Origin of the sequence: Streptomyces bugieae (assembly GCF_036352915.1) — a bacterium.
In the GTDB taxonomy this organism is placed as follows: Bacteria; Actinomycetota; Actinomycetes; order Streptomycetales; family Streptomycetaceae; genus Streptomyces; species Streptomyces endophytica.
Window position 1 is genome coordinate 1 of record NZ_JAZBJP010000041.1, and the last position, 56533, is coordinate 56533.

The 56533-nt window shown below is 73.5% G+C and carries 54 protein-coding genes and 1 tRNA gene (1 of these 55 cut by a window edge); 42 read left to right on the top strand and 13 right to left on the bottom strand.

Features of this window, described 5'->3' with window-relative positions; genetic code table 11:
* From V2J85_RS35395 to V2J85_RS35410, 4 genes are all read left to right on the top strand, one after another.
* A partial coding sequence (locus V2J85_RS35395; RefSeq protein ID WP_330823830.1) for a hypothetical protein occupies positions 1 to 1030 on the top strand: 1030 nt, incomplete at its 5' end.
* Positions 1027 to 2202, top strand: coding sequence for a type VII secretion-associated serine protease mycosin (gene mycP, locus V2J85_RS35400; RefSeq protein ID WP_330823831.1), 1176 nt, complete (start codon positions 1027 to 1029; stop codon positions 2200 to 2202). The genes V2J85_RS35395 and mycP, both read left to right, overlap by 4 nt.
* A gap of 370 nt (positions 2203 to 2572) precedes the next feature.
* Positions 2573 to 3304 (top strand): SseB family protein, encoded by a 732-nt coding sequence (locus tag V2J85_RS35405; RefSeq protein ID WP_330823832.1) that lies wholly within the window; start codon positions 2573 to 2575, stop codon positions 3302 to 3304.
* Positions 3305 to 3418: 114 nt separating this feature from the next.
* Positions 3419 to 4189, top strand: a complete 771-nt coding sequence (locus tag V2J85_RS35410) for an MIP family channel protein (protein ID WP_261952475.1) — start codon at positions 3419 to 3421, stop codon at positions 4187 to 4189.
* 90 nt (positions 4190 to 4279) lie between these two features.
* Here the strand turns inward: V2J85_RS35410 and V2J85_RS35415 are convergent, their stop codons facing one another.
* Positions 4280 to 4678, bottom strand: a complete 399-nt coding sequence (locus V2J85_RS35415) for a DUF1844 domain-containing protein (protein ID WP_261952476.1) — start codon at positions 4676 to 4678, stop codon at positions 4280 to 4282.
* A 333-nt stretch (positions 4679 to 5011) separates the two neighbouring features.
* Here V2J85_RS35415 and infC point away from each other — a divergent pair, with 333 nt between their 5' ends.
* From infC to V2J85_RS35455, 8 genes are all read left to right on the top strand, one after another.
* Complete coding sequence (gene infC, locus V2J85_RS35420) at positions 5012 to 5698, top strand: translation initiation factor IF-3 (protein ID WP_078866077.1); 687 nt, start codon at positions 5012 to 5014, stop codon at positions 5696 to 5698.
* A gap of 124 nt (positions 5699 to 5822) precedes the next feature.
* Positions 5823 to 6017 (top strand): 50S ribosomal protein L35, encoded by a 195-nt coding sequence (gene rpmI, locus V2J85_RS35425; RefSeq protein WP_016576627.1) that lies wholly within the window; start codon positions 5823 to 5825, stop codon positions 6015 to 6017.
* Positions 6018 to 6121: 104 nt separating this feature from the next.
* Positions 6122 to 6505: a 50S ribosomal protein L20 gene (gene rplT, locus V2J85_RS35430; RefSeq protein WP_030413047.1), complete on the top strand. Its 384-nt coding sequence runs from the start codon at positions 6122 to 6124 to the stop codon at positions 6503 to 6505.
* A gap of 156 nt (positions 6506 to 6661) precedes the next feature.
* On the top strand, positions 6662 to 7516 hold the full coding sequence (locus V2J85_RS35435; RefSeq protein WP_261952477.1) for a TrmH family RNA methyltransferase: 855 nt from the start codon (positions 6662 to 6664) through the stop codon (positions 7514 to 7516).
* A gap of 82 nt (positions 7517 to 7598) precedes the next feature.
* A complete protein-coding gene (locus V2J85_RS35440) occupies positions 7599 to 8759 on the top strand; it encodes a sensor histidine kinase (RefSeq protein ID WP_330823833.1) in 1161 nt (386 codons plus the stop codon).
* 195 nt (positions 8760 to 8954) lie between these two features.
* On the top strand, positions 8955 to 10079 hold the full coding sequence (pheS, locus tag V2J85_RS35445; protein ID WP_261952479.1) for a phenylalanine--tRNA ligase subunit alpha: 1125 nt from the start codon (positions 8955 to 8957) through the stop codon (positions 10077 to 10079).
* Positions 10079 to 12604, top strand: coding sequence for a phenylalanine--tRNA ligase subunit beta (gene pheT, locus V2J85_RS35450; RefSeq protein ID WP_330823834.1), 2526 nt, complete (start codon positions 10079 to 10081; stop codon positions 12602 to 12604). Before pheS ends, pheT begins: the two co-directional genes overlap by 1 nt.
* Before the next feature lie 201 nt (positions 12605 to 12805).
* Positions 12806 to 14065 carry a PP2C family protein-serine/threonine phosphatase gene (locus V2J85_RS35455; protein ID WP_330823835.1) on the top strand — a complete coding sequence of 420 codons (1260 nt, stop codon included), beginning with the start codon at positions 12806 to 12808 and terminating at the stop codon, positions 14063 to 14065.
* 93 nt (positions 14066 to 14158) lie between these two features.
* Here the strand turns inward: V2J85_RS35455 and V2J85_RS35460 are convergent, their stop codons facing one another.
* A complete protein-coding gene (locus tag V2J85_RS35460) occupies positions 14159 to 15016 on the bottom strand; it encodes a 3-hydroxybutyryl-CoA dehydrogenase (protein WP_261952482.1) in 858 nt (285 codons plus the stop codon).
* Positions 15017 to 15175: 159 nt separating this feature from the next.
* On the opposite strand from V2J85_RS35460, the gene V2J85_RS35465 reads away from it, so the two are divergent.
* Positions 15176 to 16402: a glycoside hydrolase family 10-like protein gene (locus V2J85_RS35465; RefSeq protein ID WP_330823837.1), complete on the top strand. Its 1227-nt coding sequence runs from the start codon at positions 15176 to 15178 to the stop codon at positions 16400 to 16402.
* 90 nt (positions 16403 to 16492) lie between these two features.
* Here V2J85_RS35465 and V2J85_RS35470 read toward each other — a convergent pair whose 3' ends face one another.
* Together V2J85_RS35470 and V2J85_RS35475 are read right to left on the bottom strand one after the other, a co-directional pair.
* Entirely contained in the window at positions 16493 to 16702 is a 210-nt protein-coding gene (locus V2J85_RS35470) for a DUF1918 domain-containing protein (protein ID WP_261952484.1), read from the bottom strand.
* A gap of 228 nt (positions 16703 to 16930) precedes the next feature.
* Positions 16931 to 17917, bottom strand: coding sequence for a DMT family transporter (locus tag V2J85_RS35475; protein ID WP_261952485.1), 987 nt, complete (start codon positions 17915 to 17917; stop codon positions 16931 to 16933).
* Here V2J85_RS35475 and V2J85_RS35480 point away from each other — a divergent pair.
* The 5 genes from V2J85_RS35480 (at position 17916) to V2J85_RS35500 (ending at position 21979) form a co-directional block, all read left to right on the top strand.
* A complete protein-coding gene (locus V2J85_RS35480; RefSeq protein WP_261952486.1) occupies positions 17916 to 19412 on the top strand; it encodes an aminotransferase-like domain-containing protein in 1497 nt (498 codons plus the stop codon). The genes V2J85_RS35475 and V2J85_RS35480 overlap by 2 nt on opposite strands.
* A gap of 58 nt (positions 19413 to 19470) precedes the next feature.
* Positions 19471 to 19923: a GNAT family N-acetyltransferase gene (locus V2J85_RS35485; RefSeq protein WP_261952487.1), complete on the top strand. Its 453-nt coding sequence runs from the start codon at positions 19471 to 19473 to the stop codon at positions 19921 to 19923.
* A 65-nt stretch (positions 19924 to 19988) separates the two neighbouring features.
* Complete coding sequence (locus V2J85_RS35490; RefSeq protein ID WP_201802525.1) at positions 19989 to 20558, top strand: histidine phosphatase family protein; 570 nt, start codon at positions 19989 to 19991, stop codon at positions 20556 to 20558.
* 210 nt (positions 20559 to 20768) lie between these two features.
* Positions 20769 to 21602, top strand: coding sequence for a hypothetical protein (locus V2J85_RS35495; RefSeq protein ID WP_330823838.1), 834 nt, complete (start codon positions 20769 to 20771; stop codon positions 21600 to 21602).
* Between the two features lie 5 nt (positions 21603 to 21607).
* Positions 21608 to 21979, top strand: coding sequence for a DUF4333 domain-containing protein (locus tag V2J85_RS35500; RefSeq protein WP_261952489.1), 372 nt, complete (start codon positions 21608 to 21610; stop codon positions 21977 to 21979).
* A gap of 46 nt (positions 21980 to 22025) precedes the next feature.
* Here V2J85_RS35500 and V2J85_RS35505 read toward each other — a convergent pair whose 3' ends face one another.
* The gene (locus V2J85_RS35505; protein ID WP_330823839.1) at positions 22026 to 22988 is read right to left on the bottom strand and encodes an alpha/beta hydrolase; all 963 of its coding nucleotides are present in this window, start codon (positions 22986 to 22988) and stop codon (positions 22026 to 22028) included.
* Positions 22989 to 23117: 129 nt separating this feature from the next.
* Here V2J85_RS35505 and V2J85_RS35510 point away from each other — a divergent pair, with 129 nt between their 5' ends.
* Positions 23118 to 23663, top strand: a complete 546-nt coding sequence (locus V2J85_RS35510) for a PadR family transcriptional regulator (protein ID WP_330823840.1) — start codon at positions 23118 to 23120, stop codon at positions 23661 to 23663.
* Between the two features lie 28 nt (positions 23664 to 23691).
* On the opposite strand, the gene V2J85_RS35515 is transcribed toward V2J85_RS35510, so the two are convergent.
* Both V2J85_RS35515 and V2J85_RS35520 read right to left on the bottom strand, forming a co-directional pair.
* The gene (locus V2J85_RS35515) at positions 23692 to 24453 is read right to left on the bottom strand and encodes a helix-turn-helix transcriptional regulator (RefSeq protein WP_261952492.1); all 762 of its coding nucleotides are present in this window, start codon (positions 24451 to 24453) and stop codon (positions 23692 to 23694) included.
* 107 nt (positions 24454 to 24560) lie between these two features.
* A complete protein-coding gene (locus V2J85_RS35520) occupies positions 24561 to 25652 on the bottom strand; it encodes a class I SAM-dependent methyltransferase (RefSeq protein WP_261952493.1) in 1092 nt (363 codons plus the stop codon).
* A 141-nt stretch (positions 25653 to 25793) separates the two neighbouring features.
* On the opposite strand from V2J85_RS35520, the gene V2J85_RS35525 reads away from it, so the two are divergent.
* The 6 genes from V2J85_RS35525 (at position 25794) to V2J85_RS35550 (ending at position 31035) form a co-directional block, all read left to right on the top strand.
* The gene (locus V2J85_RS35525) at positions 25794 to 25985 is read left to right on the top strand and encodes a DUF1059 domain-containing protein (RefSeq protein WP_261952494.1); all 192 of its coding nucleotides are present in this window, start codon (positions 25794 to 25796) and stop codon (positions 25983 to 25985) included.
* A gap of 173 nt (positions 25986 to 26158) precedes the next feature.
* A complete protein-coding gene (gene argC, locus V2J85_RS35530) occupies positions 26159 to 27187 on the top strand; it encodes an N-acetyl-gamma-glutamyl-phosphate reductase (RefSeq protein WP_330823841.1) in 1029 nt (342 codons plus the stop codon).
* The gene (gene argJ, locus V2J85_RS35535) at positions 27184 to 28335 is read left to right on the top strand and encodes a bifunctional glutamate N-acetyltransferase/amino-acid acetyltransferase ArgJ (RefSeq protein WP_330823842.1); all 1152 of its coding nucleotides are present in this window, start codon (positions 27184 to 27186) and stop codon (positions 28333 to 28335) included. Before argC ends, argJ begins: the two co-directional genes overlap by 4 nt.
* The gene (gene argB, locus V2J85_RS35540; protein WP_261952497.1) at positions 28332 to 29249 is read left to right on the top strand and encodes an acetylglutamate kinase; all 918 of its coding nucleotides are present in this window, start codon (positions 28332 to 28334) and stop codon (positions 29247 to 29249) included. The genes argJ and argB overlap by 4 nt, the downstream gene beginning before the upstream one ends.
* The gene (locus V2J85_RS35545) at positions 29246 to 30484 is read left to right on the top strand and encodes an acetylornithine transaminase (protein WP_261952498.1); all 1239 of its coding nucleotides are present in this window, start codon (positions 29246 to 29248) and stop codon (positions 30482 to 30484) included. Before argB ends, V2J85_RS35545 begins: the two co-directional genes overlap by 4 nt.
* 8 nt (positions 30485 to 30492) lie before the next feature.
* Positions 30493 to 31035, top strand: a complete 543-nt coding sequence (locus V2J85_RS35550; RefSeq protein ID WP_261952499.1) for an arginine repressor — start codon at positions 30493 to 30495, stop codon at positions 31033 to 31035.
* A gap of 10 nt (positions 31036 to 31045) precedes the next feature.
* On the opposite strand, the gene V2J85_RS35555 is transcribed toward V2J85_RS35550, so the two are convergent.
* Together V2J85_RS35555 and V2J85_RS35560 are read right to left on the bottom strand one after the other, a co-directional pair.
* Positions 31046 to 31186 carry a hypothetical protein gene (locus tag V2J85_RS35555; protein ID WP_261952500.1) on the bottom strand — a complete coding sequence of 47 codons (141 nt, stop codon included), beginning with the start codon at positions 31184 to 31186 and terminating at the stop codon, positions 31046 to 31048.
* Positions 31187 to 31375: 189 nt separating this feature from the next.
* Positions 31376 to 31449: transfer RNA gene (locus V2J85_RS35560), tRNA-Pro, on the bottom strand.
* 143 nt (positions 31450 to 31592) lie between these two features.
* On the opposite strand from V2J85_RS35560, the gene V2J85_RS35565 reads away from it, so the two are divergent.
* The 6 genes from V2J85_RS35565 (at position 31593) to V2J85_RS35590 (ending at position 39290) form a co-directional block, all read left to right on the top strand.
* On the top strand, positions 31593 to 31973 hold the full coding sequence (locus tag V2J85_RS35565) for a DUF488 domain-containing protein (protein ID WP_261952501.1): 381 nt from the start codon (positions 31593 to 31595) through the stop codon (positions 31971 to 31973).
* 138 nt (positions 31974 to 32111) lie between these two features.
* Complete coding sequence (locus tag V2J85_RS35570) at positions 32112 to 33308, top strand: argininosuccinate synthase (protein ID WP_261952502.1); 1197 nt, start codon at positions 32112 to 32114, stop codon at positions 33306 to 33308.
* Positions 33309 to 33427: 119 nt separating this feature from the next.
* Positions 33428 to 34861: an argininosuccinate lyase gene (gene argH / locus V2J85_RS35575; RefSeq protein WP_330823844.1), complete on the top strand. Its 1434-nt coding sequence runs from the start codon at positions 33428 to 33430 to the stop codon at positions 34859 to 34861.
* Positions 34862 to 34995: 134 nt separating this feature from the next.
* Entirely contained in the window at positions 34996 to 35547 is a 552-nt protein-coding gene (locus V2J85_RS35580) for a TetR/AcrR family transcriptional regulator (RefSeq protein ID WP_261952504.1), read from the top strand.
* The gene (locus V2J85_RS35585; RefSeq protein WP_261952505.1) at positions 35544 to 37091 is read left to right on the top strand and encodes an MFS transporter; all 1548 of its coding nucleotides are present in this window, start codon (positions 35544 to 35546) and stop codon (positions 37089 to 37091) included. Before V2J85_RS35580 ends, V2J85_RS35585 begins: the two co-directional genes overlap by 4 nt.
* Before the next feature lie 231 nt (positions 37092 to 37322).
* Positions 37323 to 39290: a bifunctional metallophosphatase/5'-nucleotidase gene (locus V2J85_RS35590; protein ID WP_330823845.1), complete on the top strand. Its 1968-nt coding sequence runs from the start codon at positions 37323 to 37325 to the stop codon at positions 39288 to 39290.
* A gap of 64 nt (positions 39291 to 39354) precedes the next feature.
* On the opposite strand, the gene V2J85_RS35595 is transcribed toward V2J85_RS35590, so the two are convergent.
* On the bottom strand, positions 39355 to 40026 hold the full coding sequence (locus tag V2J85_RS35595; protein ID WP_261952507.1) for a lysophospholipid acyltransferase family protein: 672 nt from the start codon (positions 40024 to 40026) through the stop codon (positions 39355 to 39357).
* Positions 40027 to 40366: 340 nt separating this feature from the next.
* Here V2J85_RS35595 and V2J85_RS35600 point away from each other — a divergent pair, with 340 nt between their 5' ends.
* Entirely contained in the window at positions 40367 to 41503 is a 1137-nt protein-coding gene (locus V2J85_RS35600; protein WP_261952508.1) for a glycerophosphodiester phosphodiesterase, read from the top strand.
* Positions 41504 to 41750: 247 nt separating this feature from the next.
* A complete protein-coding gene (locus V2J85_RS35605; protein WP_261952509.1) occupies positions 41751 to 42254 on the top strand; it encodes a GNAT family N-acetyltransferase in 504 nt (167 codons plus the stop codon).
* A 121-nt stretch (positions 42255 to 42375) separates the two neighbouring features.
* Here V2J85_RS35605 and V2J85_RS35610 read toward each other — a convergent pair whose 3' ends face one another.
* Together V2J85_RS35610 and V2J85_RS35615 are read right to left on the bottom strand one after the other, a co-directional pair.
* Complete coding sequence (locus tag V2J85_RS35610) at positions 42376 to 42810, bottom strand: hypothetical protein (protein ID WP_261952510.1); 435 nt, start codon at positions 42808 to 42810, stop codon at positions 42376 to 42378.
* A 1-nt stretch (position 42811) separates the two neighbouring features.
* Complete coding sequence (locus tag V2J85_RS35615) at positions 42812 to 43171, bottom strand: hypothetical protein (protein ID WP_261952511.1); 360 nt, start codon at positions 43169 to 43171, stop codon at positions 42812 to 42814.
* Positions 43172 to 43240: 69 nt separating this feature from the next.
* On the opposite strand from V2J85_RS35615, the gene V2J85_RS35620 reads away from it, so the two are divergent.
* The 9 genes from V2J85_RS35620 to V2J85_RS35660 all read left to right on the top strand — a co-directional run bounded on the left by V2J85_RS35620 (position 43241) and on the right by V2J85_RS35660 (position 55963).
* On the top strand, positions 43241 to 43888 hold the full coding sequence (locus V2J85_RS35620) for an HAD-IA family hydrolase (RefSeq protein ID WP_330823849.1): 648 nt from the start codon (positions 43241 to 43243) through the stop codon (positions 43886 to 43888).
* 373 nt (positions 43889 to 44261) lie between these two features.
* Positions 44262 to 45341, top strand: a complete 1080-nt coding sequence (locus V2J85_RS35625; protein ID WP_261952513.1) for a methionine ABC transporter ATP-binding protein — start codon at positions 44262 to 44264, stop codon at positions 45339 to 45341.
* Complete coding sequence (locus V2J85_RS35630) at positions 45338 to 46075, top strand: methionine ABC transporter permease (RefSeq protein ID WP_261952514.1); 738 nt, start codon at positions 45338 to 45340, stop codon at positions 46073 to 46075. The genes V2J85_RS35625 and V2J85_RS35630 overlap by 4 nt, the downstream gene beginning before the upstream one ends.
* Before the next feature lie 105 nt (positions 46076 to 46180).
* Positions 46181 to 47038 (top strand): MetQ/NlpA family ABC transporter substrate-binding protein, encoded by an 858-nt coding sequence (locus V2J85_RS35635; RefSeq protein ID WP_261952515.1) that lies wholly within the window; start codon positions 46181 to 46183, stop codon positions 47036 to 47038.
* 184 nt (positions 47039 to 47222) lie between these two features.
* Positions 47223 to 47858, top strand: a complete 636-nt coding sequence (locus V2J85_RS35640; RefSeq protein WP_261952516.1) for a GNAT family N-acetyltransferase — start codon at positions 47223 to 47225, stop codon at positions 47856 to 47858.
* A gap of 172 nt (positions 47859 to 48030) precedes the next feature.
* Positions 48031 to 49251, top strand: coding sequence for a precorrin-6y C5,15-methyltransferase (decarboxylating) subunit CbiE (gene cbiE, locus V2J85_RS35645; protein WP_030808840.1), 1221 nt, complete (start codon positions 48031 to 48033; stop codon positions 49249 to 49251).
* Positions 49252 to 49487: 236 nt separating this feature from the next.
* Positions 49488 to 53657 (top strand): nicotinate-nucleotide--dimethylbenzimidazole phosphoribosyltransferase, encoded by a 4170-nt coding sequence (gene cobT / locus V2J85_RS35650; protein ID WP_330823852.1) that lies wholly within the window; start codon positions 49488 to 49490, stop codon positions 53655 to 53657.
* Positions 53658 to 53830: 173 nt separating this feature from the next.
* On the top strand, positions 53831 to 55069 hold the full coding sequence (gene cobA, locus V2J85_RS35655; protein WP_261952518.1) for a uroporphyrinogen-III C-methyltransferase: 1239 nt from the start codon (positions 53831 to 53833) through the stop codon (positions 55067 to 55069).
* 78 nt (positions 55070 to 55147) lie between these two features.
* Complete coding sequence (locus V2J85_RS35660; protein WP_330823853.1) at positions 55148 to 55963, top strand: TrmH family RNA methyltransferase; 816 nt, start codon at positions 55148 to 55150, stop codon at positions 55961 to 55963.
* A gap of 201 nt (positions 55964 to 56164) precedes the next feature.
* Here the strand turns inward: V2J85_RS35660 and V2J85_RS35665 are convergent, their stop codons facing one another.
* On the bottom strand, positions 56165 to 56533 hold the 3' end of the coding sequence (locus V2J85_RS35665) for a serine/threonine-protein kinase (RefSeq protein ID WP_261952520.1). The gene runs 1092 nt beyond the window's last position; only the last 369 of its 1461 coding nucleotides appear in the window; its start codon lies beyond the right edge, outside the window; it ends in the stop codon at positions 56165 to 56167.

Here is a 56533-nt window from a genome sequence, read left to right on the forward strand (position 1 = left end):
ACCCCACCCCCCGTCGCCGCCCGCCCCCGCCGCGCCGCCGCGCCCGGCCGGGCGTCCGGCCGCGTTCCGCGACACCGCGGCCTTCCACCTGGCCAACAGCCAGAACCTGTGGAACGGCCCCCAGGAACCCGCCGGCCCGGCGCCCACCCCGCCGCCGGGCGGCCCGTCCGCGGCCCCGCACCAGCCCTGGCCCACAACTCCCCGCCCACCACGGGGAGTTGTCCCCGGCCCGGCACCCACCCGCCGGTTCCCCGCCGGCCGCCGCCCCGCCGGCCGGGTGCTCGCCGCCGCGGCCTGCCTCGTCCTGGGCATCGGCCTGCTCGGCGGCGCCGCGGCCGGCAGCTGGCTCACCGACGACCCCCAGGACGCCCCGCCCACCGCCCAGGCCACCTTCGCCAAGGGCCGCGACGCCTGGCGCAACACCCCGGTCGACACCCTCTTCCCCCGCACCGTCGAGGGCCTGGGCGTCGGCCCCGGCGGCGCCGACCGGACCTGGACCCGGATCGCGGTCGCCCCCGACAGCGACTGCACCGGCGCCTACGACCCCAAGCTCGCCCAGGCCCTCGCCCGGGCCGGCTGCGTCCGCCTGCTGCGTGCCACCTACCTCGACGCCACCCGCTCCAGCGTCATCACCGTCGGCGCCCAGACCACCCGGACCGACCCGGCCGGCATGCTCGCCCTCAACACCGGCTTCAGCACCAAGAGCCTGGCCGACCGCACCGACCTGATGCCGGTGCCGTACGCCCCCAAGGGCACCCCCGCCGAGGGCTTCGGGCGCCCCCAGCGGGCCAGCTGGACCGTCCGGGTGCTCACCGACGTCCCGGTGATCGTCTACGCGGTCTCCGGCTTCGCCGACGGCCGCGCCGTCACCGAGCCGCAGCCCGCCGAGGCCGCGGTCCGCCCCGGCACCACCACCGCCCCCGCCGAATCCGGGCTCGGCCACGACGCCAAGGACCTCGCCGACCGCATCGAGAACGACTTCCGCACGGCAGCCGGCACCCCCACCCAGCCCAGGGAGGACGCGCCATGACGCAGACCCCGCTGCGCGCGGCCGCCCTCACCCTGGCCTCCGCCGCGCTCACCGTCCTGCCCGCCGTACCCGCCCGGGCCGACGCCATCCGCGCCCAGGAGTGGGGCCTGCAGGCCGTCCACGCCCAGCAGGCCTGGCGCACCACCAAGGGCGAGGGCGTCACCGTCGCCGTCCTGGACACCGGCGTCGACGCCAACCACCCCGACCTCAAGGGCCAGGTCCTGCCCGAGAAGGACCTGGTCGGCTTCGGCGCCGGCCCGGGCGACGCGGCCTGGGCCCGGCACGGCACCGGCATGGCCAGCGTCATCGCGGGCCACGGCCACGGCGCCGGCCGCCAGGACGGCGTGCTGGGCATCGCCCCGGCCGCCAAGATCCTCCCCGTCCGGGTGATCCTGGAGGACAACGACCCGCAGCGCGAACGCGCCCGCACGGAGAAGGCCGGCGCGCTCGCCGACGGCATCCGCTGGGCCGCCGACCACGGCGCCGACGTCATCAGCATGTCCCTGGGTGACGACAGCGAGTCCGCCCACCCCGAGCCGCGCGAGGACGCCGCCATCCAGTACGCCCTCGGCAAGGGCATCTCCGTCGTCGCCTCCGCGGGCAACGGCGGCGACAAGGGCAACCACGTCTCCTACCCCGCCGCGTACCCGGGCGTCATCGCCACCACCGCCGTCACCCGCCAGGGCGACCGCGCCCACTTCTCCACCCGCCACTGGTACGCCACGGTCAGCGCCCCCGGCGACGACATCCTCATGGCCGGCAACAACGACGGCTACCTCTCCGGCTGGGGCACCAGCCCCGCCGCGGCCTTCACCTCCGGCGCCATCGCCCTGATCCGCTCCGCGCATCCCGGCCTGAGCCCCGCCCAGATCCGCCGCCTGCTCACGTCGACCGCGCAGGACACGCCCCAGGGCGGCCGCGACGACGACTACGGCGCGGGCCTGATCGACCCCGCCGCCGCCCTCAGAGCCGCGGACGGCCTCCGGGCCACCCCCCAGAAGCCGTCCCCCGCCGCCTACGGCCACCAGTACTTCGGCCCCGGCCCCACCACACCCGCCCCCGAGGACACCCCGACCAACTGGCTCCCATGGACCACCGGTGCCGCGGGTGTGGCCCTCGTGGCAGCGGCCACCCTCCTCTGGCGAACCCGCCCCAGCCCCCACCGTCCTTAACGTCCCCTCCTACGGGAGGGGACGGGCCGGAGGGGCCGGTTGTGGGGACGTAAAGCGTCAGCAGTCCCCACAACCGGCCCCGGAGGCCCGTCACCGCACCCAAAAACAACCCAGCCCGCCGCAGGCGCCACGGCGAGAACCCCTACGGCGCCGCAGACGGGTACGTGCGAGGCGCCGCAAAGCGCGCAACGGCGAGCAAGCCCCACGGCGGGAAAGCCAGGTACGTACGCGGCACCGCAAAGCGCAACGGCGAGCAAGCCCCACGGCGGGAAAGCCAGGTACGTACGCGGCACCGCAAAGCACAACGGCGAGAAACCACCACGACGGGCCAGCCGAAAACGTCCGCCGAGGCCCCGATACGCTCGGGCACGTGCAGAAGAACATTCCCGACTCGCCCTTCTCCGACGACGACGGGTCCGCCGATCCCGCCCTCGCCGCGGCCCTGGCGGCCTACGGCGCCGACCGGTCCGCCGAGCCCGCGCTGCTGGCCGCCCTGGCCGGCGCCCGCCTCCTCGTGCCGGTCGTCGCGATCCTCGGTGAGGTCGAGACGGGACCCGACGGGCTGCGGCACGAGAAGACCAGCGACATGGCCGTGCCCACCCTCCAGGCCCCGGACGGCCGCCGTGCCCTCCCCGCCTTCACCGGCACGGAGACCCTGCACCGCTGGCGCCCGGACGCCCGGCCGGTGGCCGTACCGCTCCAGCAGGCGCTGCTGGCCGCCTCCCACGAGAAGGCCGACACCGTCGTGATCGACCTGGCCGGCCCGGTCACCTACCAGCTCACCGGCCCCGCGCTGCGCGCCCTCGCCGAGGGCCGGACGACCGCCGACCCGCTCGCCGACCCGGCCGTCACCGAGGCCCTGCGCGCCCTCCTCGCCGCCGAGCCGGCCGTCCTCGCCGCCCGCCTCGCACCGTCCCGGGAGACCGACGGGACCCTCGCCCTGGGCCTGGCCGCCGACGCCCCCACCGCCGAGGTCGCCCAGCGGCTGGCGCAGGCGCTGGCCTCCGACGAGGTCCTGCGCGCCCGGCTCGTACGGGGCCTGGACCTGGCGCTCCTGCCGCCCGGTGCGGCGACCACCGGGGAACCGCTCTACCAGCGCTGACGGGCTCCGTCCCGGTCCCGTGCCACGGCGGTCCGGGTGATCGCCGACGGGCGGGTTCGCCTCCTGGGCCGCACAATGCGAGGAGAGCTCAAGATCCACGCGAGGAGGGCCCACATGGAGAAAACGGAGACCCCTTCGGTCGTGACCCGCACCGTCGTGTCCGAATTCCTCGGCACGCTGCTCCTGGTGTTCTTCGCCGTCGGCTCGGCGGTGCTGGCCGGCGAGTACATCGGCACCTTCGGCATCGCCCTGGCCTTCGGCTTCACCATGGTGGCCCTGGCCTACGCGCTCGGCCCGATCTCGGGCAGCCACGTCAACCCCGCGGTGACCCTGGGCATGCTGCTGTCCCGCCGCATCACCCTCCGTACGGCCGTCGAGTACTGGATCGCCCAGATCCTCGGCGCCGTCGTGGGGGCCGCGCTGCTCTTCCTGGTCGCCAAGCAGGTCCCGGGCCTGCAGACCCACGGGGCCTTCGGCACGAACGGCTGGGGCGACCGTTCGGCGGTGCACCTCAACCTCGGCGGTGCCTTCGTCGCCGAGATAGTGATGACCTTCCTGTTCGTCTTCGTGGTGCTGGCGGTCACCCACCGGGTCGCCGTGATCGGCTTCGACGGCCTGCCGATCGGTCTGGCACTGGCCACCGTCCACCTCATCGGCATCCCGCTGGACGGCACCTCCGTGAACCCGGCCCGCTCCATCGGCCCGGCGCTGTTCGCGGGCGGCGCCGCCATCACCCAGCTGTGGCTCTTCATCGTCGCGCCCCTGATCGGCGGTGCGATCGCCGCGGTGGTCCACCAGGTCACCCACCCGCCGCAGGAACCGGTGCTCGTCGCCGACCAGGTCTCGCCCCGCGAGCCCACCGCTGGCCCCGGCGAACGGGTCTGACCTCGGAGGGCCCGGCGAACCGGCCCACCGAACACGACGAGCCCCGGCCGCACCGGCCGGGGCTCGTCGCGTCGCGCGAAGGGGCGCGGACTAGCCGTAGACCGGCCCGGTGAACTTCTCGCCGGGGCCCTGACCCGGCTCGTCCGGGACGACCGAGGCCTCGCGGAAGGCCAGCTGCAGCGACTTCAGGCCGTCCCGCAGCGGTGCCGCGTGGTACGAGCCGATCTCGGTGGCGCTGGCGGTGACCAGGCCGGCCAGCGCCTGGATGAGCTTGCGCGCCTCGTCGAGGTCCTTGTGCGTCTCGCCGCCCTCGGCGAGCCCCAGGTTGACCGCCGCCGAGCTCATCAGATGCACCGCGACGGTGGTGATCACCTCGACCGCCGGGACGTCCGCGATGTCCCGGGTCATGGCATCGAAGTCGGGGCTCGCCGCGTGCGGGGCGCCGGACGGCTCGGGGGCGTCGGACGGCTGCGGGGTCTGGTCGCTCATGTCTTAAGGGCTTCTTCCTGAGGAGGGGTCGGCTCCAGCCTATGGCCCCCCTCCTCGGGCCCGGCGCCCGGGAGTGTCACCCTTGACGGGCGGCGCCCGCGCGGCGGCGTACGAGTGGGGGCCGGGGCTTGACTCGTGTATTCTGGTGTTCCGACCGGCCGGACACGCATGTGACCGGCCCACAAGTGGAGGCTCCGTTCTCCCACCCGGCCGACCTCAGGTTGGCGGGTCAACGGTCCGGCTGCGCCCCGCGGAGACTTCGCGGCGGTGCTCCAGATCTATGTGGAGCCCCGCCTGTGTCCCGTCCGGGGCATTTTTCATGTACCGGCGCGGTTGGTCACACCGAACAGACGTTACGCGGCAGTCCGCCAGGCCGTCGCGTGGTGCTACCGAGGAGGATCCATCAGCGCCGAGCCCCGCATCAACGACCGGATTCGCGTCCCCGAGGTGCGACTCGTCGGTCCCAGTGGCGAGCAGGTCGGCATTGTGCCGCTTGCCAAGGCCCTGGAGCTTGCGCAGGAGTACGACCTCGACCTGGTCGAGGTGGCGGCGAACGCCCGTCCGCCGGTCTGCAAGCTCATGGACTACGGAAAGTTCAAGTACGAGTCGGCCATGAAGGCCCGTGAGGCGCGCAAGAACCAGGCGCACACGGTCATCAAGGAGATGAAGCTCCGGCCGAAGATCGACCCGCACGACTACGACACCAAGAAGGGTCACGTCGTCCGGTTCCTCAAGCAGGGTGACAAGGTCAAGATCACGATCATGTTCCGTGGTCGCGAGCAGTCCCGCCCCGAGCTGGGCTTCCGACTGCTGCAGCGGCTCGCGGAGGACGTCCAGGAGCTCGGCTTCATCGAGTCGAACCCGAAGCAGGACGGCCGCAACATGATCATGGTCCTCGGTCCGCACAAGAAGAAGACCGAGGCGATGGCCGAGGCCCGTGAGGCGCAGGCCGCCCGCAAGGCGGAGCGCCAGGGTGGTGCTCCCGCGGAGGAGCCCGCCGGGGAGCCCGCCGAGGCGTGATCCATGGGCGAGAGCCCCGGATTCATGCCGGGGCAACCCGCCCCGGACACCAACCGATACATCTGACGCTCCCGCCAGCCGGCCCGTGCCGGTGGGAGCGCCACTGACGAGGAGAGAACGGCGCATGCCGAAGAACAAGACGCACAGCGGTGCCAGCAAGCGCTTCAAGGTCACCGGCTCCGGCAAGGTGCTGCGTGAGCGCGCCGGCAAGCGCCACCTGCTCGAGCACAAGTCGTCCCGCGTGACGCGTCGCCTCACCGGCAACGCCGAGATGGCCCCGGGCGACGCCGCGAAGATCAAGAAGCTTCTCGGCAAGTGAGTCGCCGCGCCCCGCTGACCGGGCGGGGTGCGCGACTCGGACCGGGACTCAATCGATTCGGGCTGTGTGACGACAACCACGGCCCCGCTACAAGGAGTTAACAAGTGGCACGCGTCAAGCGGGCAGTCAACGCCCACAAGAAGCGCCGGGCGATCCTCGAGCAGGCCAGCGGCTACCGCGGCCAGCGCTCCCGCCTGTACCGCAAGGCGAAGGAGCAGGTCACCCACTCCCTCGTCTACAACTACAACGACCGCAAGAAGCGCAAGGGCGACTTCCGTCAGCTGTGGATCCAGCGCATCAACGCCGCTGCCCGCGCCAACGGCATGACCTACAACCGCTTCATCCAGGGTCTGAAGGCCGCCAACATCGAGGTGGACCGCAAGATCCTGGCCGACCTCGCGGTCAACGACAGCAACGCGTTCGCCGCGCTCGTCGAGGTGGCCCAGAAGGCCCTGCCGAGCGACGTCAACGCCCCGAAGGCTGCCTGAACAACACCAGCCTGACGACGTGGCCGTGACGACCGACGCGGTCGTGGCGCCGTCGTGATCGGACCCGCAGGCCCCGGCCTGCGGGTCCGCCGCTTTTCCGGCCCGGGCCGCCAGGCCCCGGCCCCCGCACCGAACCACAGAAGCGAGCCGCCGCCCATGGGCACCCCCGAGCTGATCTCCCCGCGTTCCCCGCGCGTCACCGCCGCCCGGCGGCTGGCCCGCCGCGCCTTCCGCGGCAAGGAGCGCCGGTTCATCGCCGAGGGCCCGCAGGCCGTACGGGAGGCCATCGCGCACCGCACGGACGGCGCCGCCACGCTCATCGAGCTGTTCGCCACCGTCGAGGCCGCCGAGCGGCACCACGAGATCGTCGGGGCGGCCCGCGCGGCCGGGGTCCGGGTGCACCTCGCCGACGACCGGACCATCGGCGACATCTCCCAGACGGTCACCCCGCAGGGCCTGCTCGGCGTCTGCCACTTCCTCGACTCGCCCTTCGAGGAGATCCTCGCCGCCCGCCCGAAGCTGGTCGCGGTGCTCGCCCACGTCCGCGACCCCGGCAACGCCGGTACGGTGCTGCGCTGCGCGGACGCCGCCGGCGCGGACGCCGTGGTGCTCACCGACGCCTCCGTCGACCTCTACAACCCCAAGTCCGTACGGGCGTCGGTCGGTTCCCTCTTCCACCTCCCGGTCGCGGTCGGCGTACCGGTCGAGCAGGTGGTGGCCGGACTCAAGGGCGCCGGCGCACGGATCCTGGCCGCGGACGGCGCCGGCGACCGGGACCTGGACGCCGAGCTGGACGCCGGCTCCATGGGCGGGCCCACCGCCTGGGTCTTCGGCAACGAGGCCTGGGGCCTGCCCGAGGAGACCCGGGCACTCGCCGACGCCGTCGTCCGCGTCCCCATCCACGGCAGGGCCGAGAGCCTCAACCTCGCCACCGCCGCCGCGGTCTGCCTCTACGCCTCGGCCCGCGCCCAGCGCGGCCCCGGCGGCTGCCGCTCCGCGTCACCCGCCTGAGGGGCGTCCACCGGAACGCCCGGCACATCCGAGGCGAGCTAGTAGTCTTGCGTGCCCGGGGGCCCGGAAGGGGGTAACGGGGATGAGTGTGAGGACTTCCGGCATCACAGCACGCGCTGACGGCAGCCCGTCCGACCGACCGCCCGGCGGCCCGCCGCCGGCCCGCGCGGTGGCGTCCACCGCCCCGGAGACCGGGCTCGGGCTCGACCCCGACGACCTTCCGGACGGCCTGGTGGTCGCCGACGCGACCGGCCGGGTCAGCTGCTTCAACGCCGCGGCCGCCAGGATCACCGGCCTCGCCCCCGAGGACGCGCTCGGCCGCCCCCTGGAGGAGGCCCTGCCGCTCCAGGACATCGAGGGCCGCCGGTGGTGGCGGCTGACCGATCCGTACGGCGGCCTGGCCATCCGCCGCGGCCAGCCCGAGCGCAATCTGCTGCTCGGCGGCCGCGAGGTGCTGGTCTCCGCCCGCTACGTCCGCGGCCGGCCGGGCGGGCCGGTCGAGCGGCTGGTGATCGCGCTGCGCGGCACCGAGGCCCGGCGCCGCACCGAGCTCAGCCACGCCGAGCTGATCGCCACCGTCGCCCACGAGCTCCGCTCGCCGCTGACCTCCGTCAAGGGCTTCACCGCCACCCTCCTCCAGAAGTGGGAACGCTTCACCGACGACCAGAAGCGGCTGATGCTGGAGACGGTGGACGCCGACGCCAACCGCGTCACCCGTCTGATCGCCGAGCTGCTCGACATCTCCCGGATCGACTCCGGGCGGCTGGAGGTGCGTCGGCAGCGGGTCGACATGCTCGCCGCGGTGCGCCGGCACGTCCAGGCCCAGACCACCGCGGGCCAGCGGCCGGACCGCTTCCTGATCCGGATGCGGGAACCCCTGCCCGATCTGTGGGCGGACCCGGACAAGGTGGACCAGGTGCTGGGCAACCTCCTGGAAAATGCGGTGCGCCACGGCGAGGGAACGGTCACCATCGAGGTCGGACCGGTAACGGACGCGACCAGCACGGAGGGGACGAGCGTCACCGTGAGCGACGAGGGCCCCGGCATCCCGGAGGAGTCGATGAGCCGCGTGTTCACCCGCTTCTGGCGGGGCAGCAAGCGCGGCGGCACCGGCCTGGGCCTCTACATCGTCAAGGGCATCGTCGAGGCCCACGGCGGCACGATCACGGTCGGCCGGGCGCCCGCCGGCGGCGCCCAGTTCCGATTTAGTCTGCCCGTCGCGGCTCCGGCCTTCCTGGCCTGAGGGGAAGCGGCGGGCGCCCCGCACAGGGGACCTCGGGCCTGCCGCGCGGCCCGTCCCCCTTAGACTTGACCTTTGGCACCTTTGGCGCACAGGCATCGCGGGCGCAGCGCGGGCTCGGCGCATACGACCCATGTGATCGAAGAGCCGAGGCGAAGCGAGCCAAGCCAAGCCAGTCCACCGGAAGCACGGGAAGAGATGTCCGCACCCAATAAGTCGTACGACCCTGTCGAGGTCGAAGCCCTGAAACCGGAAGAGATCGCCGCCCGGCTGGACGAGGCGCTGGCCGCCATCGCCGCCGCGGCCGATCTGGAGGAGCTGCGCGAGGTGAAGGTCGCCCACGCCGGCGACCGCTCGCCGCTCGCCCTCGCCAACCGGGAGATCGGCGCCCTGCCGCCGCACGCCAAGGCGGACGCCGGCAAGCGCGTCGGCCAGGCCCGCGGCCGCCTCAACCAGGCGCTCAAGGCCCGCCAGGAAGAGCTGGAGGCGGAGCGCGACGCGCGGGTGCTGGTCGAGGAGGCGGTGGACGTCACGCTGCCCTACGACCGCGTCCCGGCCGGCGCCCGGCACCCGCTCACCACGTTCATGGAGCGGGTCGCGGACGTCTTCGTCGCGATGGGCTACGAGATCGCCGAGGGCCCCGAGGTCGAGGCGGAGTGGTTCAACTTCGACGCCCTGAACTTCGTGCCGGACCACCCGGCGCGCCAGATGCAGGACACCTTCTTCGTCAAGGCCAACGGCGCCCAGGACGACGAGTCCGGCGTCGTGCTGCGCACCCACACCTCGCCGGTCCAGGCCCGCACCCTGGTCGACCGCGAGCCGCCGGTCTACGTCGTCTGCCCGGGGCGGGTCTACCGCACCGACGAGCTGGACGCCACGCACTCCCCGGTCTTCCACCAGATCGAGCTGCTCGCCGTCGACGAGGGCCTGACCATGGCCGACCTCAAGGGCACCCTCGACCACATGGTCCGGGCGCTGTTCGGCCCGGACATGAAGACCCGGCTGCGGCCGAACTACTTCCCGTTCACCGAGCCGTCCGCCGAGATGGACATGGTCTGCTACGTCTGCCGTGGCGAGTCCGTGGGCAACCCCGACCGTCCGTGCCGCACGTGCTCCAGTGAGGGCTGGATCGAGCTGGGCGGCTGCGGGATGGTCAACCCCAAGGTGCTCATCGCCTGCGGCGTCGACCCGGAGAAGTACAGCGGCTTCGCCTTCGGGTTCGGAATCGACCGGATGCTGATGTTCCGGCACAACGTGGAAGACATGCGCGACATGTTCGAGGGCGACGTCCGGTTCACCCGGCCGTTCGGGATGGAGATCTGATGCGGGTCCCGCTTTCTTGGCTGCGGGAGTACGTCGACCTGCCGGCGACGGAGACCGGCCGGGACGTACAGGAAAAGCTCATCGCGGTCGGCCTGGAGGTCGAGACCGTCGAGCGCCTCGGCGCGGACCTCAAGGGCCCGCTCGTCGTCGGCCAGGTGCTGACCATCGAGGAGCTGGAGGGCTTCAAGAAGCCGATCCGCTTCTGCACGGTGGACGTCGGCCGGGCCAACGGCACCGGCGAGCCCCAGGAAATCGTCTGCGGCGCCCGTAACTTCGCCGTCGGCGACAAGGTCGTGGTCGTCCTCCCCGGCGCCGAGCTCCCCGGCGGCTTCAAGATCGCCGCACGCAAGACGTACGGCAAGAAGTCGCACGGCATGATCTGCTCCGGCGACGAGCTGGGCATGGGCGACGACGGCTCGCACGGCATCATCGTGCTGCCGCCGGAGACCGAGGTCGGCACCGACGCCATCGAGCTGCTGGAGCTCGTCGACGAGGTGCTGGACATCGCCGTCACCCCGGACCGCGGCTACTGCCTGTCGATGCGCGGCGTGGCCCGCGAGACCGCCACCGCCTACGGGCTGCCGCTGCGCGACCCGGCGCTGCTGGACGTCCCGCCGCCGAACGCCGCCGGCTACCCGGTCCAGGTCGCCGACCCGATCGGCTGCGACCGCTTCACCGCGCGGACGGTCACCGGCCTGGAGCCCGGCGCCCGCACCCCGCTGTGGATGCAGCGCCGGCTGCAGAAGGCCGGCATGCGCCCGATCTCGCTCGCCGTCGACATCACCAACTACGTGATGCTGGAGCTCGGCCAGCCGCTGCACGCCTACGACCGCGCCACGGTCGAGGGCCCGATCGGCGTCCGCCGCGCCACCCCCGGCGAGAAGCTGACCACCCTGGACGGCACCAAGCGCGCGCTGGACGCCGAGGACCTGGTCATCACCGACAACCGCGGCCCCATCGGGCTCGCCGGTGTCATGGGCGGTGCCAACACCGAGATCGCCGCGCCGGTCACCGACCCGGAGACCGGCCGGCTGCGCGGCACCACCGACGTCGTGATCGAGGCCGCGCACTTCGACGCGATCGCCATCGCCCGTACGGCGCGCCGGCACAAGCTGTCCTCCGAGGCGGCCAAGCGCTTCGAGCGCGGGGTGGACCCGGAGGCGGCGTCGGCGGCGGCCCAGCGCACCGTCGACCTGCTGGTGCTGCTCGCCGGCGGCACCGCCGGGGAAGGCGTGACCGAGGTCGTCTCGCCCCGCGGGCCGCGCACGATCACCATCCCGGCCGACCACCCGGACAAGGTCGCCGGCGTCACCTACGGCCGGGAGACCGTCGTCCGCCGCCTCCAGCAGGTCGGCTGCGACGTCTACGGCCAGGACGAGCTGGTCGTCAGCGTGCCGTCCTGGCGGCCGGACCTCTCCGACCCCAACGACCTGGCCGAAGAGGTCATCCGGCTGGAGGGCTACGAGAACCTGCCCTCCACCCTGCCGAAGCCGCCGGCCGGCCGCGGCCTGACGGAGCGTCAGCGGCTGCACCGCAGGGTCGGCCGGGCGCTGGCCGGTGCGGGCTACGTCGAGGCGCTGAACTACCCGTTCACCGGCTCGCACGTCCTCGACCAGCTCGGCATCGAGCCGGACGACCCGCGCCGCTCGGCGGTCACCCTCGTCAACCCGCTCTCCGACGAGGAGCCCGACCTCCGCACGACGCTGATCCCCGGGCTGCTGGGCACGCTGCGCCGCAACTACGGCCGGGGCACGCACGACCTCGCGCTCTTCGAGACCGGTCCGGTCTTCCGGGCGAGCGGTGACGAGAAGCCGGCCAGCCGGCTGGTCGTCGACCGCCGGCCGACCGACGACGAGATCGCCTCGCTGGACGCCTCGCTGCCGCAGCAGCCGCGGCGCGCCGCGGTGGTCCTCGCCGGCCACCGCGAGCAGCCCGGCTGGTGGGGCGGCGGCCGACCGTCCGACTGGGCGGACGCCATCGAGGCCGGCCGTACGGTCGCCCGTGAGGCGGGCGTCGAGCTGATCGTCCGTCAGGACCAGCACGCGCCGTTCCACCCGGGCCGGTGCGCGGCGCTGATCGCCGTCGTCGACGGCGAGGAGGTCCTCGTCGGCAACGCCGGTGAGCTGCACCCGCGGGTCATCAAGGCGCTGTCCCTGCCGGAGCGCACCTGCGCGATGGAGATCGACCTGGACCGTCTGGAGCGGGCCGGCACCGGCCCGCTGAAGGCGCCCAAGATCTCCTCGTTCCCGGTCGCCACCCAGGACGTGGCGCTCGTCGTCGACGACACCGTCCCGGCGGCGGACGTCGAGGCCGCGCTGCGCGACGGCGCCGGTGAACTCCTGGAGTCGCTGCGGCTGTTCGACATCTTCACCGGTGAGCAGCTCGGGGCCGGCAAGAAGTCGCTGGCGTACGCGCTGCGCTTCCGCGCCGCGGACCGCACGCTGACCGCGGAGGAGGCGTCGGCCGCCCGGGACGCGGCGGTGGCGTCGGCCGTGGAGCGGACCGGAGCGGTGCTGCGCGGCTGATCCGCGCACGAGCCCGGTGGAGGGCGTGGACGGCAACGGCCGTCCACGCCCTCTTCGCGTGCCGCGTCGTTTTGTCGACGATCCGATCCATACACCATCACCCAATCGGGTGGTGATGTACGTTTCGTCGTGGAACGGATACGGAACGTCGCGAGAATCGATCCGGTCGAACCAGAACCACCGGCTGGGGGGACCATCGGCATGATCCGAGCCTGGGCGAGGGCAGGCGCACGCGACGGGGCGAGCCGTGCCCGGCGCGGCTTCGTCCTCGTGCTGCCCGGACTCTGGGTGCTGGGCGTGGTCACCTGGGAGCTCTGCGAGCCGACCGGCGGCCGGCTGCTGCAACTCCTCGCCGCGGCGCCGGCCATCGCCTGTGCGGGTACCGGCCGCCGGCAGTGCGTTGTGCTCGGCGGGGTGTGCGCGCTGGCCGCCCTGGTCCCGTTCGGCGCGAACGACGCCGGCCCCGGCCCGGGTACCCGCGTGATGACCTGCGCGGCGGTCCTCGCGGTGGTCGGCGCCAGCTATCTGACGGCCGGCCGCAGGAAGCGGCTGCTGCGCGAGCTGGAGCGCACCCGCGAGGTCGCCACGGCCGCCCAGCGGGTCCTGCTGCGGCCGCTGCCGCCACGGATCGGCGGGCTGGTCCTGGCGGCCGACCACCTCTCCGCGAGCGAGGGTGCCGTGGTCGGCGGGGACCTCTACGAGGTCGTCGGGACCCGGTACGGCGTCCGGGCGGTGATCGGCGACGTCCGCGGGCACGGCCTCGAGGCCATAGGCACGGTCGGGGCGATGCTCGGCAGCTTCCGCGAGGCCGCGCACGACGAGCCCGAACTCGCCGGTGTGCTCGGGCGGTTGGAGCGGGCGCACCAGCGGCATCTGGGGGAGCGGGCGCGCCGGGCGGACCCGGCGGACGGCGGCGGTGCGGCGGGCCCGGCCGGGGAGGAGTTCGTGACGCTGCTGCTGGTGCAGATCGCCCCGGACGGCGCGGTGACGGCGCTCAACTGCGGGCACCCCTGGCCGTACCGCATCGTGTGGCGGGCGGTGGACCCGGTGACGCCGCTCGCCCCGGGCGAGCCGATGCCGCCGCTCGGACTGTTCCCGCTCCCCGCGGACGAGGCACCGGTGTGCTGCGGGCGGCTGCGGCCCGGGGAGGGCCTGTTCCTGCACACCGACGGTGCGGTGGAGGCCCGGGACCGGGCCGGGGAGTTCTTCCCGCTGACGCAGCGGCTGCACCGCAGCGTGGCGACGGCCGGCGGGGCGCCCGGCCCCTCGCCGGCCGGGGTGGTGGACGACGTACGGGAGGCGCTGCTGCGGCATGCGGGCGGGCGGCTGCCGGACGACGTCGCGTTCGTGCTGCTCTGCGCGGACGGCACGGACCACGATCCGGCCGTACCGATCCCCGCCGCGGGAGTGCACGCCCCGTGGGGAGCGGGGTTCACCACCCTCAACGGGCGCAGCGGGTGAGGAACATGGCGACGCCCGGGTGCCTGATGCCCGGTGAACGGCGAAGGGCCGGCGGACGGTGTCCGCCGGCCCTGGGGTGTGCGGGGTCCGGACTCAGTACGGGTAGAAGCCCGAACCGGACTTCCGGCCCAGGCGGCCCGCGTCGACCATGCGCTGGAGCAGCGGGGGAGCGGCGTACAGGGGCTCCTTGTACTCCTCGTACATGGACGCGGCGACCGAGGCGACGGTGTCCAGGCCGATCAGGTCGGACAGCTTGAGCGGGCCCATCGGGTGGGCGCAGCCCAGCTCCATGCCGTTGTCGATGTCCTCACGGCTGGCGATGCCCGACTCGAACATCCGGATCGCGGAGAGCAGGTACGGGATGAGCAGCGCGTTGACCACGAAGCCGGAGCGGTCCTGGGCGCGGATGGCGTGCTTGCCCAGCACGTTCTGGACCAGCGCCTCGGAGCGCTTGATGGTCTCCTCGCCGGTGGTCAGCGCCGGGATGAGCTCCACCAGCTTCTGCACCGGCGCCGGGTTGAAGAAGTGGATGCCGATGACCTGGTCCGGGCGGGAGGTGGCCACCGCCAGCTTCACCAGCGGGATCGAGGAGGTGTTGGACGCCAGGATCGCGTCCGGGCGGCTGACGACCTGGTCGAGAACCTGGAAGATCTCGGTCTTGACCTGCTCGTTCTCCACCACGGCCTCGATGACGAGGTCGCGGTCGGCGAACTCCCCGAGGTCGGTGGTGAAGCTGAGCCGGTCGAGCGTCGCGTCGCGTTCCTCGGTGGTCATCTTGCCGCGTTCGGCGGCCTTGCCGAGGGAGTTGGTCAGGCGGGTACGCCCCAGCTCCAGGGCCTCGCCGGTGGTCTCGGCGACCATGACGTCCAGCCCGGCGCGGGCGCACACCTCGGCGATGCCTGCGCCCATCTGGCCGCAACCGACCACTCCGACGCGTTCGATGTCCGTCACCTCGTGCCTTTCGCTGATCTTCGGGAGCGGCGGTACGCCGTAAGGGTCCGGCGGCCGCCTCGGCCCCGACGTTACTCCGCGCGGTGCTGGGTCATGGCTTCCGGGGCGGGCATTCTGAGCCCGCAGGACGGGACGAACCGGACAATCTGGGGACTTTTGATGAGACGGATCACACGCAGGGTGTTCGGCAGGGCGGCGATCGGCATGGCGGGCTCACTGCTGGGGGCGGCGGCCGGACCGGCCGGGGGAGCGGCACGGCGCGAGATGCGCGGGATGTGGCTGGCCACCGTCGGCAACCTCGACTGGCCCTCGCGCACGAAGCTGACCGCCGCCGCGCAGCAGCGCGAATTGCGCGCCCACTTCGACGCGGCGGTCGCGCACAAGCTCAACACGGTGTTCTTCCAGGTGCGGGCCGCCGCGGACGCGCTCTGGCCGTCCCCGTACGAGCCCTGGGCCGAGTCGCTGACCGGGCGGCAGGGCGGCGATCCGGGCTGGGACCCGCTGGACTTCGCGGTCCGCGAGGCGCACCGGCGCGGCCTCGAACTGCACGCCTGGTGCAATCCGTACCGGGTCGCCAACCACACCGACCCGGGCCGGCTGACCGCCGACCATCCGGCCCGCCGGCACCCCGAGTGGATCGTGCCCTACGGCGGCAAGCTGTACTACAACCCCGGTCTGCCCGAGGTCCGCACGTTCGTCCAGGACGCGATGCTCGACGCGGTGGAGCACTACTCCGTCGACGGGGTGCACTTCGACGACTACTTCTATCCGTATCCGGTCGCCGGCAAGCGCTTCGACGACGACGAGGCCTACGACACCTATGGCGAGGACTTCGACAACCGGGCCGACTGGCGGCGGGACAACATCGACCGGCTGGTGTACGAGATGGCGCAGCGGCTCGGCGAGGGCGGCCAACAGGAGGGCCGCAAGGTGCGGTTCGGCGTCAGCCCGTTCGCGGTCTGGCGCAACCAGGCCACGGACAAGAACGGCTCCCGGACCCAGGCCGGGATCGAGGCCTACGACGACCTCTACGCCGACACCCGCCGGTGGGTGCGCGAGGGCTGGCTCGACTACATCGTGCCGCAGGTCTACTGGCCGATCGGCACCAAGGCCGCCGACTACGCCGAACTGGTGCCGTGGTGGTCGCGGACCGTCGACGGCACCGGCGTCGACCTCTACATCGGTGAGGCGCTGTACAAGGCGGGCGACAGCCAGCCGGCGGGCTGGAAGAACCCGGCGGAACTCTCCCGCCACCTCACCTTCGCCCGCCGCTACCCCCAGGTCGGCGGGCACGTCTACTTCTCGGCGAAGGAGGTGGCCAAGGACCGGGTGGGCGCACTGGCCCGGGTCGTGCGCGACCACTACGGCAGCGCGGCACGGTCCTAGGGGCGGTGCCCCGGGCCGGTCCGCGCGGCGCGGGTCGGGTGGCGGGGCCGCGGGGCCCCGGTGGGTCCTCGGCCGGTCGGTCGAGGGGGGTCAGCGGCCGGTTTCGACGTCGGAGGTCTTGGCGTGCCGGACGACCGAGTCGGGCCCGGGCGACACGATCGCCTCGTGTCCGTCCTCCGCGCGGACGCGGTAGGGCGGATCGCCGTTCGTGCCCAGTACCTCGACGATTTCCACGACCCGGTCGTGGTGCCCGACGGTCCTGCCGTGCACCACCAGCCGGTCGCCCTTGGTCGCGTGCATCAGGGTCCTCCCCGCTTCGGGCGGCCATGCGACCCGAACGGCCGACGAGGGGACGGCCGAGCGGTTGAACGGCCAACGGTTTCAGGGGTTACGGGCCTGGCGCGGCCCGGACGGCGCGCTATCTGCCATCGCGGCAAGTTTACGTCCGCGGGGGCGCGGCGCACCCGGGGAGCGGGCCGCCGGTTCCCCGGAACCGGCGGCCGGGCCGGGGCGCCGTGCCCGGGCCGGTCACCCGCGGGCCCGCTGGGTCACCACGATGCAGGCCAGCACCGCCAGCGCCGTCAGGGGCGCGGCCGGCGGCAGCCGTTCGCCGAGCAGCAGCACCGACCACACCAGGGTCAGCAGCGGCTGGGCGAGCTGGAGCTGGCTCGCCTTGGAGACGCCGATCACGGCCATCCCGCGGTACCAGACCATCAGCCCCAGGAACTGCGAACCGGCCGCCAGCCACAGCAGCCCGGTGACCGCGTGCGCGGTCAGCCGCAGCGGCTCGGTGGACAGCGCGACCGCCGCGCCCGTCACCGTCACCGGCAGGCACAGCACCAGCGCCCAGCCGATCACCTGCCAGCCCGGCATGTGGCGGGCCAGCCGGCCGCCCTCGGTGTAGCCGGCCGCGCACACCAGCAGCGCCGCGAACAGCAGCAGATCACCCCGGCCCGGGGCGCCGCCGCTCTGCTGCACCGCGAAGCCGAGGACGACGGCGGCACCGACCAGGGACGCCACCCAGAAGGTGCGGGACGGGCGGGCACCGGTGCGCAGGGCCGAGCAGGCGGCGGTGGTCAGCGGCAGCAGGCCGACCACGACGGCCGCGTGGGAGGTGGTGGAGGTCTGCAGCGCCAGGGTGGTCAGCAGCGGGAAGCCGAGCACCACGCCGCCCGCCACGACCGCGATCCCGGCCCAGTGGCGGCGCTCCGGCAGGCGCACCCGGAGGACGGCCAGCGCGCTGCCGGCGAGGGCGGCGGCCAGCACGCTGCGCAGCATCACCACGGTCCAGGGCCCCATGCCCTCCAGCGCCCAGGCGGTCCCGGGGAAGGTGAGGGAGAAGGACGCCACGCCCAGGCCGGCGAGCAGCGCCCCGCGGCCGGCCGGGGTGCGACCGGCCGGCGCGGTGGTCGCAGAAGCGGCGGTGGCGGGGCCGGCGACGGCGGTCGCGGAGGACGGGGCGGGGGCGTTCACCGCTATCGCCGTGGCGGTAGTAGCGCTATCGTTGCTTCTCATGCAAGAGCGTAGCAGCGTGGCTGAGCTGGCCGCGAGCCTGAGGAACGAACTGAAGCGCTACTCTCCGGGAGAGAAGCTGCCGTCGAGCCGGGCCCTCGTGGAGCGGCATCGCGTGAGCCCCGTGACCGTCTCCCGCGCCCTCGCCGAACTCGTCGCCGAGGGACTCGTCACCACCCGGCCCGGCGCCGGCGCCTTCCGGGCCGAGCCCGCCGTCGCGGCCCCCCGGCCGGTCGACACCTCCTGGCAGGAGATCGCGCTCAGCGCCGAACCGGGCGGCGACCAGGTGCCGCGCAGCGTCGACGCGTCGGGCGTGGTGGCCACCCTCGCCCGCCCGGCCCCCGGCGTCATCGAGCTCAACGGCGGCTATCTGCACCCCGATCTGCAGCCCGAACGCGCCCTCGCCGCCGCCCTGGCCCGGGCCGGCCGCCGGCCGGGCGCCTGGACGCGGCCCCCGGTCGACGGCGTACCGGAGCTGCGCGCCTGGTTCGCCCGGGAGATCGGCGGCCCCGGCGGCGCGCTCGCCGCGAGCGATGTGCAGATCACCGCGGGCGGCCAGAACGCGCTGACCGCCGCACTGCGCGCGCTCGCCGCGCCCGGCGCACCCGTACTCGTCGAATCGCCCACCTACCCCGGCATGCTCGCCGTCGCCCGTGCCTCCGGGCTGCGCCCGGTGCCGGTCCCGGTGGACGCGGACGGCGTACGGACGGACCTGCTCGCCGACGCCTTCCGGGCCAGCGGCGCCCGGCTCTTCGTCTGCCAGCCGCTGTTCCAGAACCCGACCGGGGCGGTGCTCTGTGCCGAGCGGCGGCGCGAGGTGCTCCGGGTGGCCCGGGCGGCCGGCGCCTTCGTGATCGAGGACGACTTCGCCCGGCTGCTGGTCCACGACGACGCGGCCGGGCTGCCGCCGACCCTGATGGCGGACGACCGGGACGGCACCGTCGTGCACATCCGCTCCCTGACCAAGGCCACCTCGCCCAATCTGCGGGTGGCCGCCCTGGCCGCCCGCGGTCCGGTCCGGGACCGGCTGCGCGCCATCCAGGTCGTCGACAACTTCTTCGTGCCCCAGCCGCTCCAGGAGACCGCCCTGGAGCTGGTCGGATCGCCCGCCTGGGGTCGCCATCTCCGGTTCATCGCGGGGGAGTTGACCGCCCGCCGGAACGCGCTGACCGCGGCGCTGCGGGACCGGCTGCCGGCCCTCGCCGGGCCCGGCGCCGCATACGCCGGCATCCCCGGCCCGGACGGCGGCCCGTACGTGCCGTGCGGCGGCTACCAGCTGTGGCTGCGGCTGCCGGACGGTGCCGACGAGGCCGCGCTGACGGACGCGGCGCTGCGCGCCGGGGTGGCGGTCGCGGGCGGCCGCCCGTACTTCGCCGCCGAGCCGTCGGCCGGGCACCTCCGGCTGAGCTTCGCGGCCGCGGCCGGCCCGGCCGAGATCACCGAGGGCGTCCGCCGGCTGCGCACGGCCTGCGGCGAACTGGGGGTGGCCGTCGGGTGACGGCGTCCGGGGGCACACCGGTTCGACGCCGCCGCCGTCCTTCTGGGAATCTCCCGGGATGAACGCGCACGCCCTCGACGGCTACGAGATCTCCACCGACCCGGCCCGCCTGGACGCCGACCTGGTCCACACCTGGCTCGCCACCGACGCCTACTGGGCGCTGGACCGGCCGCGGGCCCTGCACGACCGCGCCGTCGCGGGCTCGCTCAACTTCGGGCTGTACGCGTCCGGTTCCGGCCGCCAGGTGGCGTACGCCCGGGTCGTGACCGATCACGCCACCTTCGCCTGGCTCTGCGACGTCTACGTCTGCCGGGACGACCGCGGCAAGGGGCTGGGCACGGCCCTGGTCGAGGCCATAGCCGACCACCTGGCGCCCAGCGGGCTGAACCGGCTCACGCTCGCCACCAAGGACGCCCACGGCGTCTACGAGAAGGTCGGCTTCCGGCCACTGGTGGCGCCCGAGCAGTGGATGACCCTCGGGCTGATCGACCCGGGACCGCTCGGAATCTGAGGCGGGCCGCTCAGGATCTGCGCAAGCGAGGTCCCGCCGGCCGGTCCTCCTCTTACCATCGGCGAATGAGCGTTCGACTCTCGCTGCTGGCCGCGGCCCGCAGTTCCGCGCTGCTCGCGACGCAGTTCGACGACGACCGCCCGCTCGACGCGGTGGGCTGGCAGGAGGTCGAGCGGGCCGCGCCCGTGCTGTGCCGGCTCGCCGCCGCCGAGCTGCGCTACTGCTCGCCGTCCGCGCGCTGCCGGGAGACCGGGGAGGGGCTGGGCCTGCGCCCGCTGCCCCAACCGGCGCTGCGCGACTGCGACATGGGGCGCTGGCGCGGCCGCACGCTGGGGGAGGTCGCGGCCGCCGAGCCCGCCGCGGTCGAGACCTGGCTGGCCGACCCCCGCTCGGCCCCGCACGGCGGGGAGTCGCTGCTGGCCTTCATCACCCGGGTCGGAGGCTGGCTGGACACCCGCCCGGTCGAGGACGCCGCCGGGCTGCTCGCGGTCGCCGAACCCGGCGTGGTCCGGGCCGCCCTGGTCTACGCCCTCCAGGCGCCGCCGCACGCGTACTGGCGGATCGACGTCCAGCCGCTGTCGGTGGTCACCCTCGCCGGCCGCTCCGGCAAATGGGACCTCCGGCTGGAGGCGTAGAGGCGGCGACACCGGACCCCACCCCCTCACTCCCCGTCACGGACCGTCACCACCCGGAAAGCCCAGCCCGCGAGTTCCGCTGTCCGGGGCATGGACACCCGGTGTGACCTGCGCGAACGGTGCCGGCCGGGGCGTTGGCCCCGGTCATGGGCGGCGGCCGAGGTGTTCATCGAGGTGCGGGCCGCCGGGCGGGGCGCTTCTCTGTGGGGTATGCACATAAGCCACATTCCTCTCTATGCGCTGGCGGCCGGTGGTCTGGCGGTGTCCGTCCTGCTCTTCGGTGACGGGGACGGTGCGGACGCCGCCACCGACGCGGCGGGCGAGGCGGTGAGCGGCGCCGCGTCCAAGGCGGCCTCCGGGCTCGCGCCGGACGCCTCCGGTGCGGTGACCGTCCAGCCCGAGCGGGTGGCGCCCGGCGGGGCCTTCTCGGTGTACGACGGCGGCATCTGCGCGGGTGGGCCCGCCGAGGCCCGCTTCGACAGCCCCGCCCTCCCGGTCCTGCGGCTGTCCGCCGTGGCGGGCCAGGCGGGCGCCACCGCGGTGCTGCCGCAGGGTGTCGCCCCGGGCACGTACCGGGTCACCGTCGTCTGCGGCGGCAAAACGGCCACCCGGCAGCACCATGCGGTGTACGGGGCGGCCGGCGCCCGGGAGGAGGACGGCGGCGGAGGCAAGGCGGCGAAGACCGCCACCGGCACCCTGACCGTCACGGACGGCGCGCTCCTGGCCACCCCGGTCTCCGACGGCACCGGAGCCTTCTCCGGCGGCCCGGCCCCCGACGACGGCGCCCAGGCGGACGACGTGCTCTCCGAGCGGTCCGGGCCCGACGACTCCGGGCTCTCCGAGCAGTCCGGGCCCGACGACTCCGCGCTCTTTGATGACTCCGGCCGGTACCTCCCGCAGGGCGGCTCGCGCACCGGTCTCGGCGGGGCGGCCGGCCGCGACGGCGACCGGACGGCGGCGGTGCTCGGCGGCCTGGCGCTGCTCGGCGCGGCCGGCTGGGGAGCCGGCGTGCACCGCCGGCGGGCCCGCCGGGCCCGGGGCTGACGGCGGTGACCGGTCAGCCGCCGCCCCGCCGCGGGCTGCTCCTCGGCCTGCTCACCGCCCTCCTCGCGGCCGGCGCCGCCCTCCTCGTGCTCGTCGTGCCGCAGCTGTACGGCCGGGACGCGACCAGCGAGGTCGACGACGGCACCCACACCGTCCCGCGCTCCGAGATCGCCCGCACCCTCAGCGGGCAGCTCACCCTGCCGTTCCGCAGCGGCCCGGACGCGGTGCACTGCTCGGGCGACCTGCGGCCGGTGCGGTCCGCCGCGGTGCGCTGTACGGCGCACTTCCCGATCGGCCGGGACCGCCAGCTGACCGTCGAGGTCACCCGGGTCCAGGACAACAAGGTGACCTACCGCCGGCGCTCCGTTCCCCACTGAGCCCCGGCGGGCCGGCGGCCACCGGGCCGCCGGCGAGTCCGTCCCGTCAGGTGAGGGCGGTGCGCAGCGCGGTCAGCCAGTGGTCGGTGGTGCGGCGGGCCAGGTCGGATTCCGGGGCGTAGGCCTCGAAGAAGTGCCAGGCGCCGGGGACATCCTTGACCTCGACCGGTACGTCCGCCTCCATGAGGCGCCGGGCGTACTCCAGGCCCTCGTCGCGGAGCGGGTCGAGGCCGCAGGTCAGGACGTACGCGGGCGGCAGTCCGGCGAGGTCGGTGGCCCGGGCGGGGGCGGCGTAGGCGGGGGTGTCGGGGCCGCGGCCGGGGCCGAGGTAGGTGTCCCAGGTGCGCGCGATGCCCAGGCCGTTGATGATGCGCGGGTCGCCGATCCGCCGCCGGGAGGCGGTCCGGTCGCGGTCGTCCAGGCAGGGGATCAGCAGGCACTGGAAGGCGATCCGCGGCCCCTGGCGATCGCGGGCCATCAGGCAGACGGCGGCACTCAGATTGCCGCCCGCGGAGGCGCCGGTGACGGCGATCCGCCCGCGGTCGATGCCGAGTTCGTCGGCCGCCGCGGCCATCCACTCCAGCGTGGCGTAGCAGTCCTCGACCCCGGCCGGGTAGCGGTGCTCGGGGGCCAGCCGGTAGTGGACGTTGACCACCACCGCCCCCGCCGCGGCACAGGCGTTGCGCGCCATCGGGCTGGGCCCGTCCAGCTCCCCGTACGCGAAGCCGCCGCCGTGCAGGTAGAGGACGCCGGGCAGTACCCCCTCGGCCCCGGCGGGGCGCAGCACCTGTACGTCGAGGGAGTTGCCGTCCGGCCCCGGGACGGTCAGCTCCCGCACGGTCACCCGCGGGTCGTGGGCCGGCATCAGCGGTGCCATGAGCTGCCGGAAGCCGCTGCGGACCGCGTCGATGTCGGCGTACGGGTCGGCGGGTCGCGGCGCCAACCGGTCGAGGGTTTCGGCCAGTTCGGGGTGCGGACGGACGGCGGTCGTGGTGCTGCGGCTGGGCATGGGTTCCCCGTTCCTGTGTGACATGGCGTGGGCGCTGCGAGATTCCATCATCTCATTGAGATGGTCTCGGTGAGAGGGAAGGTATGGTCTCAATGAGAGGGTGTCAAGGTGAGTGGGAGGCGGCGGAGGATGGCGGAGTACAGCCCGGCGAGATACGTCGTGCTCGGTCTGATCGCCCGGCACGGCGCGATGACGCCGTACGAGCTCAAGTCCCGTGTCGAGGACGACATCCAGCCCTTCTGGCCGATCCTGCATGCGCAGCTGTACCGCATCCCGGCGGAGCTGGCGGGGGCCGGTCTGCTGCGCGAGGAGACCGAGACGGCGGGCCGCCGCCGGCGGATCTTCCACCTCACGCCGGAGGGCCGCGCCGCCCTGGAACGCTGGCTGGCCGACCCCGACACCCCCGAGGCGGAGACCCGCGATCCGGCCCAGCTGAAGCTGTTCTTCGCCGATCTCGGGGCCGCCGCGGACATCGTCGCGCTGGCCACCCGGCAGGCCGAACGGCACCGCGGATGGCTCGCCCACTACGCGTCGCTGCGCGCGGCCCTCGATCCGGCCGAGGGCTCCCGGCAGCGCTCCCGGGCCCGGCTGCTGCGCCTCGGGGTGCTGCACGAGCGGGCCCACGCGGAGTTCTGGGAGTCGGTGGCCGCCGACCCGGACCGGCTGGACGACTGACGACGACAGGGGCGGACGGGCGGGGCCGCTACCGGACCGGCCGTACCGCCGCCGCGTCCCGCGTCAGCCAGGCGTTCGCCGCCTCGACACGGCTGCCGACCCGCAGCTTCGCGTAGACGTGCTCCAGGTGCTTGTCGACCGTGCGCGGACTGATCGCCAGCCGGTGCGCGATCTGCTGGTTCGTCAGGCCCCGGGCCAGCAGGGTGAGTACGGCGGACTCCCGGCGGGTGACCGGCGGCGGGGCGGGCCCCGCCGGGGCGAGCCGGGTGAGGACCCGGGTGAGCCGGCTGCGCAGCAGCGCGGCGGTGGCCACGTCGTCGTCGGAGAAGTCGCTGCCGTCCCGGCTGATCACCACGCACACCTTGCGCGGCGGCTCGTCGGCGCGGCCGGCCGGGAACGACATCGCGAGCTGCTGTTCGGCGCCGAGCGGCCGGTACACGTCCGGGTAGGCGGCCAGCGCGTGGAACTCGCGGCGGGTCTGCAGGGTCGAGCGGCGCATCGGCGTGCCGGGGCCGACGGTGGTGTGCAGCACGAGGGAGTCGGCGGCTGCCTCGCGGTCGAAGGCGTCGCGGATGTCCTGGCTCAGCAGCCCGGCGGGGACGGTGAGCGGACGCTCCGTGGTCCCGGCGTGCGGCGACCAGACGATGCTGTCGCCGGGGACCGCCCCGAGCAGCAGCGGCAGCAGCACCGGAACGAGGGTTTCCTCGTCGACGGCATCGATGACGGCATCCATCAGGAGGTCCACGACGGCGAGGATCCGTCGCAGGCCGACCTCCGCGGCCGGGGTCATGTTTCCAGCGTGCCGAGGGGGCCGGGGCCCGTCAAGGCAGGTCCGCCCGGCCCCCGGGGTGCCACCCGGCCGGCCGGGGGAAGACCGGCCGGGCGCGTCAGGCGCGGTTAACGCCCGACGGCATAGACGCGGTTGACCGGGCTCTCGGCGGCGAGCCGCCAGTGGTGGAGTCCGGCGTCGTCGGCGATCCGCCGCATCGCCTCCTCACCCGCGTGGTTCCCCAGCGCCTGCGGTCCGTGCTGGGCCAGCGCGGACGGCAGGCAGACGGCGACCGAGGCGGCGGTCAGCGCCCGGCCGACGGGGTTGGTGTTCTCCTGGGCGTTGGCCGAGGCGTTCGGTTCGACGATCATGCAGGTGCCGCCGTCGGCCAGCGCGTGCTCGGCGTGCCGCAGCGCGCCGCCCGGGTCGCCGATGTCGTGCAGGCAGTCGAAGAACGTGATCAGGTCGAAGCCCTCGCCCGGGAAGTCCTGTGCGGTGGCGACGTCGAAGCTGACCCGGTCGGCCAGTCCCCGCTCGGCCGCGATGCCGCGGGCGGCCTCGACGGACGGGCGGTGGAAGTCGAAGCCCCGGAAGTACGACCGGGGGAAGGCCCGGGCCATCAGCGTCGTGGAGTAGCCGTAGCCGCATCCGATGTCGGCGACCCGCGCACCGCGCTCCAGCTTCTCCACCACGCCGTCCAGCGCGGTCAGCCACTCCGGAACCAGCGCGGCCGTGTAGCCGGGGCGGAAGAACTTCGCGGTGCCGGCGAACAGCGCCGGGCTGTGCTCCTCCCAGCCGACGCCCTCGCCGGTGCGGAAGGCCTCCATCAGGCTGTCCTCGGTGGCGTACACGGCCTGCAGCATGGTGAAGAACCCGGCGGCGTACGTGCTCCGGTCCGGGTCCGCCAGGACGGCGGCGTGCTCGTCGGGCAGCTGGTAGGTGTCCGTCCCCGGGGTGTAGGTGACGTACTCGCCGGCCACCTGGGCGTCGAGCCATTCGCGGACGTAGCGCTCGATCAGGCCGGTGCGGGCGGCGAGCCGGGCGGAGGTGAGCGGACCGGCGCCGGCCATGGCCGTGTACAGGCCCAGCCGGTCGCCGAGCGAGGTGCACAGCCCGGCCACCGCGGCCCCGCCGTCGGCGATCACCTTCTCCAGGAACCGCTGCACCCGCTCCTGGTCCACGGCGCCGGAGGGGGCGCCGGCGGAGGTCGAAGTCGCCACGTCCCGCACCTCCCGTCGCCTCGATGCGGCCACCAGATCGTCTTCCACTCCACCAGCCCCGCCCCCGCGCGCGCCATACGGGATTCGCCGTATACGGCGGGCCCCGGGCGCCCGCCGACACTGGAAGGGAGGAGGTGCGCCATGCGCAAGAAGATCGACTGCCGCGACTACCCGAGCGAGATGAACTGCTCCCTCGTGATCTCCGGCGAGGAGGAGGAAGTGGTGCGCGCAGCCACCGAGCACGCGATGTCCGTCCACGGCCACACCGACAGCCCCGAGCTGCGGGAACAGATCCGGGCCTCCCTGAAGAACGAGATGCCGCAGCCCGCCTGAGCCGCGGCACCACCCGGCCGCCGGGGACAGCCGCGGCCCGCCGCCGCCCCGCAGGACGGGGCGGCGGCCGCACGTGCGGCAGGGCGAAGGGCCCGGTACCGGCGCGGACACGGAAACGGCATTGCATAAAACTGTTGCAGTCCGTATAGTCATGCCATCGACGAGGAGGGTCCATGACGGTACGAGCGGCAGTGGCCGGTGCGAGCGGATACGCGGGCGGTGAAGTCCTGCGTCTGCTGCTCGCCCACCCCGAGGTGGAGATCGGCGCGCTGACGGCCAACTCGAACGCCGGGCAGCGCCTGGGCGCTCTCCAGCCCCACCTGTTCCCGCTGGCCGACCGCGTCCTCGCCACGACCACCCCCGAGGTCCTCGCCGGCCACGACGTCGTCTTCCTGGCGCTGCCGCACGGCCAGTCCGCGGCCGTCGCCGAGCAGCTCGGCCCGGACGTCCTCGTCGTCGACATGGGCGCCGACTTCCGGCTCGCGGACGCCGGCGACTGGCAGCAGTTCTACGGCAGCGAGCACGCCGGGACCTGGCCCTACGGGCTCCCCGAACTGCCGGGTGCCCGCGCCGCGCTCACGGGGTCCAAGCGCATCGCGGTGCCCGGTTGCTACCCGACGGCCGTCTCGCTGGCCCTCTTCCCGGCGTACGCCGCGGGGCTCGCCGAGAACGAGGCCGTGATCGTCGCCGCCTCCGGCACCTCCGGCGCCGGCAAGGCCCCCAAGCCGCACCTGCTCGGCTCGGAGGTCATGGGCTCGATGTCCCCGTACGGCGTCGGCGGCGGCCACCGGCACACCCCCGAGATGATCCAGAACCTCAGCGCGGTCGCCGGGGAGCGGGTCTCGGTCTCCTTCACGCCCACCCTCGCGCCCATGCCGCGCGGCATCCTCGCCACGTGCAGCGCGAAGTCCCGTGACGGGGTCACCGCCGAGACCGTACGGGCCGCGTACGAGAAGGCGCTCGCCGACGAGCCGTTCGTCCATCTGCTGCCCGAGGGACAGTGGCCGTCGACCGCCGCCGTCCACGGCTCCAACGCCGTGCAGATCCAGGTCGCGCACGACGAGGCCGCCGGCCGCATCATCGTGATCAGCGCCATCGACAACCTCACCAAGGGCACCGCCGGCGGTGCCATTCAATCCATGAACATCGCCCTCGGTCTCGACGAGACCACGGGACTTTCGACGATCGGAGTCGCGCCGTGAGTGTGACGGCAGCCAAGGGGTTCACGGCGGCGGGTATCGCCGCCGGGATCAAGGACAGCGGGAACCCGGACCTGGCCCTCGTGGTCAACAACGGGCCCCGCCAGGCCGCCGCGGGCGTCTTCACCTCCAACCGCGTCAAGGCCGCCCCCGTCCTCTGGTCCGAGCAGGTCCTCAAGGGCGGTACGGTCTCCGCCGTCGTCCTCAACTCCGGCGGGGCCAACGCCTGCACCGGCCCGAAGGGCTTCCAGGACACCCACGCCACCGCCGAGAAGGCCGCCGAGGTCCTCGGCCTGAACGCGGGCGAGGTGGCCGTCGCGTCCACCGGGCTGATCGGCGTCCTGCTCCCCATGGACAAGCTGCTCCCGGGCATCGGGACCGCCGCCGCGCAGCTCTCCGAGCACGGCGGCGAGAAGGCCGCCATCGCCATCAAGACCACCGACACCGTGCACAAGACCTCCGTGTACGAGGGCGACGGCTGGACCGTCGGCGGCATGGCCAAGGGCGCCGGCATGCTCGCGCCGGGCCTCGCCACCATGCTCGTCGTGCTCACCACGGACGCCGACCTCGACGCCGACGTCCTGGACCGGGCCCTGCGGGACGCCACCGAGGTCACCTTCGACCGGGTCGACTCCGACGGCTGCATGTCCACCAACGACACCGTGCTGCTGCTCGCCTCCGGCGCCTCACGGGTCGCGCCGGAATACCCGGAGTTCGCGCAGGCCGTACGGACCGTCTGCGACGACCTGGGCCAGCAGCTCATCCGGGACGCCGAGGGCGCCAGCAAGGACATCAAGGTCGAGGTGATCAACGCGGCGAGCGAGGCGGACGCCGTCGAGGTCGGCCGCTCCATCGCCCGCAACAACCTCCTCAAGTGCGCCATCCACGGCGAGGACCCGAACTGGGGCCGGGTGCTCTCCGCCATCGGCACCACCTCAGCGGCCTTCGAGCCGGACCAGCTGAACGTCGCCATCAACGGCGTCTGGGTCTGCAAGAACGGCTCGGTGGGGGAGGACCGCGACCAGGTCGACATGCGCTACCGGGAGGTGCGGATCACCGCCGACCTCGCCGCCGGCACCGAGTCCGCGGTCATCTGGACCAACGACCTCACCGCCGACTACGTCCACGAGAACAGCGCGTACTCGTCATGACCACCACCCGCAAGCACACCGCGCTGCCCAAGGCCCGCACGCTCATCGAGGCGCTGCCCTGGCTGACCCGCCACCACGGCAAGACCGTCGTCATCAAGTTCGGCGGCAACGCGATGGTCGACGAGGAGCTCAAGCGCGCCTTCGCGCAGGACGTGGTCTTCCTCCGGCACGCCGGACTGCGCCCGGTCGTCGTGCACGGCGGCGGCCCGCAGATCAGCGCCCATCTGGACCTGCTGGGCCTGCCGTCGGAGTTCAAGGGCGGCCTGCGGGTCACCACGCCCGAGGCGATGAACGTGGTCCGGATGGTGCTGGCCGGCCAGGTCCAGCGCGAGCTGGTCGGGCTGCTCAACGAGCACGGCCCGCTCGCCGTCGGCATGACCGGCGAGGACGCCCATCTGATGACCGCCACCAAGCACTACGCCGACATCGACGGCGAGCGGGTGGACATCGGCCGGGTCGGCGAGATCACCGACATCGACCCCGGAGCGGTCCAGGCGCTGCTGGACGACGGCCGGATCCCGGTCATCTCCTCCATCGCCCGCAGCAGCGATGACGGCGACCAATCCGGCGTCTTCAACGTCAACGCCGACACCGCCGCGGCCGCCCTGGCCGCCGCCCTCGGCGCCGAGACGCTGATGGTGCTCACCGACGTCGAGGGCCTCTACGAGGACTGGCCGAACAGCGACGAGGTGATCTCGCGGCTGACCGCCACCCAGCTGGAGAAGCTGCTGCCCGACCTGGCCAGCGGCATGGTCCCGAAGATGCAGGGCTGCCTGTACGCCGTGCGCAACGGCGTCCACACCGCCCGGGTCATCGACGGCCGGGTCCAGCACTCGATCCTGCTGGAGATCTTCACCGACGAAGGAATCGGCACGATGGTCGTGCCGGACGCGGAAACCGAGGGGGAGTCATGAGCCAGGAGGCACACGATCAGGGGCCGGTGACCAACGAGGGCCTCACCCGGCGCTGGCAGGGCGCCATGATGGACAACTTCGGCACCCCGCGCGTCCCCCTCGTCCGCGGCGAGGGCGCCAAGGTGTGGGACGCCGACGGCAAGGAGTACCTCGACTTCCTCGGCGGCATCGCGGTCAACGCCCTCGGGCACGCCCACCCCGCCGTGGTCCGCGCGGTCTCCGACCAGGTCGCCACCCTCGGCCACGTCTCGAACTTCTTCGTCGCCGAGCCCACCGTGGCGCTCGCCGAGCGGCTGCTCGCGCTGGCCGGCGGGCGCCCCGGCCGGGTCTACTTCTCCAACTCCGGCGCCGAGGCCAACGAAGCCGCCTTCAAGATCGGCCGGCTGACCGGTCGCACCCACATGGTCGCCACCGAAGGCGGTTTCCACGGCCGCACCATGGGCGCCCTCGCGCTCACCGGCCAGCCCGCCAAGCAGGCCCCGTTCGCCCCGCTCCCCGGCGACGTCAGCTACGTCCCGTACGGGGACGTGGAGGCGCTCCGGGCCGCCGTCACCACCGACACCGCCCTGGTCGTCCTGGAGCCGATCCAGGGGGAGAACGGCGTGGTCGTGCCGCCGCCCGGCTACCTCCGCGCCGCCCGGGAGATCACCGCCGCCACCGGCACCCTGCTCGTCCTGGACGAGATCCAGACCGGCATCGGCCGGACCGGCCACTGGCTGGAGTCCCAGGCGCAGGGCGTCGAGGCGGACGTCATCACCCTCGCCAAGGGCCTCGGCGGCGGCCTGCCGATCGGCGCCACCCTCGCCTTCGGCCCCGCCGCCGGCCTGCTCACCCCCGGTTCGCACGGCTCGACGTTCAGCGGCAACCCGGTCGTCTGCGCCGGCGCCCTCGCCGTCCTCGACACCATCGAGGCGGACGGCGTGCTCGCGAACGTCAAGCGCGTCGGCGAGCGGCTGCGGGACGGGATCGAGGCGCTGGGCGACCCAATGGTCATCCAGGTCCGCGGCGCGGGCCTGCTCCTCGGTATCGTCTTGGCGGAGCCGCTCGCGCCGCGTGTGCAGCAGGCGGCTCAGGACGCGGGTCTCCTGGTGAACGCGGTCGCGCCGGACGTCATCCGGCTCGCCCCGCCGCTGATCGTCTCCGACGACGAGGCGGACACGTTCCTGCGGAGGCTCCCCGCCGTCCTCAACACGGTCCGCCAAGGGGCCGACGGGGAACAACGATCCGGAGACTGACGAGACCGATGAGCGAGCCGCAGGACAACGAGGTGTACAACGGCGGCCAGGCCGTGCCGCAGACCCGCACCGCCCGCCACCGCCGGATCGTGGACATCCTCAACCGGCTGCCGGTCCGCTCCCAGAGCCAGCTCGCGAAGCTGCTCGCCGACGACGGCCTGTCCGTCACCCAGGCGACGCTCTCCCGCGACCTGGACGAACTGGGTGCGGTGAAGATCCGCAACACCGGTGGCGAGCTGATCTACGCGGTGCCCAGCGAGGGCGGCGACCGCAAGCCGCGCGCCCCGCTGGGCGAGTCCGCCAAGGAGGAGCGGATGCGCCGCCTCTCCGGCGAACTCCTCATCTCCGCCGAGGCGTCCGCCAACCTCGTCGTCCTGCGCACCCCGCCCGGCGCCGCCCAGTTCCTGGCCTCCGCCATCGACCAGGCCGAGCTGCACGACATCCTCGGCACCATCGCCGGCGACGACACCCTGATGCTCATCAGCCGCGACCCCCTCGGCGGCCAGGCCCTCGCCGACCACCTGCTCCGTCTGGCCCAGAAGGCCCGCTGAACCGCCCGCCTCACACCGGCGAGAGCACGTAGCAGCCGCTGGCCCGCCGGAGGACCGGCGTGCCGTCGTAGCGGTCCGCGCGAAAATTCCAGCCGACCGCGTTGAAGAGCAGCAGCGGCTGCTGCGGGGTGCTCTGGCTGACCAGCACCACACCGGCCGGCGTCGCCGTCCACGCCTGCGCCTGTTCGTACCGTGTCCGGGTCCCCGCCGAGGCCGCCGCCCCGGCACGCCGCGCTACGCCACCGGAGGGTGCCGGGCCCGGCCCGCGGGAACGCAGAAGGCCCTGCCGCACCGAAGTGCGGCAGGGCCTTCATCCGGGCCTTTCGGGCCCTTTGCACCGTCGGGACGACAGGATTTGAACCTGCGACCCCTTGACCCCCAGTCAAGTGCGCTACCAAGCTGCGCCACGTCCCGGTGCTGCGGCCGGCCGGTGGAGTCCCGGCCGGGGCGTGCAGAAGAAAAATACCCTGTCCCGCGCCGTGAATCCAAAGCGGGGTCCCCGAGGGGTGCTTCCCGGTCTCACGGCGGGGCGGTGGCTTCCGTGCTTCGATGGGGATATGGGTGAAATATCCGACGGTGCGGGGATCCGGATGCGGCGGGTGTACGAGCCGGTCGAGAAGGCGGACGGGGCGCGGGTGCTGGTGGACCGGCTGTGGCCGCGCGGGCTGTCCAAGGAGGACGCGCGGCTGACGGAGTGGTGCAAGCAGGTGGCGCCCTCCGCGGAGCTGCGGCGCTGGTACGGGCACGAGGAGGAGCGGTTCGAGCGCTTCGCCGAGCGGTACCGCGCGGAGCTGGCGCAGGAGGAGGCGGCCGGGGAGGCGCTGGAGCGGCTGCGGGAGCTCGCCGGCCAGGGCCCGCTGACGCTGCTGACGGCGACGAAAGAGGTGCCGCTCAGCCATGTCGCCGTGCTGGCCGAGGTGCTGGAGAAGGGGCTCTGAGGGGGTGCGAGGTGTGTCGATCCATCCGTCCCGTCACTGACCTGGCGTCGCTGACCTGGGCATTTCCCGGTTCATTGACGAAACATACGGTGGAGTGCATACTTATGCCTATCGAGGAATGCACGTAAGGAGAGACCCGTGACCGAGCGCGTCGTACTCGCCTACTCGGGCGGCCTGGACACCTCCGTCTGCATCGGCTGGATCGCCGAGGAGACGGGCGCCGAGGTCATCGCCGTCGCCGTGGACGTCGGTCAGGGCGGCGAGGACCTGGACGTCATCCGCAAGCGGGCGCTCTCCTGCGGCGCGGTCGAGGCCGAGATCGCGGACGCCAGGGAGGAGTTCGCCGACGAGTACTGCCTCCCGGCGATCAAGGCCAACGCGCTGTACATGGACCGGTACCCGCTGGTCTCGGCGCTCTCCCGGCCGGCGATCGTCCGGCACCTGGTGGCCGCCGCCAAGAAGCACGGCGCCACCACCGTCGCCCACGGCTGCACCGGCAAGGGCAACGACCAGGTCCGCTTCGAGACCGGCATCTCCTCCCTCGCCCCCGACCTGAAGTGCATCGCCCCGGTCCGGGACTACGCCATGACCCGGGACAAGGCGATCGCCTTCTGCGAGGAGAAGGACCTCCCGATCGCCACCACCAAGAAGTCGCCGTACTCCATCGACCAGAACGTCTTCGGGCGGGCCGTGGAGACCGGCTTCCTGGAGGACATCTGGAACGCGCCCATCGAGGACGTCTACGAGTACACCCAGAACCCGGCCACCCCGCGCGAGGCCGACGAGGTCGTCATCACCTTCCACGAGGGCGTGCCGGTCGCCCTCGACGGCCGGCCGGTCACCGTCCTGCAGGCCATCCAGGAGCTCAACCTGCGGGCCGGCGCCCAGGGCATCGGCCGGATCGACATGGTCGAGGACCGCCTCGTCGGCATCAAGTCCCGCGAGGTGTACGAGGCGCCCGGCGCGATCGCGCTGATCACCGCCCACCAGGAGCTGGAGAACGTCACCGTCGAGCGCGAACTCGCCCGCTACAAGCGGCAGGTCGAGCAGCGCTGGGGCGAGCTGGTCTACGACGGCCTGTGGTTCTCGCCGCTGAAGCGGGCGCTGGACGGCTTCATCGACGAGGCCAACCAGTTCGTGTCCGGTGAGATCCGGATGACGCTGCACGGCGGCCGCGCCGTGGTCACCGGCCGGAAGTCCGGCCAGTCGCTGTACGACTTCAACCTGGCGACGTACGACACCGGCGACACCTTCGACCAGTCGCTCTCGAAGGGCTTCATCGAGATCTTCGGCATGTCGAGCAAGCTCGCGGCACGGCGTCAACTGCGGGCGTAGCCCGCCGCGACCCGGCCCGAGCCCGGCTCGTTGGCCTGACGACACTTCGTACGACGGCCGCCTCCCCGCCCAGCGGTGGGGAGGCGGCCGCACCATCCCATCCCTTGCGAGGAGCAGCAGTGAGCAGCAACAGCGGTGACGTCCGGCTCTGGGGCGGCCGGTTCGCCGACGGTCCCGCCGAGGCCCTGGCCCAGCTGTCGGCGTCCGTCCACTTCGACTGGCGCCTCGCGCCCTACGACATCGCCGGGTCCCGTGCGCACGCCCGGGTCCTGCACAAGGCCGGGCTGCTCACCGAGGACGAGCTGGCCCGGATGATCGACGGGCTCGACCGGCTGGAGGCGGACGTCGCCGACGGCTCGTTCACCGGCACCATCGCCGACGAGGACGTGCACACCGCCCTGGAGCGCGGGCTGCTGGAGCGGCTCGGCCCGGACCTCGGCGGCAAGCTGCGGGCCGGCCGGTCCCGCAACGACCAGGTCGCCACCCTCTTCCGGATGTACCTGCGCGACCACGCCCGGATCATCGGCGGGCTGATCGCCGATCTCCAGGAGGCGCTGATCGGCCTGGCCGAGGCCCACCCGGACGTGGCGATGCCGGGCCGTACGCATCTGCAGCACGCCCAGCCGGTGCTGTTCGCGCACCACGTGCTGGCGCATGTGCAGTCGCTGTCCCGGGACGCCGAGCGGCTGCGGCAGTGGGACGAGCGGACCGCCGTCTCGCCGTACGGCTCGGGTGCGCTGGCCGGTTCGTCCCTCGGGCTCGACCCGGAGGCGGTGGCCCAGGACCTCGGCTTCGAGCACGGCAGCGCCGGCAACTCCATCGACGGCACCGCCTCCCGCGACTTCGTCGCCGAATTCGCCTTCATCACCGCGATGATCGGGGTGAACCTCTCGCGGATCGCGGAGGAGATCATCATCTGGAACACGAAGGAGTTCTCCTTCGTCACCCTCCACGACGCCTTCTCCACCGGCTCGTCGATCATGCCGCAGAAGAAGAACCCGGACATCGCGGAGCTGGCGCGCGGCAAGTCGGGCCGCCTCATCGGCAACCTGACCGGCCTGATGGCGACGCTCAAGGCGCTGCCGCTCGCCTACAACCGCGACCTCCAGGAGGACAAGGAGCCGGTCTTCGACTCCTGCGACCAACTGGAGGTGCTGCTCCCGGCGTTCACCGGCATGATGGCCACCCTGACCGTCCACCGCGAGCGGATGGAGGAGCTGGCCCCGGCCGGGTTCTCGCTGGCCACCGACATCGCCGAGTGGCTGGTCAAGCAGGGCGTGCCGTTCCGGGTGGCGCACGAGGTCGCCGGCGAGTGCGTCAAGGAGTGCGAGGCGCACGGCATCGAGCTGGACCAGCTCACCGACGAGCAGTTCGCCAAGATCTCGCCGCATCTGACGCCCGAGGTCCGCGAGGTGCTCAACGTCCCCGGCGCGCTCGCCGCGCGCAGCGGCCGCGGCGGCACCGCGCCCTCGGCGGTGGCGGTCCAGCTCGCCGAGCTGCGCGCCGACCTGGTGCGGCAGCAGGAGTGGGCGGCGGCCAAGCAGCCGCGGTAGGCACCGACGGACCCGTACCGACGAACCCGTACCGACGGCCCGTACCCGGAGAAGACCCCGGGTGCGGGCCGTCGGTGTACGCGGAATGTGTCTCGTGTGAGACGCCAATGTCTCATTCGGCTATCCTATGTCTCATGGCCGTGGATCGTGAACGGGTACTCAAGGAAGCCGCCGCGCTGCTGACGCGCCGGGCGTCGACGTCGATGGACGAGATCGCCCGGGCCGCCGGCATCAGCCGCGCCACCCTGCACCGGCACTTCGCCGGACGGGACGCCCTGATCAGAGCCCTCGAAGAACACGGGATCGCCCGGTTCGCGCAGGCGATGGACACCGCCCGGCTCGACCAGGGCGACGCCCCCGCCGCGCTGCGCCGGCTGATCCGGGAGGCCGAACCGGTCGCCGCCGTCCTCGCCTTCCTCTTCACCGAGAACCAGCTCTTCGAGGACGGCGAGATCAACGCCGGCTGGGCGGAACTCGACGCCCGCATCACCGCCCTCTTCCGGCGCGGCCAGGAGGACGGCGACTTCCGCCTCGACCTGAGCGCCGCCTGGTTCACCGAGGCGTTCTACGGCCTGATCGGTGCCGGCGCCTGGGCCGTCCACGAAGGACGGGTCGCCCGCAACGACCTCACCCACTCGATCGCCGAGCTGCTGCTCGGTGGCATCCGACGGAGCATGGAGAAATGACCGAGACCATAGCGTCAGGCCGGGCCGGTTCGGCCCATGTGGACGACCAGCCCCGCCCGGGACGCTGGCTCGCGCTGGCCGTCCTGGTGCTGGCCGTCCTGCTGGTCGGCGTCGACGCCACGGTCCTCGGCCTCGCCACCCCCTTCCTCAGCGAGGACCTCCGCCCGTCCGGCACCCAACTGCTGTGGATCGGTGACATCTACTCCTTCGTCATCGCCGGACTGCTGGTCTCCATGGGCAGCCTCGGCGACCGCATCGGCCGCAAGAAGCTGCTGCTGACGGGCTCGGTCGCGTTCGGCGCGATGTCGGTGCTCGCCGCCTACGCCACCAGCCCGGAGATGATGATCGCCGCCCGGGCGCTGCAGGGCGTCGCCGGCGCCACTCTGATGCCGGCCACCCTCGCGCTGATCCGCAACCTCTTCCACGACCCCAGGGAACGCAGCCTGGCCATCGGCATCTGGGGCGCGATGGCCTCGGCCGGCATGGCCGTCGGCCCGGTTCTCGGCGGCTTCCTGCTGGGCCACTTCTGGTGGGGCTCGGTCTTCCTCATCAACCTGCCGGTGATGCTGCTGCTGGTCGTGGTCGGCGCCAAGGTGATCCCCGAGTCCCGCAACCCCGACCCCGGCCCCTGGGACATCCCCAGCGTGCTGCTGACCCTCGTGGGCATCGTCGGCGTGGTCTACGCCGTCAAGGAAGCCGCGGTGGACGGCTACCGCTGGGACGTCGCGGTGACCGCCGTCCTCGGCATCCTCGCCCTGGTGGTGTTCGTCCGCCGGCAGCTCACCCTGGAATCCCCGCTGCTCAACATGAAGCTCTTCCACCACCGGGGCTTCTCCGGGGCCGTCCTCGCCGACCTGCTGACCATCCTCGGCCTGTCCGGACTGGTCTTCTTCCTCTCCCAGTTCCTCCAGATGGTGCAGCTGCGCTCGCCGCTCAACGCCGGCCTGGTCGAACTCCCGGCCGCGGTCGGCGCGGTGGGCGCCGGGCTCGCCGCCGGCTGGGTCGCCCGCAAGCTGTCCGTACGGATCGTGGTGGCCGGCGGCCTGGCCATGGTCGGAATCGCGCTGGCCGGCTGCACCACCCTGCACGGTGACACCGGCACCGCCGCGATGTGCGTCATCCTCTTCGTCGTCGGTGTCGGCGCAGGCTTCTCCTTCACCGTGACCGCCGACGTGATCCTCTCCAGCGTGCCCAAGGAGGAGGCCGGCGCCGCCTCCGCGGTCTCCGAGACCGCCTACGAACTGGGCGCCGCGCTCGGCATCGCCCTGCTCGGCTCCATCGTCACCAGCATCTACCGCGGCTTCCCCGCCCCGGCCGGCATCCCCGAGCACGCCGTCGGCGCGGCCCGCGAATCGCTCGGCGGCGCCGTCGAGACCGCCGTCCAGCTCCCCTCCCACCAGGGCGCGGTCCTGATGAGGGCGGCTCAGCACTCCTTCGTGGACGGCGTGGACGCGGCGGCCGCGGTCGGCTCCGGCGTGCTGCTCGCCGCCGCGGTCGCCGCCTGGTTCCTGCTCCGCGGCCAGGAACTCGCCGACAACCGGTAGCCCCGCCACCCGGCCTGCCCACTCCGCCGGACGGCGGTCGCACCCCCGCCCCAGGGCGTGTCCTGTGGATCACTCCGCCCCGCACCCGCGATGATCCACGGGACACGCCCTGGGGGCGACTGTCCCCGCCCGTTCACGCCCGGTACGCGCGCTGGTGACCGGCCGTCAGGCGCGGCTCGTTTGACTCTCCGGTCGTCCCCCTACGGACGGCCCGCTCAGGAGAGTGACGCAGTGCGCGACATCGGACGACGGTCCTTCTTCACCGCCGCGGGGGCCCTGGCCACCGCGAGCGCCATCGGAAGCAATGCCTACGCCACCGGCCACGCCCGCGACGCGGCCACCGCCGACGAATACGTCGACGTCCAGCTCCTCAACATCACCGACCTGCACGGCTATCTCCAGGGCGCCCCGGGCGCCCACTCCGTCATCACCGGCGCCGGCGGGAAGACCTACACCGTGGGCGGCGTCGCCTACATGGCCGCCCACCTGGAGCGGCTGCGCGACGGCCGCTCCAACTCCCTCTTCTTCGCTCCCGGCGACCTCTTCTCCGGCTGGGAGTTCGACGCGGCCGCCTTCGCCGACGAGCCCACCATCGAGGCGCTCAACGCCATGGGCCTGGACTTCGCCTCCGCCGGGAACCACGAGTTCGACAAGTCCGCGCGCTTCCTGACCTCGCACATGGAGGACGGCGACGCCTTCCCGGTCGCCGGCCGCGACGACGACTTCAAGGACTCCACCGGACGCCGCTTCCGGGGCGCGGACTTCCCGTACTACAGCGCCAACATGGTGTGGAACGCCACCGGCGAACGCGTCCTGCCGCCGTACAACATCGTGCACGTGGACGCCGGCGGCGGCCGCCGGCTGCCGATCGGCTTCATCCACCTCACCGCCATCGGCACCGAGTCCTTCCCCGGCTCCTACCAGCCCGGCCTGCGCACCCTGGACGAGCTGGAGACCGCCAACCGCTGCGCCGCCGAGCTGAAGTCACGCGGCGTCAACGCGATCGTGCTGAGCATGCACGACGGCGCGGTGGCCGGCAGCGACTTCTCCAGCGGCAAGAACCCCTCCGGACCCGCCTACGAACTGGCGCTGCGCGCCTCGCCGGACATCGACGCCATCGTCACCGGCCACTGGCACTGCGCCTTCACCATAATGCTGCCCGACCCCGACGGCGAGCCCCGCCCCTTCGTCGAGGCCGGCTGCTACGGCCAGATCATCAACGAGATCAATCTGCGCCTCGACCCGGACACCGGGGCGGTCGTCCGGGACCTGACCACCTCCGTCAACCACCCCAACACCCGCGACGTGGCACCCGATCCGGAGCTGCGGTCGATCGCCTCCTACTGGGCCGGCTACGGCAGCCGGCGGGCCCGCACCAAGATCGGCACCCAGACCGCCTCCTTCACCCGGCGCCGCAACGCGCTGGGGGAGTCGACCATGGGCAACCTCGTCGCCGACTGGGCCCTGTGGGCGGGCCGGCAGCCACCGGGCCCGACGGCCGACCCCGCCGAGCACCCCGACACCCCCGCCGACCTCGCCGTCATCGCGGTCGCCCCGCGCGTCGGCCAGGCGGTCATCGCCGGGGACCTGATCCGTGACGAGGAGTCGGCGGGCACCGTCACCTTCGCCCAGGCCTGGAACGCGGTCGGCTTCGGCGACCCGATCGTCACCGTCACCGTCACCGGCCGGCAGATCCACGACGCCCTGGAGGAACAGTGGGCGCCGACCGCCGGCGGCGGCCTCGGCTTCTCCCCCCTCGCCGTCTCCGCCAACGTCCGCTACACCTTCGACGCCGCCGGCAAGGTCGGCCGCCGGGTGGACCCCGCCGAGGTCCTCATCGACGGCACCGCCCTCGACCTCAGGCGCAGCTACCGCCTCGCCGCGCCTTCCTACACCCTCATCAACCAGGACGGCTTCAGCGCCTTCACCGGCTTCACCGCCCCCGTCCGGCACACCCGCGACTTCGAGAGCTTCATCGCCTTCGTACGGACCCGGAAGCGGCTGGTGCCCGCCCCGCTCAACCGCGTCGCGGTCAAGAACGCCGCCGTACGCGGCGCCCGCACCGGCACCGTCACCCCGCGCCAGCAACTGCTCCAGGACGGCAGCGTGGTGCCGCGTCCCGAGGCGGCACTGCGCACCGCGCGGACCGGCGGCGCCGAGGGCCAGCGCGCCCCCGGCGGCTTCCGGGTGCCCTGCTGACACGCGAGGGGCCCCGTCCGCGGCTGCGGACGGGGCCCCTCGTGATGCCGGTCGGACCGCCGGATCAGGCGGCGGCCCTGGCCTTGGTGGCGTAGATGTCGACGTACTCCTGGCCGGACAGCTCCATGACCTCGCTCATCACCTCGTCGGTCACCGCCCGCAGCACGTAGCGGTCGCGGTCCATCCCGTCGTACCGGGAGAAGTCCAGCGCCTCACCGAAGCGGATCGTGACCGGGGCGATCCGCGGCAGGCCCTTGCCGCCGGGCTGCACCTTGTCCGTGCCGATCATCGCGAACGGGACGACGGGCGCGCCGGTCATCAGGGCGAGCCGGGCGATGCCGGTACGGCCGCGGTAGAGGCGGCCGTCGGGGGAGCGGGTGCCCTCGGGGTAGATGCCGAACGCCTTGCCCTGCTCCAGGATCCGGCGGCCGGTCATCAGGGCCGCCACCCCGCCGTGGCCGCCGTCCCGGTCCACCGGGATCATGCCGGCGCTGGTGAAGAACCAGGCCATCAGCCGGCCCTTGATGCCGGTGCCGGTGACGTACTCGTCCTTGCCGATGAAGTACACCGGCCGCTTGACCACCAGGCTGAGGAAGAGCGAGTCGATGAAGGTGACGTGGTTGCCGGCCAGGATCACCGGTCCGGTCGCCGGAATCCGCTCCATGCCCTCGACCTTCGGGCGGTAAAGGACACGCATGACGAATCCGAGAATCGCCTTGAGCACAATGCGGGACAACGGGCCCTCCGGGTCGTGGCTGGCTGGTGAGCGTCAAGCGGGCGCAGAACTCTGCAGCCCAGGACGATACTCGCGGGTTACTCCCGCGCGCACATCGGGTTCATGAGGTCGATACGCACAGTTGACTCACGGTTGACGTGTGTTACCACCATGTTCCCTCCGGAGTCGTCGTGCGTCTCCCCGGCATGACCCGTCCGTGCCTACGATCAGCCGGGTTCCCCGGGCGCCCGGGCAACACGCCTCGACACGGGCCGGAAAACACCCGGAAGCACTCGAAGCACTCGGAAGCGCCCGGGCGCACCCGGAACGCACCGAACGACGCACAACAAGGAGCGTGGGCATGCAGAAGCGGCAGCAGCCGGGACGGCGGACGGTGCTGGGGGCGGCGGCCCTCGGCGCGGGAGCGGCGGTGTTCGGCGGGACCGGGCAGGCGAGCGCCGCCGGGCGCGGCACGGCGGGCCGGGAACTCCCCGTCCCGCTGATCGTCGGCCACCGCGGCGCCAGCGGCTACCGCCCCGAGCACACCTTCGGCTCCTACCAACTCGCCCTCGACATGGGCGCGGACGTCATCGAGCAGGACCTCGTCCCCACCAAGGACGGCCATCTGGTCTGCCGGCACGAGAACGACATCACCGCCACCACCGACGTCTCCGCACACCCGGAGTTCGCCGACCGCAAGACCACCAAGACCGTCGACGGGCAGCAGCTGACCGGCTGGTTCACCGAGGACTTCACGCTCGCCGAGCTCAAGACCCTGCGCGCCAAGGAGCGCATACCGGGCACCCGGCAGCACAACACCCTCTACGACGGCCAGTGGCAGGTGCCCACCTTCGAGGAGGTCCTCGACTGGGCCGAGCGGGAGGGCCGCAAGCGGGGCCGCCGGGTCTGGCTGCACATCGAGACCAAGCACCCCACCTACTTCCGCAAGCTCGGCCTCGGTCTGGAGGAACGGGTGGCCAAGGCGCTGCGCGCCCACGGCCGGCACCGCCGCAACTCCCCGAACTTCCTGCAGTCCTTCGAGCCCAGCAGCATCCGCCGCCTCGGCGAGCTCGTCGACTGCCCCAAGGTCGTCCTGCTGGGCACGCTCAAGGACCGCCCGTGGGACTTCACCGAGGCGGGCGACCCGCGCACCGTCGCCGACCTGGTCACGCCCGAGGGCCTGAAGTGGATCGCCGGCTTCGCCGAGGGCATCGGCCCGGACCTGACCGTGATCATCCCGCGGGACAAGGACGGCAAGCTCGGCACGCCCACCTCCGTCGTCAAGGACGCGCACGCCGCCGGGCTGGTCCTGCACCCGTACACGGTCCGTAACGAGAACACGTTCCTGCCGACCGACCACCGCCGCGGCACCGACCCCAACGCCTACGGCGACTCCCTCGGCGTCTTCAAGGCGTACCTCGGCACCGGCATCGACGGGCTGTTCTCCGACAACCCGGACACCGCGCTGCTGGCCGCCGCGGAGTTCCGCACGCGCTGACCGGTCGCCCGGCCGCGGACCGGCACCGGCCCCTGACCTCCCCGTGCTCTCATCTGAGTTGGGAATGTCACAGAGGAGCTCGGTGCCGGTCCGTTCCGCTTGCCCCAATTGCCTGCGCAGAATGCTCCCGGCGGCGATTGCCGCCGCCACATTCCGGGGAGTCCGGAAGTCAGGGCACCACGTCCGGGCGCACACCCCTCTCACCCTCGCGCGCCCGGGCCAACCGAATAAGGGGAGGCATACGCGCATGGGCACCAGCGTGACCATCTCTGCGGCGACCGACGAGGACGCCGAGCAGATCCTCAAACTGCAGTACCTCTGTTACCAGTCGGAGGCCGCGCTGTACGACGACTACGGCATCGAGCCGCTCACCCAGACGCTGGCCGCGCTGCGCGCCGAACTGAGCGAGGGCTGCGTCCTGGTGGCCCGGCTCGGCGACGAGGTGGTCGGATCCGTGCGCGGCACCGTCGACGCGTCGGGCACCGCGGCGATAGCCAAGCTCATCGTGCACCCCCGGCTGCAGCGGCACGGCCTCGGCGGCCGGTTGCTGGCCGCGGTCGAGCAGCGGCTGGCCGAGGAGCGCTCGGCCACCCGTTTCCGCCTCTTCACCGGGCACCGCAGCGAGGGCAATCTGCGGCTGTACCGCAGCCACGGCTACGCGCCCGTGGGCACCGAGGAGCGCAGCCGGCGACTGAGCCTGGTCACGCTGGAGAAGGAGGCCGCGGCCGAGGAGTTCGTGGCCCAGGCGTAGCGGCTCGCGCGTCACACGTCGCGGACGTCGCGGACGTCGCGGAAGGGGAACGGGCCCGCGTGAGGGCGGGCCCGTCCACCGCGGAGCGGCCGTCGTGCCGCACGCGCCGGAGGACCGGCCGTCAGGCCGGGCGCGCCCGGCGCAGCCACAGCATCCCGGTGACCGGCAGCAGGACCGGGATGAAGAGGTAGCCCATGCCGTAGTCGGACCAGACCGTGGCGTCGGGGAACGCCGACGGCTCCACCAGCGTCCAGGTGCCCACGATCAGCACGCCCACCAGCTCCGCCGCACAGCACACCAGCGCCGCCCGGCGGGCCCGGTCGCCGCCGCGGACCAGCGAGTAGGTGATGAAGCCGTAGACCAGGCCGGCGAGCGCGGAGAGCGCGTACGCCAGCGGGGCCCGGTCGAAGTCCGTGGCGATCTGGACGACCGAGCGCGACACCGCGCCGACGACCATCACGCCGTACAGCCAGACCAGCAGGATCCCGGGGCCGGTGATCAGCTTTCGCCGGGTGCGCGGCGCGCCCTCCTCGGCGGTGCGGTCGGTCGCCGTCACGTCAGCCTCCCCAGATGTCGAACAGCCGCACTTCGAGCACGGCCAGCACCACGCCGCCGGCAGAGACCGTCAGCGAGCCCCAACGGGTGCGCTCCGTAAGGGACATGAAGCCCGCGGCGGGCACACAGGCGAACGCGCCGATCAGATACGCCACGAAGATCGTCGTGCCCTGCGCGGGCTTCTCGCCGCGCGCCAGCTGGACGATGCCGACGACCAGCTGCACCACGGCGAGCAGCGTCACCACGGCCATGCCGATGAAGTGCCAGTCCATGGTCCGCTGGTCCCGGTAGGCGGCGAAACCGCACCAGGCGGCGAGCGCGAGCGCGGCCGCACCGGTCGCGATCGTCAGGGCATCAAGCATGCCGAGACCCTATTACGGGCCAAAAGGCCCGATGCGCCCGCCCCCGGACCGCACATACGCTCGGTCCCCATGAAGATCCACGCGGACGCACTCCTCTTCGACAACGACGGCACCCTGATCTCCTCCCTCGACTCCGTCCACCGCTGCTGGACCCGGTGGGCCCGGGAGTACCGCATCGCCCCCGAGGACTTCGCCCGGGTCGAGCTGCACGGCCGTCCGGCCGCCGAGATCGCCGCCGATCTGCTCCCGGCCGGGGAGGTGCCCGGCGCGCTGGCGCGGATCGAGCAGCTGGAGGTCGAGGACGTCGCCGGCGGAGTGACGCTGCTGCCCGGCACCCGCGCCCTCCTGGAGAGCCTGCCGCCCGAGCGGTGGGCGGTGGTCACCTCCGCCACCCGGCGGCTGGCCGAGGCCCGCCTCGGCGAGGCCGGCATCCGGCCGAAGAAGCTGATAGCCGCCGACGACATCACCCGCGGCAAGCCCGACCCGGAGCCGTTCCTGCTGGCCGCCCGCCGGCTCGGGGTGGACCCGGCCCGCTGCGTGGTCTTCGAGGACGCCCCGGCCGGGCTGGCGGCGGGCCGCGCGGCCGGCATGACGACCGTGGCGTTGACCACAACCCACCCGGCCGCCGAGCTCCTCGCCGACGTCGTCGTCCCCGACCTGTCGGCGGTATCCGCGCAGGCCACGGACGGGACGGTGGAGATCACCCTGGCCGGATGAGGCGCTGTCCACGGGCCGGTCAGCGAAGTCCGCTATGCGGACACGGTTGATCGGCCCGCACAGCCGTCTGGTTTACTTGCCGCCATGACCACGACGAGCAACCGCACCCCTGCGACCGAGGCGAACCTGACGCCCGGTGCTCGTTGCATGTGTCGAATGTGTGACCGCTGAGGGCCCCCGCCTGAGCCTCGCGCCCCGAAGCGAGACCCCCATGCCGTGCACCGGTCCCCGACCGCGACGGCCGCCCCGCGTCACCGGAACCAGGAGCCGGGCCCCGCGCCCGCCGCCGCTCCCGTTCCCCCCTGCCGCACTCGCAAGAATGCCCCGTGCCCGGTGGCGAGCCGCCGAGCACTCGACAGTGACGGAATTCCCTGTGATCACCACAACGGGCCTGACCAAGGTCTACCGTTCAGGAGACCGCGACGTCACCGCCCTGGACGGCGTCGACCTGCACGTCCGCGAGGGCGAGGTGTACGGCGTCATCGGCCAGAGCGGCGCCGGCAAGTCCACCCTCATCCGCTGCCTCAACCTCCTGGAGCGCCCCACCTCCGGCACGGTCACCGTCGCCGGCCAGGAGCTGACCTCCATCGCCGGGCGCGGCAAGCGCGCCGGCGCCCAGCTCCGCGCCGCCCGCAGCCACATCGGCATGGTCTTCCAGCACTTCAACCTGCTGTCCTCGCGCACCGTCCAGGACAACGTCGAACTGCCGCTGGAGATCCTCAAGGTCGACCGCCGCGAACGCTCCCGCAAGGCCCTGGAACTGCTGGACCTGGTCGGCCTCGCCGACAAGGCCAAGGCCTACCCCGCCCAGCTCTCCGGCGGCCAGAAGCAGCGCGTCGGCATCGCCCGCGCCCTGGCCGGCGACCCCAAGGTGCTGCTCTCCGACGAGGCCACCAGCGCCCTCGACCCGGAGACCACCCGCTCCATCCTCACCCTGCTGCGCGACCTCAACCGCCAGCTCGGCCTGACCATCGTCCTCATCACGCACGAGATGGACGTCGTCAAGACCATCTGCGACTCGGCCGCGCTGATGAAGAACGGCCGCGTCGTCGAGCAGGGCACCGTCGCCGAACTGCTCGCCACCCCCGGCTCCGAACTCGCCCGCGAGCTCTTCCCGGTCGGCGGCGAGCCCTCCGCCGACGACCGCACCGTCGTCGACATCACCTTCCACGGCTCGGCCGCCACCCGCCCGGTGATCTCCGAGCTGGCGCGCACCTACAACGTCGACATCTCGATCCTCGGCGCCGCCATGGACACCGTCGGCGGCAAGCAGATCGGCCGGATGCGGATCGAGCTGCCCGGCCGCTTCGAGGAGAACGTCGTCCCCATCGGCTTCCTGCGCGAGCAGGGCCTGCAGGTCGACGTGGCCGACGTCGCCGACCTCGTCCCCGACACCGCCGCGGCCGTCCCGGCGCCCGCCGCCGCCCCGCTCCAGAAGGAAGGTGCCAAGTGAGCTGGACCGAGATGCAGCCGCTGCTCCACGACGCCACCCTCGACACCCTCTTCATGGTGTGGTGGTCGACGTTCTACGCGGTCCTCTTCGGCATCCCCGTCGGCATCCTGCTGCACCTGACCGACCGCGGCGCCCTGCTGCAGAACGCCGTGGTGAACAAGGTCCTCGGCGCGATCGCGAACATCGGACGGTCCTTCCCGTTCCTGATCCTCATCGTCGTGCTGCTGCCCTTCACCCGGATCGTCGTCGGCACCTCCATCGGCCCCACCGGCGCGGTGGTCCCGCTCGCCATCGCCGCCATCCCGTTCTTCGCCCGCCTCGTCGAGGCCGCGCTGCGCGAGGTCGACCACGGCCTGGTGGAGGCCGCCCAGGCCATGGGCGGCGGCACCTGGACCATCATCTTCAAGGTGCTGCTGCCGCAGGCCCTGCCCGCGCTGGTCGCGGCCGTCACCACCACCGTCATCACGCTGATCGGCTACTCCGCGATCGCCGGTGCGGTCGGCGGCGGCGGCCTGGGCTCCCTCGCCTACAACTACGGCTACCAGCAGTACGAGACCAAGCTGATGGTCATCACCGTCGTCGAGCTGATCGTCATCGTCACCGGCGTCCAGCTGCTCGGTGACCTGGTCGTCCGCCGGCTCGCCGGCCGCGGCACCCGTCCCTCCTCGCCCGTACGCGTCGGCCTGCGCCGCGCCCGCACCGAGGAGCCGGCGGCCGTCACCGAGGCCGCCTGACCCCGAAGCCACCCGCGTCACCCGCACCACCCGAGAGCCCGGACCCTTTGCCGGGCGGACAGCACACGGACACCCCCGTGTGGGAACAAGAAAGAGGCACTCTTCGTGCGCAACACCATCAAGATCACCGTGGCCGTCGCCGCCGCCTCCGCCGTCGCCCTGGGCGCGAGCGCCTGCTCCGCACCCTCCGACGCCACCGCCAGCACCGACAAGAGCGACAAGAACGCCCCGCTCGTCGTCGCCGCGAGCCCCACCCCGCACGCCACCATCCTCGACTTCGTCAAGGACAAGCTGGCGGCCAAGGAGGGCCTCAAGCTCGTCGTCAAGCCGTTCAACGACTACAAGATCCCCAACAAGGTCACCGACGACGGCCAGGTCGACGCCAACTTCTTCCAGCACAAGCCCTTCCTGGACACCTTCAACAAGGAGAACGGCACCCACATCGTGCCGGTCCAGAACGTGCTCATCGAGCCCCTCGGCCTGTACTCCAAGAAGATCCACAAGCTCTCCGACCTCAAGTCCGGCTCGACCGTCTCGGTCCCCAACGACCCGTCCAACGAGGGCCGCGCGCTCAAGCTGCTCGCCGACAACGGCGTGATCACCCTCAAGCCCGGCGTCGGCGCCGACGCCAAGCTCACCGACGTCAAGGACGACAAGGGCATCAAGATCACCGAGCTGGAGGCCGCGCAGACCGCGCCGCGCATCGACGACGTCGACGCCGCCATCATCAACGGCAACTTCGCCATCGGCGCCCACCTCAAGCCCTCCAAGGACGCCCTCGCGCTGGAGAAGGCCAAGGACAACCCCTACGCCAACTTCCTCGCCGTCAAGAAGGGCAACGAGAACGACCCGCGGATCAAGAAGCTGGCCAAGCTCCTGAACTCCCCCGAGGTCAAGAAGTTCATCGAGGACAAGTACAAGGACGGCTCGGTCATCCCCGCCTTCGGTCCCGCCAAGGCCTGAGGCCACCAGCCACCACCGGGCCCCGGCCGCGCACCCCGCGCGGCCGGGGCCCGGGCGCGTGGCACACCCACCGGCCCATGCTGCATGCTGGTGCATTCAAGACGGTCAGACGGCCCGTGACCTCGCGGTGAACCATCCCGCGACGTCCCGGAGCACCCACGGTCAACGGCGTTGGAGCAGCGGCATGACATCCACCTTTCCGGACATCTCCCTCAGCACGGACCGGCTGGTGCTGCGCCCCTTCGAGGAGGCCGACATCCCCGCCCTCGCCGAGATGATGTCCGACGAGCTGGTCACCGCCTGGACCGCGCTCCCGCACCCGTACACCACCGCCGAGGCCCGCGCCTGGGCCACCGGCAAGGCCGCCGCGCTCCGCACCACCGGCCGCGGCCTCGCCCTCGCCGTCACCGAGTTCCTCACCCAGCGCCTGGTCGGCACGGTCCACCTCGAAAACACCGACTGGCGCATCCGCTCCACCGAGATCGGCTACGTCACCGCCCCCTGGGCCCGCGGCGAGGGCTACGCCTCGGAATCCGTCCTCGCCATCGCGCAGTGGCTCTTCCACCACCAGCAGTTCGAACGCCTCGAACTGCGCACCGCCGCCGACAACACCGCCTCCCAGCAGGTCGCCCAGAAGATCGGCTGCATCAGCGAGGGCGTGCTGCGCAACGCCTGGATAGCCCGCAGCCGCACGGAGGACGGCGGCTGGACGGACATCCGCACCGATCTGATCGTCTGGAGCCTGCTGCCCGAGGACCTCGACGGGGTCCCCGGCCGGATGGCCGACGCGAACGGATTCACCTACCCCGAGTGGAACTGACCCACGCCCGCGCCCAGGTCCGTACCTCTCGGGGTACCCTCGGCCTGCCGCGCACCCGCGCGACCAGCGCGGACCTGCGTCCGGCGCACCACAGCGGCGCGCCACCGGCCCGCGGCCACCCCGCGGCCGCCCCCGCCCGCGTACCCACAGCAGACCCAGGAGACTGACGAGCATGGCCGACCGGGTCACGGTGATCGGATGGGACGGCTCTCCGCTGACCGCCGCCGCCCGCTCCGCCCTCGGCGCCGCCACACTCGTGGCCGGCGCCGCCCACCACCTCGCACTGCCCGAAGTCCCGCCGCACGCCGAGCGGATCCGGCTCGGCAGCGTCACCCTGGCCGCCCGCCGGATCGCCCAGCACCGCGGCACCGCCGTCGTCCTCGCCGACGGCGACCCCGGTTTCTTCGGCGTCGTCCGCACCCTGCGGGCCCCCGAGCACGGCCTGGAGGTCGAGGTCGTCCCGGCCGTCTCCTCCGTCGCGGCCGCCTTCGCCCGCGCCGGCATGCCCTGGGACGACGCCCAGATCGTGGTGGCCCACAGCCGCGACCTGCGCCGCGCGGTCAACGTCTGCCGCGCCCACACCAAGGTCGCGGTGCTCACCTCGCCCGGCGCCGGCCCCGCCGAACTCGCCCTGCTGCTCGGCGGCGTCCATCGCACCTTCGTCATCTGCGAGGAACTGGGCACCGAACGCGAGCAGGTGACGGTCCTCACATCCGACAAGGCCGCCGACCACGTCTGGCGTGACCCCAACGTCGTCATCGTCGTCGGCGGTTCACCCGGCGGCGCCGCGGCCCAGGGCACCGGCTGGATCGCCGGCCACGAGGTCGGCCACCCGACCGGACCGCGCGGCTGGGGACTGCCCAACCGCGCCTACGGCGGCGCCCTCGCCGAGGGCGAGACCGTCCAGCTGCGCACCGCCCAACTCGCCCGCCTCGGACCGCGGGTGGGCGATCTGGTCTGGGACATCGGCACCGGCAGCGGAGCCGCCGCCGTGGAGGCCGCGCGGTTCGGCGCCGCGGTCATCGCGGTGGACGCCGACCCGGACGCCTGCGGCCGCACCGCCGCCGTCGCCCGCCGGCACGGCGTCCAACTCCAGGTCGTGCACGGGCGGGCGCCGCAGATCCTGGAGGACCTGCCCGAGCCCGACGTCGTGCGGATCGGCGGCGGGGGAGTGGAGGTCGTCACCGCCTGCGCGGCCCGCCGTCCCGAACGGATCGTCACCCACGCCGCCACCCGCGACGAGGCCGAGCTGCTCGGCCGGGCACTGGCGGACGGCGGGTACGACGTCGAGTGCGCCCTGCTGCAGTCCGTGGACCTGGACACCTCCGTCTGGGTCGAACGCGAGCGGTCCGTGGTGTTTTTGCTCAGCGGGTATCGCGTTCCTCACCCGTGACCAGGAAGGCAACCCGCGCGAGGTAGGCTGGCGGATCGTTGCGCCGCCGTTCCACGTTCGGCTTCGTACGCCAAATATCCGGAAAATGCCGTGGTTTTGGACGAATATGAAGCTGTGAGCGTGGTCGTGCCGCGAGGCGTGCTCGCTCGTTCTAGCTATCGGGGCGTCGGGGCGCCCCGGTCGAGCGTGTCGCACGAGCGGTTGGAAGGAGCACTACCAATGGGCGAGGGGTACGCATGACCGACACCGGCCAGGTCCCGGGCGAGGGACAGCCGGAGAACGCAGGCGGACATCCCGGGCAGCCGCAGCCGGCGGCCGCTCCCTCCCCTGCCGACGCCGGATCCACGGAGCTGCCGGGCATGGTGACCCCTCAGGGCGACTACCCCTACCTCGACCAGGCCGATCCCGGCGTCGAGGACGACGACCTGCTGCTCATGCCGGGTGCCCAGGGCGCCTGGAGCGAGCAGCCCGCGGCCCAGCCGCTGCCGCACGAGACCCACCAGGGCCCGGCCCAGCAGCCGCAGCACGGCGTGCCGTTCGACGCCGCCGCCCAGGCGGCCACCGGTTACGAGCCGATGCCCGCCCAGGCCGGCGACCACGAGACCGGCGGCCGGGACTCCGGTTCCGTCGACCTGAGCGCGGTCCGCATCCCGCAGCCCGCGGCGCCCCAGCAGCCGGACCGGGCCCGCGCGGCCGCGCCCAACCGCCGCCCGCTGCACATGGGCCCGCCGGTTCCCGACGCGACCGGCGGTGTGGTCCGCTCGCTCGCCGACCGCGGTCCCGCCGACGCCCCCGCCCGGCACGCCGCCCCGCCCGCCGGCGCCCCCGAATACTTCGACGCCCCCGTCCCCGCCCCGGCCCCCGTGGCCCCGGAGGCCGCCGCGGCCGCCCAGCAGGTCCCCGGCGCACCCCAGGACGCCCAGCCGGCCCCGGCCCAGGCGTACGCCGCCCCGCAGCCGCAGGCCGAGGCGGCCCCGTACGCCGAGCAGACGTACGGCGGCCAGTCCTACGGCGGCCAGTCCTACGGTGGGCAGTTGTCCCCCGAGCAGACCTACGGGGCCGCCGGCCAGGGCCCGTTGCCGGGTCCGCAGCTCGGCGAGATCCCGGCCCAGATGCCGGCCTGGAACGACGCCACGGCCGCCCCCGCCCCGGCCGCCCCCGCCCCGGCCCCCGAGCCGGTACCGGCTCCCGAACCGGTCGTGACGGCCGCGCCGGCACCGGTGGCCGACGAGGTGCCGGTGGCCGACGAGGTGCCGCCGGTCGAGGAGACCGCAACGGCCGCGGGAGCGGCCCCGGTTGCCGACGCGGCACCGGCGGCGGAAGCGGAAGCGGTCGCGCCCGCGGAGGCCGCCGCCGCACCGGCGGAGGAGACCGCGCCGCCGGTCGCGCAGCCCGTCGCCCAGGACCCCGAGCAGTCCGCCGAACAGCAGCAGCACGCCGAACAGCAGTCCGTGGCGCAGCCGCAGGCACAGCCCCAGCCGGTGGCGCAGCCCGCGGAGGGCGCCGTGGACGGGACCGTGCCGGCCGAGCTCGTCGAGGCCCCGGCGGCGGAGCAGCCCGCCGCACCGGCGCCGGACGCACCGGCGCCGGACGCACCGACCCCGGACGCGCCGGTCCAGGAGGCTCCCGCCCAGGACGCTCCCGCCCAGGAAGTGCCCGCTGCGGACGCTCCTGAGCAGGGCGCGGTCGAGGCCACGGAGGGGCACGACGCGCCCGACGCCGCCGCCCAGCCGCAGCCCGAGGCCGTGGCCGCTGAGTCCGTTGCCCCGGAGGCCGTCGCCCCCGAGGCCGTCGCGGCGCCGCAGGGCCCCGTGGACCTGCCCGGTGCCGCGGACGGCGCCCCCGCCGAGCAGGCGGTCACCCCCGTCGAGCAGGAGCCGGCCGTCATAGAGCCGCCCGAGGCGGTCACCCCCGACACCTCGGCCGCCCCTGCCGCAACGGACGCACCCGAGGGCGCGGCGACCCCGGCCGGCGAGTCCGCGGCACCCGCCGCGGACGCCGCCCCGGACACTCCCGCCGACGCGTCCCCCGAGGCCGCCGTGACCCCCGAGGCCGCCGTGACCCCTGAGTCCGCAGCGACTCCCGAGGCCGCTCCGGACGACGCGGCAGCCCCGGAAGACGTGGCAGCCCCCGTGGCGGAAGAGCAGACAGCCACGACAGAGGCCGCGGAACCGGCCGCAACCGAGGCAGCGCCCGCAGCAGCGGAAGAGGCAGCGGAGCCGACACCGGTCGCGGAGGCCGCCCCGGCGGCCGACCCGGCCCCGGTGCCCGAGCAGCCGCAGGCCGCCGACGAGCAGCCCGCCACCACGGCCGACGTCCCCGCCGAGGCCACCCCCGAGGCGCAGCCCGGCACCGTCCACATCCCGGCCCAGCAGGTCGCCGAGCAGCCGGCCGGCGAACAGCCGCAGGCCGCCGAGCAGCAGCCGCAGGCCGCCGCGGACGACACCGTTCCGCAGGACCGGGAGCAGGACCCCGCCGACACCCCGGCCGCCGCGGCGGAGCCCGCCGAGGCCCCCGTCGACGAGGCCCCCCACCAGCAGGACGCCGAGGCGCTCCTCCAGCGCGGTGAGGGCGCGGACGAGGACCAGCCGCAGGCCGCTGACGAGCAGCCCGCCGCCGCGGAGACCGACCCCGCCGACGGCGCCCCCGAGGCGGAAGAGGTCCCGGCCGGGCCCCCGGCCGCCGGCTACGACGACTCCGAGCGCGCCGCCGTCCACCGCGTGATGCGCGAGCGCCGCGACATCCGCAACGGCTTCCGCAGCGACCCGATCCCCAACGAGGTCCTGCTGCGCGTCCTGGAAGCGGCCCACACCGCCCCCAGCGTCGGCCACTCCCAGCCCTGGGACTTCGTCGTCATCCGGTCCGCCGAGACCCGCGAGAAGATGCACCAGCTCGCCATGCAGCAGCGCGACGCGTACGCCAAGTCGCTGCCCAAGGCGCGCGCCAAGCAGTTCCGTGAGCTGAAGATCGAGGCCATCCTCGAAACGCCGGTCAACATCGTCGTCACCGCGGACCCCACCCGCGGGGGCCGGCACACCCTCGGCCGGCACACCCAGCCGCAGATGGCCCCGTACTCCTCCGCGCTCGCCGTGGAGAACCTCTGGCTCGCCGCCCGCGCCGAGGGCCTCGGCGTCGGCTGGGTCAGCTTCTTCGACGAGCGCGAGATGGTCCGCGAACTGGGCCTGCCCGAGCACCTCGAAGTCGTCGCCTACCTGTGCGTCGGCTACGTCGACGAGTTCCCCGAGGAGCCCGAGCTGCTGCAGGCCGGCTGGTCCAAGCGCCGCCCGCTGTCCTGGGTCGTCCACGAGGAGACCTACGGCCGCCGCGCGCTGCCCGGCGAGAACCCGCACGACCTCCTCCAGGAGACCCTCCAGGGCATCCGCCCGCTGGACGCCAAGGCGCTCGGCGAGGCGTGGGAGCGCCAGAAGCGGATGACCAAGCCCGCCGGCGCGCTCGGCATGCTGGAGATCATCTCCGCGCAGCTGTGCGGCCTGTCCCGCAAGTGCCCGCCGCCGATCCCGGAGCCGGCCGCCGTGGCGATCTTCGCCGGCGACCACGGCGTGCACGCCCAGGGCGTCACCCCCTGGCCGCAGGAGGTCACCGGCCAGATGGTCGCCAACTTCCTGGGCGGCGGCGCGGTCTGCAACGCCTTCGCCAACCAGGTCGGCGCCGAGGTGTGCGTCGTGGACGTCGGCGTGGCCGTCGAACTGCCCGCCACCCCCGGCCTGCTGCCCCGCAAGGTCCGGGCCGGCACCGCCGACTTCACCCAGGGCCCCGCGCTCACCCAGGACGAGGTCCTCAAGGCCATCGAGGTCGGCATCGAGACCGCCCGCGACCTCGTCGCGGCCGGCAACAAGGCGCTGCTCACGGGCGAGATGGGCATCGCCAACACCACCACCTCCGCCGCGCTGATCGCCGTCTACACCGGCGTCGACCCGGCCGAGGTCACCGGCCGCGGCACCGGCATCAACGACGAGACGCACGCCCGCAAGGTCGACGTGGTCCGCCGCGCCCTGGAACTCCACCAGCCCGATCCGGCCGATCCGGTCGGCGTGCTCGCCGCGGTCGGCGGCCTGGAGCACGCGGCCCTGGTCGGCCTGATCCTCGGCGGCGCCTCGCTGCGCACACCGGTGATCCTCGACGGCGTCAGCGCCGGCGCCGCCGCCCTGGTGGCCCGCGCCATCGCCCCCGAGGCGCTGGCCGCCTGCATCGCCGGCCACCGCAGCGCCGAGCCCGGCCACGTCGCGGCCCTCAACAAGCTCGGCCTGCGCCCGCTCGTCGACCTCGACCTGCGCCTCGGCGAGGGCACCGGCGCCCTGCTGGCCCTCCCCGTCGTGCAGAGCGCGGCCCGCGCCATGCACGAGGTCGCCACCTTCGACTCCGCCGGAGTGACGGAGAAGAGCTGATGCGGTGCGGCCGGAACGCGGCCGCCCCGCATGACCCCCGGCCCGCAGCCCCCTAGGCTGTGGGCCGGGGCCGTACGCCCCGAGGGTCGTATCATCCCTGATCAGCCGCTCCAGAGCCGCAGCGACTGAGCCGGTCTCGAACCCGCACCATCCGCACAAGGAGCCGCCCCGCCATGGCCGAGCACGTCGCCGAACACGCTGCCTACCCCGTCGGACTGCGGCTGTCCGGCCGCCGGGTGGTCGTCCTGGGAGCCGGACAGGTCGCCCAGCGCCGCCTGCCCTCGCTCGTCGCCGCGGGCGCGGACGTCGTGCTCGTCTCCCCGTCCGCCACCCCGTCCGTCGAGGCGATGGCCGACGCCGGCGAGATCCGCTGGGAGCGCCGCCGCTACCGCGCCGGTGACCTCGCCGAGGCCTGGTACGCGCTGATCTCCACCGACGACCCCGAGGCCAACGCCGCCGCCTCCCAGGAGGCCGAGGAGCGGCGGGTGTGGTGCGTACGCGCCGACGACGCCGAGGCGGCCACCGCCTGGACCCCGGCCACCGGGCGTAGCGAGGGCGTCACCGTCGCGGTCCTCACCGGCCGCGACCCGCGCCGCTCCGCCGCCGTGCGCGACGCCATCGTCGAGGGCCTGCGCGACGGCAGCATCGCAGCCCCGCACCACCGCCGCCCGCACACCCCCGGCGTGGCGCTGGTCGGCGGCGGCCCCGGCGACCCCGACCTGATCACCGTCCGCGGCCGCCGCCTCCTCGCCGAGGCCGACGTGGTCATCGCCGACCGCCTCGGCCCGCGCGACCTGCTGGCCGAGCTGCCCCCGCACGTCGAGGTCATCGACGCCGCGAAGATCCCCTACGGCCGGTTCATGGCCCAGGAGGCCATCAACAACGCGCTGATCGAGCACGCCAAGGCCGGCAAGGCCGTGGTCCGCCTCAAGGGCGGCGACCCGTTCGTCTTCGGCCGCGGCATGGAGGAGGCCCAGGCACTCGCCGAGGCCGGCATCCCCTGCACGGTCGTGCCCGGCATCTCCAGCACCATCTCGGTGCCCGCCGCCGCCGGCATCCCCGTCACCCACCGCGGCGTCGCCCACGAATTCACCGTGGTCAGCGGCCACGTCGCCCCCGACGACGAGCGCTCCCTGGTCGACTGGGCCGCCCTCGCCAAGCTGCGCGGCACCCTGGTCGTCCTCATGGGCGTGGAGAACAGCGGCGCCATCGCCGCCAAGCTCGTCGAACACGGCCGCCCCGCCGACACCCCGGCCGCCGTCATCCAGGAGGGCACCACCGCCACCCAGCGCCGGGTCGACGCCACCCTCGCCACCCTCGGCGAGACGGTCCGCTCCGAGGGCGTCCGGCCGCCGGCGGTCATCGTCATCGGCGACGTCGTCACCGTCGGCGCGACGACCACGGCCGGCTAGCCGCGACCCCTGCTGCCGGCCGGCCGATTGGCTGCCCCCGGCATTGGAACCCCGACACCGACAAGGCACTATCTCCCCGTGGCAGAAATCATCACCGTCGACGACCCGGACGACCCGCGGCTGGCCGACTACACCGGCCTGACCGACGTCGAACTGCGGCGCCGGCGCGAGCCCGCGGAGGGACTCTTCATCGCCGAGGGCGAGAAGGTCATCCGGCGCGCCCGGCACGCCGGCTACGAGATGCGCTCGATGCTGCTCTCCTCGAAGTGGGTCGACGTCATGCGCGACGTCATCGACGAGGTCCCGGCCCCGGTCTACGCCGTCAGCCCGGCCCTCGCCGAACAGGTGACGGGCTATCACGTCCACCGCGGCGCGCTCGCCTCCATGCAGCGCACCCCGCTGCCCACGGCCGCCGAACTCCTCGCCGGCGCGCGCCGCATCGTGGTCATGGAGGCCGTCAACGACCACACCAACATCGGCGCGATCTTCCGCAGTGCGGCGGCCCTCGGCATGGACGCGGTGCTGCTCTCCCCGGACTGCGCCGACCCCCTCTACCGCCGCTCGGTGAAGGTCTCCATGGGCGCGGTCTTCTCCGTCCCGTACGCCCGCCTGGAGAGCTGGCCCCGGGACCTGTCCGTCGTACGGGAAGCGGGCTTCAAGCTGCTCGCCCTCACCCCTGCCGAGAAGGCCACCACCATCGACGAGGTCGCCCCGCACACGCTGGACCGCGTCGCCCTGATGCTGGGCGCGGAGGGCGGCGGCCTCACCACCGGCGCCCTGCGCGCCGCCGACGAATGGGTCCGCATCCCGATGGCCCACGGCGTCGACTCCCTCAACGTCGGCGCAGCCGCGGCGGTGGCGTTCTACGCGGTGACGTCGGGGCGTCAGGCTTAGGCGGGCGTACGGCGCGAGGGGCGCCGAGGGCCATCCCCGGAATACCGGCCTGCCCCGCCACGTTGTCGGCCCCGAGGGGGCGTTCGCGCCCCTTAGGGGATCTGTTCCCCCAGCCCCTAAGGCCCGCCCACCGCCCCCGGCCAGGCCAAGCCCCGGCTCCGCGCCCGCCCCACGGACGCCACCGCCGGCCCCCGCGCCGCCCTACCGCGCGTCCGCGTCCCCGCCCCGCGCCGGCTGACCTTCACCCGGAGCGGCCGGGCCCCCGGCCGGAGCAAGCGGAGCCAGCCGTTCCATGGCGTCGGCCCCCAACCCCCGGGTCGGCCCCTGGCAGCCCTGCGCCGCCGCGATCCCCAGCGCGACCAGCAGCGTCACCACGACGAACACGATGACCCGCTGGCGCAGCAGCCGGCGGTCGGGGCCGGGCCGGCGTCCGCCGGAGTTCGTACGGACCGGGGTGCGCGAACCGTTTCGCCCCGTCGGCCGCGCCGCCGGACCACGTCGGGCACTCCGCCCCGCGGTACGCGGATTCTTCCTCGCGCCGGTGCCCGCACCCGTACCTGCACCCGCACC

Bases quoted from the DNA above. Each gene is read 5' to 3' on its own strand.
- mycP (WP_330823831.1), top strand. From the start codon at position 1,027: ATGACGCAGACCCCGCTGCGCGCGGCCGCCCTCACCCTGGCCTCCGCC.
- V2J85_RS35410 (WP_261952475.1), top strand. From the start codon at position 3,419: ATGGAGAAAACGGAGACCCCTTCGGTCGTGACCCGCACCGTCGTGTCC.
- V2J85_RS35415 (WP_261952476.1), bottom strand. From the start codon at position 4,678: ATGAGCGACCAGACCCCGCAGCCGTCCGACGCCCCCGAGCCGTCCGGC.
- rpmI (WP_016576627.1), top strand. From the start codon at position 5,823: ATGCCGAAGAACAAGACGCACAGCGGTGCCAGCAAGCGCTTCAAGGTC.
- V2J85_RS35435 (WP_261952477.1), top strand. From the start codon at position 6,662: ATGGGCACCCCCGAGCTGATCTCCCCGCGTTCCCCGCGCGTCACCGCC.
- V2J85_RS35440 (WP_330823833.1), top strand. From the start codon at position 7,599: ATGAGTGTGAGGACTTCCGGCATCACAGCACGCGCTGACGGCAGCCCG.
- pheS (WP_261952479.1), top strand. From the start codon at position 8,955: ATGTCCGCACCCAATAAGTCGTACGACCCTGTCGAGGTCGAAGCCCTG.
- pheT (WP_330823834.1), top strand. From the start codon at position 10,079: ATGCGGGTCCCGCTTTCTTGGCTGCGGGAGTACGTCGACCTGCCGGCG.
- V2J85_RS35455 (WP_330823835.1), top strand. From the start codon at position 12,806: ATGATCCGAGCCTGGGCGAGGGCAGGCGCACGCGACGGGGCGAGCCGT.
- V2J85_RS35465 (WP_330823837.1), top strand. From the start codon at position 15,176: ATGAGACGGATCACACGCAGGGTGTTCGGCAGGGCGGCGATCGGCATG.
- V2J85_RS35470 (WP_261952484.1), bottom strand. From the start codon at position 16,702: ATGCACGCGACCAAGGGCGACCGGCTGGTGGTGCACGGCAGGACCGTC.
- V2J85_RS35480 (WP_261952486.1), top strand. From the start codon at position 17,916: ATGCAAGAGCGTAGCAGCGTGGCTGAGCTGGCCGCGAGCCTGAGGAAC.
- V2J85_RS35475 (WP_261952485.1), bottom strand. From the start codon at position 17,917: ATGAGAAGCAACGATAGCGCTACTACCGCCACGGCGATAGCGGTGAAC.
- V2J85_RS35485 (WP_261952487.1), top strand. From the start codon at position 19,471: ATGAACGCGCACGCCCTCGACGGCTACGAGATCTCCACCGACCCGGCC.
- V2J85_RS35490 (WP_201802525.1), top strand. From the start codon at position 19,989: ATGAGCGTTCGACTCTCGCTGCTGGCCGCGGCCCGCAGTTCCGCGCTG.
- V2J85_RS35495 (WP_330823838.1), top strand. From the start codon at position 20,769: ATGCACATAAGCCACATTCCTCTCTATGCGCTGGCGGCCGGTGGTCTG.
- V2J85_RS35505 (WP_330823839.1), bottom strand. From the start codon at position 22,988: ATGCCCAGCCGCAGCACCACGACCGCCGTCCGTCCGCACCCCGAACTG.
- V2J85_RS35510 (WP_330823840.1), top strand. From the start codon at position 23,118: ATGGCGGAGTACAGCCCGGCGAGATACGTCGTGCTCGGTCTGATCGCC.
- V2J85_RS35515 (WP_261952492.1), bottom strand. From the start codon at position 24,453: ATGACCCCGGCCGCGGAGGTCGGCCTGCGACGGATCCTCGCCGTCGTG.
- V2J85_RS35525 (WP_261952494.1), top strand. From the start codon at position 25,794: ATGCGCAAGAAGATCGACTGCCGCGACTACCCGAGCGAGATGAACTGC.
- argC (WP_330823841.1), top strand. From the start codon at position 26,159: ATGACGGTACGAGCGGCAGTGGCCGGTGCGAGCGGATACGCGGGCGGT.
- argB (WP_261952497.1), top strand. From the start codon at position 28,332: ATGACCACCACCCGCAAGCACACCGCGCTGCCCAAGGCCCGCACGCTC.
- V2J85_RS35545 (WP_261952498.1), top strand. From the start codon at position 29,246: ATGAGCCAGGAGGCACACGATCAGGGGCCGGTGACCAACGAGGGCCTC.
- V2J85_RS35550 (WP_261952499.1), top strand. From the start codon at position 30,493: ATGAGCGAGCCGCAGGACAACGAGGTGTACAACGGCGGCCAGGCCGTG.
- V2J85_RS35565 (WP_261952501.1), top strand. From the start codon at position 31,593: ATGGGTGAAATATCCGACGGTGCGGGGATCCGGATGCGGCGGGTGTAC.
- V2J85_RS35580 (WP_261952504.1), top strand. From the start codon at position 34,996: ATGGCCGTGGATCGTGAACGGGTACTCAAGGAAGCCGCCGCGCTGCTG.
- V2J85_RS35585 (WP_261952505.1), top strand. From the start codon at position 35,544: ATGACCGAGACCATAGCGTCAGGCCGGGCCGGTTCGGCCCATGTGGAC.
- V2J85_RS35600 (WP_261952508.1), top strand. From the start codon at position 40,367: ATGCAGAAGCGGCAGCAGCCGGGACGGCGGACGGTGCTGGGGGCGGCG.
- V2J85_RS35605 (WP_261952509.1), top strand. From the start codon at position 41,751: ATGGGCACCAGCGTGACCATCTCTGCGGCGACCGACGAGGACGCCGAG.
- V2J85_RS35615 (WP_261952511.1), bottom strand. From the start codon at position 43,171: ATGCTTGATGCCCTGACGATCGCGACCGGTGCGGCCGCGCTCGCGCTC.
- V2J85_RS35620 (WP_330823849.1), top strand. From the start codon at position 43,241: ATGAAGATCCACGCGGACGCACTCCTCTTCGACAACGACGGCACCCTG.
- V2J85_RS35640 (WP_261952516.1), top strand. From the start codon at position 47,223: ATGACATCCACCTTTCCGGACATCTCCCTCAGCACGGACCGGCTGGTG.
- cbiE (WP_030808840.1), top strand. From the start codon at position 48,031: ATGGCCGACCGGGTCACGGTGATCGGATGGGACGGCTCTCCGCTGACC.
- cobT (WP_330823852.1), top strand. From the start codon at position 49,488: ATGACCGACACCGGCCAGGTCCCGGGCGAGGGACAGCCGGAGAACGCA.
- cobA (WP_261952518.1), top strand. From the start codon at position 53,831: ATGGCCGAGCACGTCGCCGAACACGCTGCCTACCCCGTCGGACTGCGG.